The organism is Brevundimonas diminuta 3F5N (assembly GCF_900163625.1).
Taxonomy (GTDB): Bacteria; Pseudomonadota; Alphaproteobacteria; order Caulobacterales; family Caulobacteraceae; genus Brevundimonas; species Brevundimonas diminuta_A.
In genome coordinates, this window is the sequence record NZ_FUIE01000065.1 from 1 (window position 1) to 57671 (window position 57671).

Annotated in this window: 48 protein-coding genes and 4 pseudogenes (1 of these 52 running past the window's edge); 25 read left to right on the forward strand and 27 right to left on the reverse strand. The window is 66.9% G+C overall.

Annotated elements, in window-relative coordinates; genetic code table 11:
• Nucleotides 1-348: 348 nt before the first annotated feature.
• The 3 genes from FM111_RS16400 (at nt 349) to FM111_RS12265 (ending at nt 1635) form a co-directional block, all read left to right on the forward strand.
• Entirely contained in the window at nt 349-552 is a 204-nt protein-coding gene (locus FM111_RS16400; protein ID WP_179205094.1) for a hypothetical protein, read from the forward strand.
• Between the two features lie 172 nt (nt 553-724).
• Entirely contained in the window at nt 725-1123 is a 399-nt protein-coding gene (locus tag FM111_RS12260; RefSeq protein ID WP_087141225.1) for an Hsp20/alpha crystallin family protein, read from the forward strand.
• A gap of 20 nt (nt 1124-1143) precedes the next feature.
• Complete coding sequence (locus FM111_RS12265) at nt 1144-1635, forward strand: Hsp20/alpha crystallin family protein (RefSeq protein ID WP_087141226.1); 492 nt, start codon at nt 1144-1146, stop codon at nt 1633-1635.
• A 69-nt stretch (nt 1636-1704) separates the two neighbouring features.
• Here FM111_RS12265 and FM111_RS16560 read toward each other — a convergent pair.
• From FM111_RS16560 to FM111_RS12300, 8 genes and pseudogenes are all read right to left on the reverse strand, one after another.
• Nucleotides 1705-2112: pseudogene (locus FM111_RS16560) on the reverse strand (DDE-type integrase/transposase/recombinase); the annotation flags it as partial.
• 6 nt (nt 2113-2118) lie between these two features.
• Nucleotides 2119-2469 (reverse strand): annotated as a pseudogene (locus FM111_RS16565) (DUF3768 domain-containing protein); the annotation flags it as partial.
• Nucleotides 2470-2650: 181 nt separating this feature from the next.
• Nucleotides 2651-3693 (reverse strand): annotated as a pseudogene (locus tag FM111_RS12275) (IS3 family transposase); the annotation flags it as partial.
• Between the two features lie 66 nt (nt 3694-3759).
• Nucleotides 3760-4116 (reverse strand): annotated as a pseudogene (locus FM111_RS12280) (IS6 family transposase); the annotation flags it as partial.
• 98 nt (nt 4117-4214) lie between these two features.
• Nucleotides 4215-5366: an L-dopachrome tautomerase-related protein gene (locus tag FM111_RS12285; protein WP_087141227.1), complete on the reverse strand. Its 1152-nt coding sequence runs from the start codon at nt 5364-5366 to the stop codon at nt 4215-4217.
• Complete coding sequence (locus FM111_RS12290) at nt 5363-6469, reverse strand: NADH:flavin oxidoreductase/NADH oxidase (RefSeq protein ID WP_218779214.1); 1107 nt, start codon at nt 6467-6469, stop codon at nt 5363-5365. Before FM111_RS12290 ends, FM111_RS12285 begins: the two co-directional genes overlap by 4 nt.
• Entirely contained in the window at nt 6469-6924 is a 456-nt protein-coding gene (locus FM111_RS12295) for a VOC family protein (protein WP_179205096.1), read from the reverse strand. Before FM111_RS12295 ends, FM111_RS12290 begins: the two co-directional genes overlap by 1 nt.
• A gap of 2 nt (nt 6925-6926) precedes the next feature.
• Nucleotides 6927-7736 (reverse strand): type 1 glutamine amidotransferase domain-containing protein, encoded by an 810-nt coding sequence (locus tag FM111_RS12300; RefSeq protein WP_218779215.1) that lies wholly within the window; start codon nt 7734-7736, stop codon nt 6927-6929.
• 60 nt (nt 7737-7796) lie between these two features.
• Here FM111_RS12300 and FM111_RS12305 point away from each other — a divergent pair, with 60 nt between their 5' ends.
• Nucleotides 7797-8711, forward strand: coding sequence for a LysR family transcriptional regulator (locus tag FM111_RS12305; RefSeq protein ID WP_218779216.1), 915 nt, complete (start codon nt 7797-7799; stop codon nt 8709-8711).
• A gap of 188 nt (nt 8712-8899) precedes the next feature.
• Here the strand turns inward: FM111_RS12305 and FM111_RS12310 are convergent, their stop codons facing one another.
• From FM111_RS12310 to FM111_RS12330, 5 genes are all read right to left on the reverse strand, one after another.
• A complete protein-coding gene (locus FM111_RS12310; RefSeq protein ID WP_087141232.1) occupies nt 8900-9238 on the reverse strand; it encodes a DDE-type integrase/transposase/recombinase in 339 nt (112 codons plus the stop codon).
• A gap of 18 nt (nt 9239-9256) precedes the next feature.
• Nucleotides 9257-9721: a hypothetical protein gene (locus FM111_RS12315; protein WP_087141233.1), complete on the reverse strand. Its 465-nt coding sequence runs from the start codon at nt 9719-9721 to the stop codon at nt 9257-9259.
• Nucleotides 9722-10333: 612 nt separating this feature from the next.
• Nucleotides 10334-11026: an IS6 family transposase gene (locus FM111_RS12320; protein WP_087141234.1), complete on the reverse strand. Its 693-nt coding sequence runs from the start codon at nt 11024-11026 to the stop codon at nt 10334-10336.
• A 133-nt stretch (nt 11027-11159) separates the two neighbouring features.
• On the reverse strand, nt 11160-12410 hold the full coding sequence (locus tag FM111_RS12325) for an NAD(P)/FAD-dependent oxidoreductase (protein WP_087141235.1): 1251 nt from the start codon (nt 12408-12410) through the stop codon (nt 11160-11162).
• Entirely contained in the window at nt 12407-13582 is a 1176-nt protein-coding gene (locus FM111_RS12330; protein WP_087141236.1) for a M24 family metallopeptidase, read from the reverse strand. Before FM111_RS12330 ends, FM111_RS12325 begins: the two co-directional genes overlap by 4 nt.
• A 246-nt stretch (nt 13583-13828) precedes the next feature.
• Between FM111_RS12330 and FM111_RS12335 the strand changes: the two genes are divergently transcribed.
• The 6 genes from FM111_RS12335 (at nt 13829) to ku (ending at nt 21415) form a co-directional block, all read left to right on the forward strand.
• On the forward strand, nt 13829-14149 hold the full coding sequence (locus FM111_RS12335; RefSeq protein WP_087141237.1) for a hypothetical protein: 321 nt from the start codon (nt 13829-13831) through the stop codon (nt 14147-14149).
• Nucleotides 14150-14203: 54 nt separating this feature from the next.
• Entirely contained in the window at nt 14204-15457 is a 1254-nt protein-coding gene (locus tag FM111_RS12340; RefSeq protein ID WP_087141238.1) for a TolC family protein, read from the forward strand.
• Entirely contained in the window at nt 15457-16629 is a 1173-nt protein-coding gene (locus FM111_RS12345) for an efflux RND transporter periplasmic adaptor subunit (RefSeq protein WP_087141239.1), read from the forward strand. Before FM111_RS12340 ends, FM111_RS12345 begins: the two co-directional genes overlap by 1 nt.
• 12 nt (nt 16630-16641) lie before the next feature.
• A complete protein-coding gene (locus FM111_RS12350) occupies nt 16642-19863 on the forward strand; it encodes an efflux RND transporter permease subunit (RefSeq protein ID WP_087141240.1) in 3222 nt (1073 codons plus the stop codon).
• Nucleotides 19860-20477 carry a cation transporter gene (locus tag FM111_RS12355; protein ID WP_087141241.1) on the forward strand — a complete coding sequence of 206 codons (618 nt, stop codon included), beginning with the start codon at nt 19860-19862 and terminating at the stop codon, nt 20475-20477. Before FM111_RS12350 ends, FM111_RS12355 begins: the two co-directional genes overlap by 4 nt.
• Nucleotides 20478-20569: 92 nt before the next feature.
• On the forward strand, nt 20570-21415 hold the full coding sequence (gene ku / locus FM111_RS12360; RefSeq protein ID WP_087141242.1) for a non-homologous end joining protein Ku: 846 nt from the start codon (nt 20570-20572) through the stop codon (nt 21413-21415).
• A 3-nt stretch (nt 21416-21418) separates the two neighbouring features.
• Here the strand turns inward: ku and ligD are convergent, their stop codons facing one another.
• From ligD to FM111_RS12380, 4 genes are all read right to left on the reverse strand, one after another.
• Nucleotides 21419-23950, reverse strand: coding sequence for a DNA ligase D (gene ligD, locus FM111_RS12365; RefSeq protein ID WP_087141243.1), 2532 nt, complete (start codon nt 23948-23950; stop codon nt 21419-21421).
• 50 nt (nt 23951-24000) lie between these two features.
• Nucleotides 24001-25680: an alkaline phosphatase D family protein gene (locus FM111_RS12370; RefSeq protein ID WP_087141244.1), complete on the reverse strand. Its 1680-nt coding sequence runs from the start codon at nt 25678-25680 to the stop codon at nt 24001-24003.
• A gap of 11 nt (nt 25681-25691) precedes the next feature.
• Nucleotides 25692-28250 (reverse strand): TonB-dependent receptor, encoded by a 2559-nt coding sequence (locus FM111_RS12375; protein WP_087141245.1) that lies wholly within the window; start codon nt 28248-28250, stop codon nt 25692-25694.
• A 231-nt stretch (nt 28251-28481) separates the two neighbouring features.
• On the reverse strand, nt 28482-30725 hold the full coding sequence (locus FM111_RS12380) for a TonB-dependent receptor (RefSeq protein ID WP_087141246.1): 2244 nt from the start codon (nt 30723-30725) through the stop codon (nt 28482-28484).
• 198 nt (nt 30726-30923) lie between these two features.
• On the opposite strand from FM111_RS12380, the gene FM111_RS12385 reads away from it, so the two are divergent.
• The 3 genes from FM111_RS12385 (at nt 30924) to FM111_RS12395 (ending at nt 34227) form a co-directional block, all read left to right on the forward strand.
• Entirely contained in the window at nt 30924-32432 is a 1509-nt protein-coding gene (locus FM111_RS12385) for a carboxylesterase/lipase family protein (protein WP_179205098.1), read from the forward strand.
• Nucleotides 32433-32441: 9 nt separating this feature from the next.
• Nucleotides 32442-33152, forward strand: coding sequence for a TetR/AcrR family transcriptional regulator (locus tag FM111_RS12390; RefSeq protein WP_087141248.1), 711 nt, complete (start codon nt 32442-32444; stop codon nt 33150-33152).
• Between the two features lie 157 nt (nt 33153-33309).
• Nucleotides 33310-34227 carry a hypothetical protein gene (locus FM111_RS12395; RefSeq protein ID WP_087141249.1) on the forward strand — a complete coding sequence of 306 codons (918 nt, stop codon included), beginning with the start codon at nt 33310-33312 and terminating at the stop codon, nt 34225-34227.
• 13 nt (nt 34228-34240) lie between these two features.
• On the opposite strand, the gene FM111_RS12400 is transcribed toward FM111_RS12395, so the two are convergent.
• Nucleotides 34241-34768 (reverse strand): TetR/AcrR family transcriptional regulator, encoded by a 528-nt coding sequence (locus FM111_RS12400; RefSeq protein WP_218779221.1) that lies wholly within the window; start codon nt 34766-34768, stop codon nt 34241-34243.
• A gap of 210 nt (nt 34769-34978) precedes the next feature.
• Here FM111_RS12400 and FM111_RS12405 point away from each other — a divergent pair, with 210 nt between their 5' ends.
• The gene (locus FM111_RS12405; RefSeq protein WP_087141251.1) at nt 34979-35695 is read left to right on the forward strand and encodes a lysozyme inhibitor LprI family protein; all 717 of its coding nucleotides are present in this window, start codon (nt 34979-34981) and stop codon (nt 35693-35695) included.
• Nucleotides 35696-35707: 12 nt separating this feature from the next.
• Here the strand turns inward: FM111_RS12405 and FM111_RS12410 are convergent, their stop codons facing one another.
• The 4 genes from FM111_RS12410 to FM111_RS12425 are packed head-to-tail and all read right to left on the reverse strand — an operon-like array spanning nt 35708 to nt 38179.
• Nucleotides 35708-36220 (reverse strand): hypothetical protein, encoded by a 513-nt coding sequence (locus tag FM111_RS12410; RefSeq protein ID WP_143276112.1) that lies wholly within the window; start codon nt 36218-36220, stop codon nt 35708-35710.
• A 38-nt stretch (nt 36221-36258) separates the two neighbouring features.
• On the reverse strand, nt 36259-36831 hold the full coding sequence (locus FM111_RS12415) for a hypothetical protein (RefSeq protein WP_087141253.1): 573 nt from the start codon (nt 36829-36831) through the stop codon (nt 36259-36261).
• A gap of 49 nt (nt 36832-36880) precedes the next feature.
• The gene (locus tag FM111_RS12420; RefSeq protein WP_143276113.1) at nt 36881-37384 is read right to left on the reverse strand and encodes a hypothetical protein; all 504 of its coding nucleotides are present in this window, start codon (nt 37382-37384) and stop codon (nt 36881-36883) included.
• A 48-nt stretch (nt 37385-37432) separates the two neighbouring features.
• Nucleotides 37433-38179, reverse strand: coding sequence for a hypothetical protein (locus FM111_RS12425; RefSeq protein WP_087141255.1), 747 nt, complete (start codon nt 38177-38179; stop codon nt 37433-37435).
• 402 nt (nt 38180-38581) lie between these two features.
• Between FM111_RS12425 and FM111_RS12430 the strand changes: the two genes are divergently transcribed.
• Both FM111_RS12430 and FM111_RS12435 read left to right on the forward strand, forming a co-directional pair.
• Entirely contained in the window at nt 38582-41092 is a 2511-nt protein-coding gene (locus FM111_RS12430; RefSeq protein ID WP_256968254.1) for a TonB-dependent receptor, read from the forward strand.
• 24 nt (nt 41093-41116) lie between these two features.
• A complete protein-coding gene (locus FM111_RS12435) occupies nt 41117-43726 on the forward strand; it encodes a M14 family zinc carboxypeptidase (RefSeq protein WP_087141257.1) in 2610 nt (869 codons plus the stop codon).
• A gap of 121 nt (nt 43727-43847) precedes the next feature.
• On the opposite strand, the gene FM111_RS12440 is transcribed toward FM111_RS12435, so the two are convergent.
• The 4 genes from FM111_RS12440 to FM111_RS12455 form a co-directional block, all read right to left on the reverse strand.
• Nucleotides 43848-44189, reverse strand: coding sequence for a helix-turn-helix domain-containing protein (locus tag FM111_RS12440; protein ID WP_087141258.1), 342 nt, complete (start codon nt 44187-44189; stop codon nt 43848-43850).
• Nucleotides 44190-44265: 76 nt separating this feature from the next.
• Nucleotides 44266-46779 (reverse strand): TonB-dependent receptor domain-containing protein, encoded by a 2514-nt coding sequence (locus tag FM111_RS12445; RefSeq protein ID WP_087141259.1) that lies wholly within the window; start codon nt 46777-46779, stop codon nt 44266-44268.
• A gap of 94 nt (nt 46780-46873) precedes the next feature.
• Entirely contained in the window at nt 46874-47881 is a 1008-nt protein-coding gene (locus tag FM111_RS12450; protein WP_087141260.1) for a FecR family protein, read from the reverse strand.
• Nucleotides 47881-48441 (reverse strand): RNA polymerase sigma factor, encoded by a 561-nt coding sequence (locus FM111_RS12455; protein WP_087141261.1) that lies wholly within the window; start codon nt 48439-48441, stop codon nt 47881-47883. The genes FM111_RS12450 and FM111_RS12455 overlap by 1 nt, the downstream gene beginning before the upstream one ends.
• Nucleotides 48442-48598: 157 nt before the next feature.
• On the opposite strand from FM111_RS12455, the gene FM111_RS12460 reads away from it, so the two are divergent.
• From FM111_RS12460 to FM111_RS12490, 7 genes are all read left to right on the forward strand, one after another.
• A complete protein-coding gene (locus tag FM111_RS12460) occupies nt 48599-49741 on the forward strand; it encodes a metallophosphoesterase (RefSeq protein WP_087141262.1) in 1143 nt (380 codons plus the stop codon).
• Nucleotides 49742-50179: 438 nt separating this feature from the next.
• Nucleotides 50180-50806: a DUF4129 domain-containing protein gene (locus FM111_RS12465; RefSeq protein ID WP_087141263.1), complete on the forward strand. Its 627-nt coding sequence runs from the start codon at nt 50180-50182 to the stop codon at nt 50804-50806.
• Nucleotides 50803-52029, forward strand: a complete 1227-nt coding sequence (locus tag FM111_RS12470) for a DUF4350 domain-containing protein (protein WP_256968256.1) — start codon at nt 50803-50805, stop codon at nt 52027-52029. The genes FM111_RS12465 and FM111_RS12470 overlap by 4 nt, the downstream gene beginning before the upstream one ends.
• Entirely contained in the window at nt 52016-52972 is a 957-nt protein-coding gene (locus tag FM111_RS12475) for an AAA family ATPase (protein ID WP_087141265.1), read from the forward strand. The genes FM111_RS12470 and FM111_RS12475 overlap by 14 nt, the downstream gene beginning before the upstream one ends.
• Entirely contained in the window at nt 52969-54285 is a 1317-nt protein-coding gene (locus FM111_RS12480; RefSeq protein WP_087141266.1) for a DUF58 domain-containing protein, read from the forward strand. Before FM111_RS12475 ends, FM111_RS12480 begins: the two co-directional genes overlap by 4 nt.
• Nucleotides 54282-55286 (forward strand): stage II sporulation protein M, encoded by a 1005-nt coding sequence (locus FM111_RS12485; protein ID WP_256968257.1) that lies wholly within the window; start codon nt 54282-54284, stop codon nt 55284-55286. Before FM111_RS12480 ends, FM111_RS12485 begins: the two co-directional genes overlap by 4 nt.
• Nucleotides 55276-56157, forward strand: a complete 882-nt coding sequence (locus tag FM111_RS12490) for an RDD family protein (RefSeq protein WP_256968258.1) — start codon at nt 55276-55278, stop codon at nt 56155-56157. The genes FM111_RS12485 and FM111_RS12490 overlap by 11 nt, the downstream gene beginning before the upstream one ends.
• Before the next feature lie 13 nt (nt 56158-56170).
• Here FM111_RS12490 and FM111_RS12495 read toward each other — a convergent pair whose 3' ends face one another.
• Nucleotides 56171-57142: a hypothetical protein gene (locus FM111_RS12495; protein ID WP_143276114.1), complete on the reverse strand. Its 972-nt coding sequence runs from the start codon at nt 57140-57142 to the stop codon at nt 56171-56173.
• Nucleotides 57143-57343: 201 nt separating this feature from the next.
• On the opposite strand from FM111_RS12495, the gene FM111_RS16620 reads away from it, so the two are divergent.
• A complete protein-coding gene (locus FM111_RS16620) occupies nt 57344-57565 on the forward strand; it encodes an MGMT family protein (protein ID WP_218779217.1) in 222 nt (73 codons plus the stop codon).
• Between the two features lie 89 nt (nt 57566-57654).
• A protein-coding gene (locus tag FM111_RS12505; RefSeq protein ID WP_087141270.1) for a glutathione S-transferase family protein crosses the window boundary here: on the forward strand, nt 57655-57671 show its 5' end (the start). The gene runs 598 nt beyond the window's last position; 17 of the gene's 615 nt are visible here — the first part of the coding sequence; the start codon lies at nt 57655-57657; its stop codon lies beyond the right edge, outside the window.

Below are 57671 nucleotides of genomic sequence, written 5' to 3' on the forward strand. Positions count from 1 at the left end.
TCCTCAGGAGCCTGAATCAGATCGCACGCCGCAATTCAATGGGTCCTGAGCCTAGCGTGAGTGCTGCGCACGTATGCGTTTGAGAAGTGCGAGAAGAACACGCCTCTCGTCGACTGATAGGTCCGGTAAGATGTCTTCCTTCAACGCCGCTCGTCAGGGGTCGAGTTCTCGCAAGATTTTCTGCGTCTTTCTCGTCGGCACAACGGTCTGCGACCGCCGATCATTCGGTGATGGCGACCGCTCAACCCAGCCCCCGCGCCATGCGGTCCACGAGTTGCCCGGCTGTCGCACTGCCGACTTCCAGCCGCGCCGTGAGGTCGCTGATCACGAGGCCGGGGAATCGTCCACATGGGCGGCTGCCATCCACGACAGTCGCGTCTGACCGGGCTCACGGCTTTCATCGTCGATCCGCTGCTGGATGTGCTGGGCGACCCGATGGATCGTCGTGCCGATCAACGCATCGCCGGATGCAATCATCATTTGACCTCCAAGGTTCTGTTGGTCGTCGCGAAGCTCCATCAGACGCCGCTGGAGATTGAAATGCTAGTATGAATTATGCTTGCGTCGTATCATTGTGGCCGTAGAACTGAAACGGTTTCATTATCGATATCTCTTGCCTTGGCGCTCGATCCGCGAACGGCGTACTGCGGATCGTTATCTTTCGGCCTGAGGAGGAGAAGCCGAAGAGAATTGAGATCAGGGCAGCCTGAGAGGAGCTGGAACGATGAGCACCGATATCACGCCAGCCACCGAAAAGACGACGACCGACGCGCCCGAGACCGCCGGCGGCGGCCGCATCTACCGCCCGCTGACTGATATATGCGAGACCGATCAGGGTGTCTCCATGATGATCGAAATGCCTTGGGTCGCCGCCGGTGCGGTCGAAATCACACTCGAAAACCGCGGGCTGACGATCCGCGGCAAGGTTGAGCCGATGCGGCCAGAAAACCTGGAACTTGCTTATGCCGAATATGGCGAGGGTGATTTCGAGAAAGCCTTCACGCTTTCCGAGGATTTCGACCCCGACAGGATCGAGGCCGAGATGCGCGGGGGCGTCCTCACCCTGACGCTCCCCCGAGCCCCTGAAGCGCAGCCAAAAAGGATCGCCGTCAAGGGCGCCTGAAAACCGAAGGAGACACCATCATGCAGATCAAGGACCTGATCCCCTGGGCGCGCAAGGACGGCGCGCCAGACGCCAAGAGCAGCGAAGACAACCCGATCGCGACGCTCCAGCGCGAAATGAACCATGTGTTCGAGAACTTCTGGAACCGGGTCGGTCAGTTCGAATGGCCCTGGGGCAGCGGCGAAGCCAAATCCGACATGGTTGAGACCGACAAGGCGATCGAAGTGTCGATCGAGCTGCCGGGCATGGAGATGAAGGACATCGAGGTGACGGTCAACGATGACATGTTGACTGTGAAGGGGGAGAAAAAGATCGAGCGCCAGGAGGAGAAAAAGGGGTATTACCTGTCCGAGCGCAGCTACGGCGCGATCTACCGGACAATCCCGCTCCCCCCCGGTGTGGATGGCGAAAAGGCGCAGGCATCCTTCAAAAACGGGGTTCTGACGATCAAGCTGCCGCAAACGCCCGAAGCCCAGGCCAAGGTCAGGAAAATCGCGGTCAAGGAGGCCTGAGCCGGGTGCTGTCAGGTGGGGCTGTCAGATTAACTGAGCGAAGTCGATAGCCCCCTTCCCTGCTCATTTTCAGACAGTAGCTGCCGCCCAAGCGGCATCAGCATCGACGCGAAAGCGACGAAGCGTGGATCTGCTGATCAAATGGCGCTGGATGTTGAAAGTGTTGTAGACCGCCGCGTGGGCTGTGAGAAATCTCTGGGCTGAAGCTTGGGATTTGAACCTCTGCTGCTGGCGCTCTCGTCGTCGGATTTGCAGATGCGAGTTCTCAGCGCGGTTATTATCTCGAAGCCGACCAGGGCGATGAAGATGCCGAAGTTCCAACAGATCGAGCGCCGCACCGTAAGATGCCAATCCATCCGTTGTGATGCTTTCGGGCTCAACCGGTTGATTGCGCAGAAGACGCTTGATTAGCTTCAACGCAGCCTCTGTATCCCGCCGGCGCTGAACGATGACATCCAAAACCTCGCCTTCATCGTCAGCCGGATTGTCACTACCGTAGAAGCAGTCAGAGCCGGAGAAATAGTCGATCTTGAACAGAACATTCAGTTTGCCACCGGCAACAGCGACTGAAACAGAAACGAAGTCATGCTGGCCATAGGGGTCATCGCCTTCAGTGAAGGCGTCGAAGTTCCGAAGTGCTTCCAGAATGGTTGCGCGAGCTACGAAGCTTTGAGCGTTGAAACCGGGGGTGGTGAGGCAAAACCCTTGGAGACGGACGCCATCGTGAACGGTAGAAGCAAGTGCCTTTCGGAAGGCATCGTTCTGAGATGCGATGAGCTGGGCGCGGGTCAGGACTTCAACGGCTGGCGCTGAGATGGTTTGTTGTGCTTGCATCGAGTTTACCTCTTACGCCGGTCGCAGCGACCGACTTCCCGCACGCGGCACAAGAGGCTTCACGACTGTCACCGAGGCCGAAGGCCAAGGGAAACGGCTCAGCCGTTGACTGGCGGGATCTTGTGTCAGTCTGCGAACAAGTCGGAGCCCGATGAAGGCACAAACCTAGCGAACGGGGGCACCCGAGCTTCGAGTGCGGACGCCGTTCGTTGTAATCGCGTCGCCACGCCTCCAGCACCGCGCGGGCGTGCGGCAGGGATCGGAACAGCGTCTCGTTCAGCAGCTCGTCACGCAGGCGCCCGTTGAAGCTTTCGTTGAAGCCGTTCTGCTGGGGCTTGCCCGGCGCGATGTAGTGCCAACCGACGCCAGTGTCGTCGGCCCAGGCCAGGACCGCGTTCGAGGTGTATTCCGTGCCGTTGTCGCTGACGATGGTGTCGGGCCGGCCCCGCTGCCGGATGACGGCGTCCAACTCCCGCGCGACCCGCGCACCCGACAGCGAGGTGTCGGCCACCAGCGCCAGGCATTCGCGGGTGCAGTTATCGATCACCGTCAGGATGCGGAAGCGCCGTCCGTCCGTCATCTGGTCTGCGACGAAGTCCAGCGACCAGCGCTGGTTGGCCGCCAGCGGCACGTCTAGTGGTCGCCGCGTGCCCATTGCTCGCTTCCGACCGCCCCGCCGGCGCACCGTCAGTCGCTCCTCGCGATAGATCCGCTGGACCCGCTTCCTGTTGACCGCATGACCCTCGCGCCGCAGCAGGACGTGCAGGCGGCGATAGCCGAACCGGCGACGCTCCTGAGCCAGGGCCTTCAGCCGGTCGCGCAGGGCGCCGTCGTCCGGGCGCGTCGTCTGGTAGCGCACGCTCGTCCGATCCACGCCCAGCACACGGCACGCCCGCCTTTCGCTCATCTCGTAGGCGGCCTGCAGATGACCAGCCGCCTCGCGGTAGCCGGCGGGCGTCACCACTTTTTTCCCAGCAGGTCCTTCAGCGCCACGTTGTCCAGCATCGCGTCCGCCAGCATCCGCTTGAGCCGAGCATTCTCGTCCTCGAGCGCCTTCAGCCGCCGAGCCTCCGACACGTCGAGCCCGCCGAACTTGGCCTTCCATTTGTAGAAGGTCGCCGAGCTCACCCCGTGGCGTCGGCAAACCTCCGCCGTCGCCACACCGGTCTCCTGCTCCCGCAGGATCCCGATGATCTGCTCTTCCGTGAACCTTGATCGCTTCATTCTGTCCGTCCTTCGTTAGGGCGGACTCTAGCTATTCCTGGAGGAGTTTCAGGGGGTCACGTCAGGTTGATTGCGTAATAGACGTTTGAGCAGCTTCAAAGCCGCCTCGGTGTCCCGTCGGCGCTGGACCATCACATCCAAAACCTCGCCTTCATCATCAACCGCACGCCACAGATACATGCGTCGGCCACCGATCTTGCAAACCATCTCATCCAAATGCCAGCGGCCTGTCGGCGGCACTCTACGCTTCTTCAAACGCCTTGCAATCAATGGCCCAAACTTGATCGTCCAGCACCGGATCGTTTCGTAGCTGACGTCAATTCCACGCTGCGCCATCAGCTCTTCGACATCACGGAAGCTGAGGCTAAAGCGAAAGTACAACCACACGGCATGACGGATCACCTCAGCCGGAAACCGATGACGTTTAAAGGATACCCTTTGTCATGATTGTATTCCTTCAAGTCAGTTGTTGATTTTTCGCCGGATCGCCGCCCCGCGGGAGCCCGCCCGGCCTGATGGGGTCACCGCGAGCGCAACAGGACGGGAGCGGCGCCCACCTTGATGCGGAGCAGCTCGTAGGGCTTGCGGCGCAGGTCTCGGCCGCCGTGGAAGCCGGGCTGGCGGTGGAGCTGGTTGGCGGTGAAGTAGAGATATCCGTCGGTGCCGATCGACAGCGTGTCGGGCCAGCTGATGCGCGGGTTGTTGACCACCGTCGTCCAGCGGCCCTGGTCGAGCACGCGGATTGCGTTGTTCTCGTAATCGCCGGCAAACACGCGGCCCTTGTCGTCTTCGGCTATCCCGTCCGAGGCGCCTTTGCGCCCCAGGCTGCGGACCGCGCGGCCCAGCTCCTCCTCGGACACCGCGGGATCGCGCAACAACGCCGTGGGCACCGCGTGAAGCGTGCGGCCCGACAGCGGACCATAATACAGCAGGCTGCCATCGGCGCTGAGCGCAATCGCGTCGCTCGCGATTGCTACCGGCGTCGCGGGTCCATCGGCGGGACGGTTCATGAGCACCGCGCCGTCGACGACCGGGGTGAAGCCGGGCTCGGGGTTGGTCGTCGCATGGTTCGACAGGCGCCGGATTGCACGCCCGCTGGCGATATCGACGACGATGATGCCGCCGACACCGGCGTTGCTGCTGTCGGTGATGTAGGCGACGCCCTCGGCGCCCTGACGCAGATCGAAGCGCACGTCATTGAGGTAGGTCGGGGGCAGCACCACGCTGGGCGGCAGGACGATCGTCTTCACCACCCGGTCGGTCGCAAGGTCGATTGCCACCAGCTTTGCACCGCCGGCCTGCGGTTGAGAGAATTTGGGCGCCGCCGTGTCGAGCACCCACAGGCGATTGGCGCCGTCTGCCACCACGCTCTGCACCGAGATGAAATGCCCCGCCGGGTCGGCCGGATCGGGCCGGTTGGTCGCGGCGTCGGGATAAGGCACCGCCTTGCCGTCGACCAGCTCGGCAACCGTGAACGGCGCGTTGTCGCCCCATTGCGGGAAGTTGACGAAAATGCGCCCGTTGGGGGCGATGGTCACGCCAGTCGGCATCGCGCCATCGAAGGTCGCGACCTGTTCGATCTGGGGCGCGGATGCACCCTCGCGGGTCATCGCGCAGGCGGCGAGCGAGAGGGCAGCGCCAGCGGCCAGAAGCATTTTGACCGAGGTTTTCATGGTGTCATTTCTTTGAGGATGCGGCCCGCTTCGTGGGGCTCGGACCGGAGGTATTGCGGCGGCGCCTTGACCGATGCGCCGAGCGCGGCGGCGGCGTGCCAAGGCCAGCGCGGATCCCACAGCGCAGCGCGGGCAATGGCTATGGCGTCGGCATGCCCGTCTTCGAGGATGCGCTCTGCCTGGTGTGGATCGGTGATCATTCCGACCGCCACGACAGGCATGGCAACCGCGTCCTTGACCGTCCGCGCCAGCGGCACCTGATAGCCGGGGCCGACAGGGATCTGCTGGCGCGGGTCGAGGCCGCCGCTGGACACGTGGATCGCCGAACAACCGCGCCGCTCCAGTTCCTGCGCAAACCGTGCGGTTTCTTCCGCTGTCCAGCCGCCTTCAACCCAGTCGGCCCCGGAAACGCGGACGGTCACCGGGCGGTCGGCCGGAAACGCTTCGCGCACGGCAGCGAACACTTCGAGCGGGAACCGCATCCGGTTGTCGAGACTGCCGCCGTATTCATCGCCGCGCCGGTTGGAGATCGGCGAAAGAAACTCGTGGAGCAGATAGCCATGCGCGACGTGGATCTGGATGGCTTCGATGCCGAGCCTGCCGGCTCGCCGGGCGGCATCCGCGAACGCCTCCCGGATGCGGGCAAGAGCCGGCTTGTCCAGTTCGACAGGGGGATGGTCGTCCGGAGCGAAGGGAATGGCGCTGGGTGCCACGGTCTGCCAGCCATTCTCCGTATCGCGGGCGATTTGCGTTCCGCCGTGCCACGGCTTGGCGCAGCTCGCCTTGCGGCCGGCATGCGCCAGCTGGATGATCAGCGGCATGTCCGACCACCGGCGCACGCTTTCGAGCACGCTTTGCATCGCCGCTTCAGTACGGTCGTCGTAGAGGCCGACGTCACCGTAGGTGATGCGCCCTTCCGGGCTCACAGCAGTCGCCTCGATCGTTAGCGCGCCGGCGCCCGATAGCGCCAACTGGCCGAGATGCATCTGGTGCCAGTCGGTCATCGCGCCGTCGACTGCCGAATACTGGCACATCGGCGCGATAACGATGCGGTTGGCAAGCCGCAGCCCGCCAACCTCAATCGGTTCGAACAATTTCGCCATCACCATTCGCCCGTGTTGGACATGGAGGCCCAGGGTTCGGCCGGAGCCTTGTGTTCGCCCTTCTGCAGCAGTTCGATCGAGATCCCGTCCGGCGAGCGGATGAACGCCAGGTGTCCGTCGCGCGGGGGGCGATTGATCGTCACACCGCCCGCCTGCAGCCGCGCGCACGTCTCGTAGATGTCGTCGACCCCGTAGGCGAGGTGGCCGAAGTTGCGGCCCCCGGTATAAGTCTCGGCAGCGCTGCCGTCCTCGGACGGCCAGTTGTACGTCAGCTCGACCTCGGCATCGCCCTGCTCGCCGTCGCCGCGAAAATCCTCGTCGGCGGCAAGGTAGATCAGCGTGTAACGTGCGGCCTGGTTCTCCATGCGCCGGGTCTCCTTGAGACCCAGCAACGTGAAGAAACGGATCGCCGCCTCGGGATCGGCGACGCGCAGCATGGTATGGAGATAGCGCATGATCAGGCGACCTTGTCCTTGAGGGCTTCCACCACGAGCTCCGCGGTGCGGGTAGCGCTGGCGGGGTTCTGGCCGGTCACCAGATTGCCGTCGCGCAGGGCGAAGGGGGCAAAATCGGTGCCGCCCTCGTGCTTGCCCCCAAGTTCCTTGAGACGCGTTTCGAGCAGGAACGGCACCGCCTGATCGAGGCCGACCGCGCGTTCCTCGCTGTCGGTGAAGCCCGCGACACGGCGGCCTGCGACGAAGGGCGTGCCATCGGCCTTCGTCGCCGAGACCAGCCCAGCCGGTCCATGGCAGACGGCGGCGACGATCTTGCCTTCGCGATCGAAGCGTTCGACCAGGCGCGCCAACTCTTCGCTACCGGGGTAATCAAACATGGTGCCGTGGCCGCCCGGCAGGAACAGCGCGTCGTAGCCGGCGGGATCGATGCTGGTGAACACCGGCGTACCGGCAACCTCGGCCTTCAGGGCGTCGTCCTTCAGATAGCGCTCGACCGAAGCGTCGTTCTCGCCATCGGCGTTGACGCTGCGCTGGTCGACGGGGATGGCGCCGCCCTTGATCGAGGCCAGCGTCACCTCGGCGCCCGCATCGCGGAACGCGTAGTACGGGGTGGTAAGTTCCTCGAGCCAGACACCCGTCGGTTCGGTGCCGGGAGTCATGCGGTCGGCGGAGGTGGCCACCATGAGAATGCGGGTCATCGTCAATTGTTCTTTTCCATTGGTGTCGGGGACACGAGCAAACGCAACCGGCGCAGCCGCACCCGCCACAAAGACAGCGGTGAGAGCTTTCAGCAGCTGGCGGCGATTTTGCATTCGATCGTTTCTTTCGGCGGCTTAGATACGCAGGGAACGGCATCATGAAATCCAGCGGGAATGGCGGACGGCCATAAATCCGCTTATGGAACCGGAATGTCCCTCCTGCAGTTGCGCACCTTCGTCGAAGTCTACCGCCGTCGTTCACTGAGCGAGGCGGCCCGGGCAATCGGCATCACCCAACCGGCGGCGTCGCAGCACATCGCCTCACTCGAAGCGCAATTGGGCCGTCCCTTGTTTGATCGCCATTCGCGGGGTGTTCGACCAACAGCGATTGCCGACGATCTGGCGGCTTCGATCGGAAGCAGCCTCGACACGGCGGAATCGGCACTGGCCAGCGCGCGGGCCCGATCGTCGCGCATCTCGGGCACGGTCCACATCGCCGCGCCGTCGGACCTGCTGGGCGAAATGATCACGCCCCGGCTGGCTCCGCTGCTGGAGGCAGGGCTGGACCTGCGCCTGCATATCGGCGGGCGCGAGACGCTCTATGCCTTGCTCCTGGAAGACAAGGTGCACCTGGCCGTCACCGCCTCGCAACCCGAAGATTCGCGCCTGGCCTTTCATGCGCTGGTCGAGGAACATCTGCGCGCCGTAGCTTCTCCCGCTGTGGCGAGCCGTATTGCCGAATTGCCGCTGGCCGACGGGCTCGACTGGACGGCTCACCTCGCCTACGATCTCGACCGGCCGCTGCTGCGGACCTGGCTCGAGGCAAACCAGATCAAACTGACGAGCCAGCCCGCCTTGACCGCGCCCGATTTGAGGGTGCTACGGTCGGGATTGTGCGCGGGCATCGGCTGGACGGTGCTGCCCGGCTATCTCACCCGCAGCGAACGCGCTGCCTGCACGCTGATCGAGATACCCGCCCCGGTCACGGTGCCGCGCAACGCTTACTACCTCGTCTGGGCACGCTCATCGCTGCGACACCCGCGCGTGGCCATGGCTCGGGACGCCCTGATTGCTGCACTCCGAATATAATTGTGGCGACGCCTATTGGGCCGTGAGCGCAATGTTTGGTCTGAACCAATTGAGCGCTGGCTGAACGAATGGCGGCTTTCGGGATCGTCGACTACAAGGCCGAACGACCGAATTTACGGCGCAAAGCAGTCATTTCGGTACTGACACGCTAACTGGGCTGAGCCGAAATCAGCCCTCCCTTCCCGATTTCAGGCTGCTTTCGTCGCTACCGCCCAAGCGGTTTCGGCCTGACCTCGCAGTACGCGAAGTCCGGCTCGAGAAATCAGGTGCGCTTGAAGATTGAAGGAGTTGTAGATCGGGCCGTGACTGGAGAGAAATCGTTGGGCTGAACCTTGGGATTTGAACCTCTGCTGCTTTCTTTCTCGTCGGCGAATAATGAGGTGAGAATTCTCGGCGCGATTGTTCTCGCGCATCCCGCCCGGATAATGACGCCCTTGAAGGTGGAGGACTTTCATCGCCGCTCGATAGGATGTCAGTTTATCCGTAACGATCGCTTCCGGGTGAATGCCGGTGTTCCGCACGAGCATCGCGACACGTGCGCCGTACTAGGCCTGATAAAGGAACATACCCGCCGTCCCGTTGGGCGTCGCAACCAGTCGGCCGCCCAGCAGCCGGAAGCCGGAACCACTGAGGTCCGGCGCCCGTACCGGACGACCAATGCGACGGGACACCCACTGATCCAACGCAGCAAGGTCCGACGCCGGAATCTCGATCGGTCGCTCAAGATCCGGGGCATAGACGGCATAACTGGCGGCCGCCTCCTGGGCCAAGGCGTCGATGCCCCGGCCTGGCGGAGAGCTGTTCCGGCCATGCAGGGTCCAGCCCGCCGCTCCGCCCAACGCAAGCAACAGCACCTCAGCCGCGGCTGCGCTTGGCCGTTCTCCTCGCCAAGATCTCCGCCTGACGGCCAGATTGCGGATGTTCAAACGCGCCGGGGCCAGCTCGTCCTCGACCTGCGCCAAGGCGGCGCGCAGGTCGTGGTTCTGCCGGCACCAGACTAAGATCGACAAATTCCTTCGCGAGCTGCTATCGTGGCGCAGTTCATCCTTGTACGTCGCAAGATAGGAGAGCGTAAATCGTGACAAAGAGAATCGTAGCGGCAGCTCTGGCGCTGATCGCCCTCACAACTTCCTATCCAGCTTATTCGCAACACCGAGGCACCTCGGCGCCGACATCGGAGCGCACTCTCAGCATTGCAGAACGCCAGGCTGTATGGTCGCAGAACAGGAGGGAGTATCGGCGCCGTCTACTCCAAGACGGCCAATCCAGTGCAGATCGCTGGCTGGACGAGCAGGCGCGCAGAGCGCGGGGCGAATCCCGGCCTCAAGAAAGGACAAGGTCGCGCGACGGCGCCGAAAACTGCCGAAACGTCCGCTGGGTCAATCGCGCAACACCAGGGTTCGGTGGCGGAGCGATGACGATGAGCCGCGTTCCCATCTGCGTCGATTAGGCTTCTTCGTCTTCCCTGCTGCACTTCGCCATATCCAAAGACAGTCCGCGACAATAGGCGTCTGACCTCAGCCGCCTAAGGCAAAGGCGTCCTGCTTGGTACTGACAAGTTAACTGGGGTGGGTGTTGCAGGTTAACTGAACCAAGCTGAAAGACCCCTACCCTGCGCGCTATCAGACGGTAGCGGCCGTCCATGCGGCATCCGCATCAACGCGAAAGCGACGAAGTGTAGGTCTGCTAATCAAATGGCGCTGGATGTTGAAGGTGTTGTAGATCGCTGCGTGGGTGGTGAGAAATCTCTGGGCTGAGGCTTGGGATTTGAACCGCTGCATCTGCCGTTCTCGTCGACGGATCGGCAGATGAGGGTTCTCGACACGGTTGTTATTTCGCAGTCGGCCGGGTCGGTGAAGATGCCGCAGTTCCAACTGCTCAAGCGCCGCACCGTACGATGCCAGCCCATCCGTTGTGATGGATTCCGGCTCGACAGGTTGGTTGCGTAAAAGACGTTTGATCAGCTTCAAAGCCGCCTCTGTGTCCCGCCGACGCTGGACGATGACGTCTAAAACCTCGCCTTCGTCGTCGACTGCGCGCCACAGATACATGCGTCGGCCGCCGATCTTGCAAACCATCTCATCAAGATGCCAACGGCCTGTCGGGGGCACTCTCCGTTTCTTCAGCCGCCGTGCAATCAGAGGCCCGAACTTGATCGTCCAGAACCGGATCGTTTCGTAGCTGACGTCGATTCCGCGTTGCGCCATCAGTTCCTCGACGTCGCGGAAGCTAAGATTAAAGCGAAAATACAACCACACGGCATGACGGATCACTTCGCCTGGAAAGCGATGTCGCTTAAACGATAGCGGTTTCATAAAACGCCTTCTCCACCAATGGCTTGAAGCCTTCGAAGTGGAGCACCTTTAGCGCTAGACTGACAGCACCGCCATTATTTCCTGACAAGCTGCCCCGCCCTTCAGGGCGCCCAGACCTGATCACGCGCCCTGATCAGCCGAAGCGCTCGATACGCAAGGCCTCCATCCATTGTGGAGACGGCCGCCCGAGGGCGATCTGCTCCATGGTTTCCGCCGTGAAGGCGGCCAGGGTCAGGCCCAGGTGCTGGTGACCGAAGGCGTAATGGATGGCCGGATGCGCCTGAAGTCGTCCGATCGCCGGAAGATAGTCCGCCAGGGTCGGGCGTGGCCCGCACCAGCGGTCCGGCGTGTCGGAGAAGCCGATGCCCAGCGCTTTCAGATGCCCCTCGATCTGACGCCATTTGCGCGGATCCGGCGGCGCCGACGGCCGACCGAACTCGACATGGCTGGACGCGCGCAGCCCCCCGTTGAAGCGCGCCACGGCGAGGGCGCGACCCTCAAACACCGTCAGCGGCAGGGATTCAGGCCAATCATGCTGCGAGGACTGGACCGAATAGCCGCGCTCCCCAATCAGAGGAACGTTCACGCCGAGCGGCGCCAGAAGCGAAGCTGACCACGCGCCCGCAGCGACGACGACCCGCTGGACGTCCATTGACGCGCCGTCTTCCAGAATGATCTCGACGCCGTCGGATACAGGCTTCAGACGACGCACACCGGCCTGAAGGATGCGCCCGCTTTTCTTCAGGACAGCGGTCGACAAGGCGTCGCGCACGCTCTGGGGTTCACTGACCTGCCCCGTGCCGGTGAAGCGGACGCCCCCCGCAGGGCGCGTTTTCAGGACCGCGTCATAGGCGGCCAACTCCCCCGTCTCCATGGGACGGAAGCGGGCGCTTCCCGTGCGAGCCCCCCGCCAGGCCTCAAGCCCCCGTCTCGCCGCCTCGGGCGTGGACCAGACGACAGCATGGCCAGTCGGGCGGATCAGATCATCCGGCGCTTCGGCCAGGGCCGCCAATCGCATCCAGGCGCCCAGCGGATCATCAAGAAGTCGCGCCAGGATTTCTGCGCCATGCGCGGCCGCCGCCGGGCGAGAGGCCGCCAGAAACCGCAGCGCCCATGGCCCCCACAGCGCCGCATCTCGCGCCCGGAAATCCAGCGGACCGCCGAAAGCGAACAGCCGCCCGAACGCGCTTTTCAAGGTCGCGGGCGACGGCATCGGCTCGCACTGTTCGGCGGCGATGTGGCCGATGTTGCCGAAGGAGGCGCCACATCGCGGATCGCCCCGGTCGATCAGCGTCGTCTCAAAGCCCGCCGCCTGAAGCCTGAGAGCCGTCGCCGTTCCGACCAGACCGCCGCCGATCACCGCCCAGCGATGGGGCGTCGTCATGCAGAGACGCTCTCGCCGAAGGGATCGTCCAGGCTGTGCGAAGGCTCGGTGAACCAGACCGGCCCGGCGTCCGTCATGTAGAAGTGGTCTTCCAAGCGGATGCCGAACTGACCGGGAATGACCAGCATCGGCTCGTTCGAGAAGCACATGCCGGGCGCCAGCGGCGTGACGTCGCCGCGCACCAGGTTCGGCGCCTCGTGGATGTCCAGGCCGATGCCGTGGCCCGTGCGGTGCGGCAGGCCCGGCAGTCGGTAGTCGGGGCCGTATCCGAGGCCGGTCAGATAGCCGCGCACGGCGTCATCGACGCTGTGGCACGGCGCCCCGAGTTGCGCTGCGGCGAAGGCGCGGGCCTGCGCCTCCTTCTCGTGCGCCCAGACGCGGCGGAAGTCGTCCGTCGGTTCGCCGAAGACATAGGTGCGGGTGATGTCCGAATGATAGCCGTCGACCAGCGTCCCGGTGTCGATCAGCACCACATCGTCGACCTGAAGGGCGCGGTCGCCCTCGCCGCCGTGAGGCAGGCAGGTGTCGTCGCCGAACGAAACCAGGCAGAACCACGACCCGCCCTCCCCGCCCAGGGCGCGGTGTTCAGCGTCGATGAAGGCCATGACTTCGGAGGTGCGGACCCCGGCTTTCAGCCAGTGGCGGGTGCGGCGCTGGACCTCAAGCGTAATGGCCTTGGCGCGGGTCAGAAGCGCGATCTCGGCGGGCGACTTGAGGCTGCGTTGCGCCAGGATCAGCGATGCGCCGTCTGTGACTCGACCCGCGCCGAGCGCCCGACTGAGGCCCAGCCAGATGAAGGCCGCCGCCTGATCGTCTACCGCCAGGACGCCGCCCTCAGGCAGACGCCCCGCCGCCAGGACGTAAGGGCTCTCTTCCTCCTCCCAGGTCAGGATGTCGCCCGCGACGGCGTTCGGCGACGCCGTCAGCCCCGCCACCTTGTCCATCTCGAACCGAGGGCAGATGTACTCCACGCGCCCATCGGCATGGATCAGAGCCCCGGTCAGACGCTCCGACGGATGCCAGTCCAGCCCTGTATAATAGCGTAGCGAAGCGGTCGGCCCCAGCAGCAGGGCGGCCAGACCTTCGGCCTTCAATCGTTCGGTCAGCGCACGGATACGCGCCCGCCGCTCTTCGGCGTCAATGGGAGCGGCGTCGGGAGGAAGAAACGTCATGCGATCAATGTATACAATATCTGATTTTGACCGTGCTTCTTTCATGGCTTGGGTCGGCAGGCAAGTGTCGGGACGGCTGCGACGCCTTGAGCCTGACGGACCAACAACAACGCAAGCCCGTTCGGACAGTGGGCCGAATGCGTGATGAAATGACGCAAAGTCGCCATTTCCAGTGAACCTTATAACAGATTGCCTTCAACCCGCCCCCCTCCTACCTAAGCCGCCATGCCTCGGTCGATGATGACATTGGCGAACCTGTTTGCGGCCCTGACGCTGGTCATCGCCGCACTCGTGCTTGCGCCTGCGGTCGATGCCGCGACCTGCGCGCCTGACGCCGCCATCGCGCATCAGACTCTGACCACGGAACACGCCCAGGACGGGTCCAAGGACAGTCACGACCGCATGGGCGGCGAGATTCACGGCCATTGCCACCACCCCGGCGAACGCCCGTCCAGCGGCGACTTCAACATCGCCAAGCCCCAGGCCCAGGCCAGCCGTTACATCCTGCGCGACGACAGCACCGTGTCGTTCGCCTCCGACGGACTGAAGCGCCCTCCCAGAAGCTGATCGGAAGCCTGCGCCTTTGCGCGCCCTTCTTCTGATCATCTCTGGAAATCAAACATGTCTCCGACATATCGTCGTCGGCCGCGTCTGGCGGCTGGCTGCGCGCTCGCCGCGGTCGCCGTTTTCGGCGCCGTCCCTGCGTGGGCTGATCCCGCACCCTCCTATGGCGAACTGCTCGCCCAACTGGGTCAGACGCCTTCTGCCGTCGAAGCGGACGCTCTCAGCGACGCCGCCGAGGCGCGCGTGCGTCAGGCGCGCGTTCGGCCCAATCCCAACCTGTCCATCGACCTTGAGAACGTGGTCGGGTCCGGCCCCTATTCCGGCCTCAGCGCGGGCGACCTCAGCCTGGCGTTCAGCCAGGATCTGGAGCTGTGGGGCCGTCGCCCCGCAAGAGTGAACGCCGCCCGCGCCGATGCGGGCGCGGCGGCGTTGCGCCGCGACCTGACCGTGGTCGATACGGCTGGGCGGCTGGCCCTGATCTACGCCGAGGCTGAGGCGGCCCAGCGCCGCACGGCCCTGGCCGAGGAAGCGTTGACCCTGGCCGTGGCCGACGCCCGCGCCGCCTTGGCCCTGGTCGAGGAAGGACGCGAGCCCCTGCTGCGCGGCATTCAGGCCGAGAGCGAGGCCGCCGCCGCCCGTGCGAGCCTCGATGAAGCCAAGGCCGAGCGCGACGCCGCCTTCGCCCGCCTGAGCGCCGTCGCCATGCTGCCGACGCCCGCCACCTCGATCGACGCCGGGCTGCTGGATGCGCCGGCGACGCCATCCGCCCGGTCTGAACGCGACGCGCCGACGGTGCGGGTGGCCGAGGCTGAGGCCACGGCGGCCGAGCGCCGCATCGACGTCGAGCGCATCAACGGCCGCCCTGACGTCACCGCCAGCGTCGGCGTGACTCGCTTCGGCGAAAACGATCAGACGGCCATGACCTTCGGCCTCAGCCTGCCCTTGCCGCTGTTCGACCGGAACCGGGGGAACATCGACGCCGCGCGCGCCGAACACCGGGCCGCCGAGGCGCGCGTGATGCAGGCGCGTCAGGACGCCGGAGCCGACCGGGCCGCCGCCGGAGCGCGCCTGGCGTCCTCAGCGAGCCGCGTGTCGGCGGCAGATGCGGGCGTGACCTCGGCCGAGGAGGCCTATCGCCTGTCGCGCATCGGCGCAGAGGCGGGCCGCATCTCGCAACTGGAGCTGCGCACCGGACGCGCCGCCCTGATCAACGCCCGATCCGCCGCCGTCGACGCCCGCATGGCGCGCGTCCGCGCCGAGATCGATCTGGCGCGCCTGGAAGGCCGCGCCCCCTTTGAAGGAAGCCGCTGATGTCCACCCTGTCATCAAACAAGAAAGTCCTGATCGCAGGCGTCGCCGCTGTCGTCCTGCTGGGCGGCGGCGCGCTGGCTCTGACGCTCACGCGGTCTGATCCGCCCGCGCCTGCCGCCGAGAAAACCGAAGTGAAAGGCGAAGCCGCAGAAGCGCCCGAGGGCGTGGTCGAACTGACCGCCGAGCAACTGCAAGCGGCGGGCATTTCCGTCGTCTCCGTCTCGCGCGGCGGGGGCGGCGAAACGCGCCTGTCCGGCCGGGTCGAGGCCATGGTGGACGCGCGCGCCGCCGTCGGCGCCGTCGTCGGCGGAACGGTCGAGCGGGTGCTGGTCGCGCCGGGCCAGGCGGTCCGCGCAGGCCAGCCTCTGGTCAGCCTGATCAGCGGCGACGGCGCCGCCTTACGCGCCGAGATCGACGCGGCCTCGGCCGCCGCGACCGCCGCGCGTCAGGCGCACCAACGCAACCGCAATCTGGCCGATCAGGGCGTCGTCGCCCGTCAGGAGGTCGAGGCCTCGCAGGCTCAAGCCGCCAGCGCCGAGGCCATGGCTCGCGCCGCGCGGGCGAGAGCGACGGCGGCGGGCTCGCCCAATGCGTCCGGTCGGATGAGCGTGGTCAGCCCCATCTCCGGCGTTGTCACCAATGTTCAGGTCGGTCCCGGCGGCTTCGTCGCCCAGGGCGGCGTCGTGGCCGAAGTGACCAATCCGGCGCGGGTCGAGCTGGTCTTCAACGCCCCGCCGCAACTGGCCGCCCAGGTGCGCCTCGGCTCGCACATGCGCGTCACGGGCCCGCAGGGCGAGTTCAACGCTCTGGTCACCGGCGTCGCCGCCGACGCCGGATTGCAGGACAGCGGCGCGACCGTGATCCGCGCCCGGCCCGAAGGCGGCCGCCTGCCGCCCGCCGGATCGCCCGTCACCGGCGCTGTGGTCACGGAAGGTCAATCCGGCGGCGCCCTGACCGTGCCGTCCGAGGCGGTGCAGACGGTCGACGGCGCCACGGTGGTCTTCGTCCAGACCGGCGAAGGCTTCCGCGCCCAACCCGTGCTGGCCGGTCGTCAGGCTGGAGGCGCCACCGAGATCCTGCGCGGCCTGACCGGGACCGAAAAAGTCGCCTCGGCCAACGCCTTCCTGCTCAAGGCCGAACTGGCCAAGGGCGAAGCCGAGCACGGCCACTAAGGGAGGGCGATCATGTTCAAAATCATCATTGAGGCGTCCGTCCGCTTCCGCTGGTTCATCGTCCTGGCCACGACGCTGGTCGCGGCGTGGGGGCTGTTCCAGCTGACCAAACTGCCGATCGACGCCGTGCCGGACATCACCAACCGCCAGGTGCAGATCAACACCGTGGCCCCGGCCCTGGCCCCCGAACAGATGGAGCGTCAGGTCACCTACCCGCTGGAAACAGCGATGGCGGGCATTCCGGGGATACAGAGCACCCGCTCCCTGACCCGCAACGGCTTCAGTCAGGTGACCGTCATCTTCACCGACGCCACCGACATCTACTTCGCCCGCCAGCAGGTGGCCGAGCGGATGGGACAGGCGCGAGACAAGCTGCCCGAGGGCGTCGAACCGGCGCTTTCGCCCATCACCACAGGCCTGGGCGAAGTCCTGATGTGGACGGTCGACCTGAAGCCTTTCGACGCCAAGACGGCGCGGGCGGGGCGCCCCGGCTGGCAACCCGACGGCGCCTATCTGACACCCGAGGGCGAGCGGCTGGACACGCCGCAGGCGCGGGCCACCTATCTGCGCACCGTGCAGGACTGGATCATCGCGCCCCGGATGCGGACCGCGCCCGGTCTGGCGGGCGTCGACGTCAACGGCGGCTATGTGAAGGAATACGCCGTCCGCCCCGATCCGGCGCGACTGGCCGGCTATGGCCTCAGCCTGAACGACCTGATCCAGGCGTTGGACCGGGCCAATACGCAAGCGGGCGCGGGCTATATCCAGCGCGCGGGCGAGGCCCTGACCGTGCGTACCGACGCCCTGGCCCAGACGGTTGAGGATCTGGCCCAGGCGCCCGTGGCCAACCGCAACGGTCTGGTGGTCCGGGTCGCCGATGTGGCGACTGTCGAGATCGGCCAGGCGCCACGTCTGGGCGGGGCCAGCCGCGACGGCCATGAGGCGGTCATCGGCACCGCCCTGATGCTGGCGGGCGAGAACAGCCGCACCGTGGCCCAGGCCTCCGCCGAACGGCTGGAGCAGATCAGCGCCAGCCTGCCGCCCGACATCGTGGCCGAGCCGGTGCTGAACCGCAGCGCCCTGGTCAACTCCACCATCAAGACGGTGGCCAAAAATCTGACCGAGGGGGCCCTGCTGGTCATCGTCGTGCTGTTCCTGTTGCTGGGGAACATCCGCGCGGCGACGATCACGGCCCTGATGATCCCGATCAGCTTCCTGTTCGCGGTCATCGGCATGAACCGCTTCGGCATCAGCGGAAACCTGATGAGCCTGGGCGCGCTGGACTTCGGCCTGCTGGTCGACGGCGCCGTGGTGGTGGTCGAGAACACCCTGCTGCGGCTGGGCCAGAAGCGCGCCGATCTGGGCCGCGCCCTGACCCGCAACGAACGCCTTGGCGTCGCCGCCAGCGCCGCGCGCCAGATGGTCAAGCCCGCCGCCTTCGGCCAGCTAATCATCCTGCTGGTCTTCACCCCCCTGCTGATGCTGGAGGGGGTCGAGGGCAAGACCTTCATCCCCATGGGCGCCACGGTCATGCTGGCCCTGGTCGGCGCCTTCATCTTCTCCTTCACCTTCGTCCCGGCGATGACCGCCCTGCTGGTCAAGGAGCCCAAGACCGTCCACGTCGATGAGAACGGCGAGGCGGAAGAGCATGAGACCTTCCTGCTGCGCCACGCGCGTCGCTGGATCGAACCGGCCATCCGCGCCGCCGTCTCGCATCCGAAGACGGTGCTGGCCTCGGCCTTCGGCGCCCTGCTGGTCGGCGCTCTGGCCTTCACCCTGCTGGGACGCGAGTTCATTCCGACGCTGGACGAAGGCGACATCGCCATGCAGGCGCTGCGCGTGCCCTCGGCCTCGCTGGAGCAGTCCCTAGTCATGCAGATGGCGCTGGAGCGGGCCATCAAGGCCCAGCCCGAGGTGAAGACCGTCTTCTCGCGCACCGGCACGGCTGAGGCGGCGGTGGACCCCATGCCGCCGAACATCTCCGACGCCGTCATCGTGCTGAAGAAACGCAAGGAATGGCCCGATCCGCGCCTGCCGAAGGAAGAGCTGATCGCCCGTATCGAAAAGGCCGCCTCGACCCAACTGGGCAACGCCTTCGAGTTCAGCCAGCCGATCGAGCTGCGCTTCAACGAGCTGATCTCGGGGGTCCGAACCGATCTGGCGGTCATGGTCTATGGCGACGACTTCGCCCAGCTTCAGAAGACGGCGGATCAGGTCGCCAACGCCCTGCGCGACACGTCCGGCTCGGCCGACGTGCGGGTGGAGCAGGCATCCGGCCTGCCGACCCTGACGGTCAGCGTAGACCGCTTCGCCGCCGCCAACTACGGCCTGTCGGCGGCGGACGTGTCCGAAGCCGTCTCGGCTGCCATCGGCGGCGCCGAGGCGGGTCAGATCTTCGAGGGCGACCGCCGCTTCGACGTGGTGGTCCGCCTGTCGGACGCCGAACGGAACGACCCCGCCGCCCTGAACGCCCTGCCCGTCACCACCGCCAGCGGCGTGACCATCCCCCTGTCCTCGGTCGCCCGCATTCAGGTGAAGGAGGGCCAAAACCAGATCAGCCGCAACGACGGCAGCCGCCGCATGGTGGTTCAGGCCAATGTGCGCGGCCGCGATCTGGGCGGCTTCGTCGCCGACGCCCAGAAACAGGTCGATCAGCAGGTCAGCCTGCCCGCAGGCTATTCGCTGAAATGGGGCGGCCAGTTCGAGAACCTGAAGCGGGCCGAGCAGCGGCTGGGTCTGGTCATCCCCGTGGTCTTCGTCCTGATCGGCATCCTGCTGTTCATGGCGTTGGGCTCGTTCGCGGAGGCTGGGCTGGTGTTCGCCTGCGTTCCTCTGGCGCTGGTCGGCGGTGCGCTGTCGCTGTTGCTGAGGGGAATGCCCTTCTCGGTATCCGCAGCGGTCGGCTTCATCGCCGTGTCCGGGGTCGCGACCCTGAACGGTCTGGTGCTGATGCAGGCCATCCGCGAGCGGCTTCAGGCGGGTCAGGCCCCGCGAGACGCCGCCCTGTTCGGCGCCTTCAGCCGTCTGCGCGCGGTGCTGACCACCGCCCTGGTGGCCATCGTCGGCTTCATCCCCATGGCCATCGCCACCGGGGCGGGCGCCGAGGTGCAGAAGCCGTTGGCGACCGTGGTCATCGGCGGCCTTCTGACCGCCACCGCCCTGACGCTGCTCGTCCTGCCGACGTTCGCAGCCAAGGCCGTCAAACACCGCAAGGCGGAAGGCGTAGAGGAATGAGCGGATCTCATCATGGAGAGGGACTTCAGCGCCGCACCCTGCTGATCGTTCTGGTGCTGAACGCCCTGCTGTTCGTGGTGCTCGGACTCGGCGGCCTGTTCGCCGAGTCCAGCGCCCTGCTGGCGAACGCCGCCGACAACGGCTCGGACGCGATCGTCTATCTGATCAGCTTCCTGGCGGTCGGACGGGCGATGGCGTGGAAACGCGGAGCCGCCCGGCTGTCGGGGATCATGCTGCTGATCTTCGCCGCCGGGGTGCTGATCGACGTCGGGCGGCGCTGGATCGTCGGGACCGAGCCGGTCGGCTGGACCATGATGGGCCTGGCCGTCATGGCGGCGGTGGTGAACCTGATCTGCCTGATGCTGATCCGACGTCAGGGGACGGACGACGTCAACATGCGCGCGGCCGAAACCTTCAGCTTCAATGACTTCGCCTCGAACGGCGGCATCCTGATCGCCGGGGGTCTGGTCATGGCGCTGAACCAGGCCTGGCCAGACCTGGTGGTCGGGCTGATCGTGGCGGCCATCGCGGTGAAGGGCGGCGTCGACATCCTCAAGGACGCCCGCGAGAGCCAGCCCGCTTCGCAAGAGACCGAGGCGGATGTCGAAGCCTGAACCGTCGCGGGCAAGCCGGAGAGACCCTGTGCTTGCCCGCGACAGCGAACATATGTCCTCGCCGGGCATTTAGCCTGTCGAGGAGAACCGACATGGCCGCTCGCCCGACATGGCAAGGACACCTGAAGCTGTCACTGGTCACCTGCCCGGTCGCGCTCTACACCGCGACGACCAGCGCCGCCGACGTGCGCTTCCATTTGATCAATCCCGACACCCACAACCGCATCCGCATGGTGCCGACCGATCCCGACGCCGGCCCGGTGGAGCGTAGTCACCTGGTGCGCGGCTATGAGGTGTCCAAGGACGAATACGCCCTGTTCGACGACGCCGATTTCGACCAGGTGCGACTGGACAGCACCAAGACCATCGCCATCGACAAGTTCGTGGACGAGTCCGACATCGACCGCCTGTATTGGGACGATCCCTTCTTCGTCGTTCCCGAAAAGGGTGCGGGCGTCGAGGCCTTCGTCGTGATCCGCGACGCCATGCAGAAACAGGGCAAGGTGGCGTTGGGCCAGCTTGTCCTGCGCGGCAAGGAACGCCAGCTGGCGCTGGAGGTGCGCGGCAAGGGTCTGCTGGCCTACACCCTGCGCGCCCATGACGAGGTGCGCGACGCCGACGACTATTTCGACGACATTCCGAAGGTGAAGGCCGACGCCGACATGGTCGAGATCGCCGCCCGCATCATCGCCCAGAAGGAGGCTGACTTCGATCCCACCGCCTTCAAGGACCGCTACGACGACGCCCTGCGCGAGATGATCAAGGCCAAGACCAAGGGCGGCAAGGGCCTGGTCGACGTGGCCGAGCCGGACGACACCAATGTCATCGACCTGATGGCGGCGCTGAAGAACAGTCTGAAGGGTTCGGCGGGCGGGGCCCGCAAGCCGGCGGCCAAGAAATCAGCGTCGAAACCAGCGCAGCGCAAGAAGACCGCCTGAGCGTCAGTCCACGCCCATCTTGCGCAAAGCCGGCCTAAGACCGACGGCGGCGGCGCGGAAATCGGCCCAGGGATCGGGCAGCTCAAGCAGTTCGGGCCAGACCCAAAGATTGTAGTCGGCGGGCCTCAACCCCGGCTTCACCTGCTCCCAAGACAGGGGAAAGGCGATCCCCGCCCCCGGCCGCGCGCGCGGCGACCAGGGCGCCACGGCGGTCGCCATCCGGCCGTTGCGCAGATAGTCGATGAAGATCTTTCCGCCCCGCGCCTTCTTGGCCAGGGTTGTGGTGAAACGGTCCGGCGCCTCGGCCCTGATCGCCTCGGACACGGCCTTGGCGAAAGCCTTGTTCTGCTCCCAGGTCACACGAGAACGGCCGTCGGCGCGGATCGGCACGACCACATGAAGGCCCTTGCCGCCCGTCGTCTTGACGAAGGGGTTGAGGCCCACCCCTTCGAGTTTCGCCTTCACCACGCCGGATGCGGCGATCACATCGTCGAAGTCCAACCCCTCGTCGGGATCGAGGTCGAAGGTGATCTGCTCAGGCGTTTCGGGATCGCCCGGCTTGCAGCCCCAGGGGTGCAGCTCCAGCCCCGCCGACTGAGCGACTGCGGCCAGGCCGCCCACATCGACTACGGCGACATAAGGGGTCCGCGCCTTGACGTCGATCAGCTTCAGCCGAGGGTTCGCCCCGGTCATGGCGTGACGCTGGAAGAAGGTCTCGCCTTCGATGCCGTCCGGGGCGCGGATGATGGAAGTGGGCCGGTCGGCCACATGGGGCAGAAGGCGCTCGGCCGCCGCCTCATAGTAGCGCGCCAGGTCGGCCTTGGTGATGGGCGGTCGGCCTCCGCTCGCCGGCCACAGCACCTTGTCAGGACTGGAGATGACGACGCCCGCCACCGTGACCTTGCCGCCTTTTTGCGATGTCGGCGGCGGCGCGGGCGGTTGAGGCGCGGCCGTGACCTCCTCGGCGCTCTTGTCGTCGCGCAATCCCTTGAAGGCCGCCTGTCTCAGCGATCCCGCCTCGGTGTAGCCGCCATGCTCGATCTCCGCGACCAGCGCCGGCTTCACCCAGTGAATGTCCTTGCCGCCCTTGGGCGCGTCGGCGCCGACAAAGGGGCTCCTGTCCGTCGCCTCAGCCTTCAGTGCGGGGATCAGCATCCGCGTCGCCGTCTCGCCGAACCCCGTCCCGACCCGCCCCAGGTATTTCAGCCCGCCCTTCCCTCTCACCCCGACCAGCAACGACCGGAACCGACTGCCGCCCTCCGACGACCAGCCGCCGATGACCGCTTCATCGCGCCCTCGGCACTTGGACTTGACCCAGGCCGAGGAGCGCCCGGCGTGATAGGGCGCGTCCAGCTTCTTGGAGATCACGCCCTCGAGATGCATTCGACAGGCGCTTTCCAGCACGGCCTGTCCCGTCGAGGCGAAGTGTTCGACATAGCGGAGACGACCGACACCCTTGGCGCCGATCCGGTCGATATAGGCCTGCAATCGCGCCTTGCGATGCGACAGCGGCAGCTTGCGCAGATCCTCGTGGCCTTCGAACAGCAGGTCGAAGGCGAAATAGACCAACCGCCCTGTGTCGCCTTCGGATATCGCCGCCTGCAGGGCGCTGAAATCGGGCATGTGGTCGTCGTCCAGCGCGCACAGTTCGCCGTCGATCACCGCATCGGGCCAACCGGCCGCATCCGCCGCCAGTTCGGAAAACCGGTCGTTCCAGTCCAGCCCCTTGCGAGTCCGCAGCACCGCCTGGCCGCCGCCCACGCTGATCTGCAGCCGGTACCCGTCGAACTTGATCTCATGCGCCCAACCGGCGACCGAGGGCGGATGATCGACCGCCTTGCAGAGTTGGATCGGCACGAAGGCGTGCGGCCGTTTCGTCCTTGAAGCCGCTCTGGACGCCACAGGTTTGGGCGGCGCCTTTCGCGCAGTCGGCTTGGAGGACGTCCATTGCGCGTCCTCCTCGGCGATCTGGGCCAGCGAACGGCCGGTCGTCACCGAGGCGTCGATCTCGGCCAGGGCGTCGCCTTCACCGGCGACGGCGTATTCGTCCTTCTCCTTCAGCAGCAGCCAGTTGTTGCGTTTGGACGGCTTGCCCCGGTCGCTTTTCAGCCGGATCAGCGCCCATTTGCCCTTCAGCCGCTCGCCGTGAAGGCTCATCTTGATCTGGCCGCGCGCCCAGGCGGCCTCCAGGTCCGGCTCCTGCGGCTCCCAGGTTCCGGCGTCCCACAGCTGCACAGTGCCCGCGCCGTAATTGCCCGCCGGGATCGTCCCTTCGAAGTCGCCATAGTCGAGCGGATGGTCTTCGACCTCGACCGCCAGGCGCTTGATCGAAGGGTCGCGCGACGGCGCCTTGGTCACGGCCCAGGACTTCAGCACCCCGTCCGCCTCGATGCGGAAGTCGTAATGCAGTCGGGTCGCCGCATGGCGCTGGATCACGAAGCGCCGCGCACCGTCTCCGGCCCGCTTGGCGCCCTTGGGTTCCGGCGTTTGCTCGAAACGCCGCTTGGCCTGATAGGTCTTCAGCTCGCCGCGCATGGGCGATTAATCCGCCCATGAGGAAACCGTTGCGCTGAGATCGGCCGCGATCAGACCCCCGTGATCGCCCCATCCGCGCGGCGGACGCCGACGCGCTTCAGCGCAGTGACCTCGAACGGCTTGGCGAAGATGGTCGAGACCTGCATCAGCGCCGCCTCTGCCCGGTCCTCGCTCAGGGTCAGCAGGATGAAGCCCTTGGCCGACTGGTCGCAGAAGCGCACCTCGTCATTGGCCTGCATCAGCGCCGCGCCCAAGGGGAAGCCGCCGATGGCGTCGCCGATCGAGGGGCTAGAGACCGCGCTGGTCCCGAACTCGACCGCCCGGCGCGCGCCGCTGGCGTCCTTCAGCTCATTGACCCAGAAGGCGTGGCTGTCGCCGGCCAGGACGATGGGCTGCACCCCTGCCTCGGCGAAGGCGGCGTAGAGGCGCTCGCGTCCGGCCGGATAGCCGTCCCAGGCGTCGAGGTTGAACGGCAGGCCCATCTTGAACAGGAACAGGGCCTGTTCGAACTGGTCACGATAGGCCTCGGGGATCTGGGCCATCAGACCCTGGACCTGGGCCTCGGTCAGGGTGCGCGACACGTCGGGTCCGGCGACGCGCGCCATAACGACCTGATTGCCCAGCACCTGCCACGGACAGCCCTTGGCCTTGGAGGCGGCCAGTTCGCGCTTCAGCCAGTCGCGCTGCTGCGGCCCCATCAGATCGCGGGCGGGGTCGTTCAGCAAGGCGCGGAAGGCGTCCAGGTCCAGCACCGGCTCGCCGTCCGGGCCGCCCTTGGCGCTCAGATCCCTGTCATAGGCCAGCGGTTCGGTGCGGCCGGTCAGGCGGGTCTCGACCATCATCAGGCTGGCCAGATCGCCGAAGTGGAAGCTGCGGTGGATCGCCTCCTTCAGCGCGCCGGGCGCAGCCTCGCGGATCGGCATCCATTCGTAATAGGCCTTCAGCGCCGCCGCCTTGCGCTGGGCGAAGTCGCCCTCCGTCTCGGGCTGGTGGTTCTCGGCGCCGTGCAGCCAGGCGTCGTTGGCCGTCTCGTGGTCGTCCCAGACGCAGATGAAGGGCGCGCGGGCGTGGGCGGCCTGAAGATCTGCGTCGCGCTTGTACTGGGCGTGGCGCAACCGATAGTCGGCCAGGGAGACGATCTCGTGCGCCGGCTCGGGAACGCGGCCCAGCGTCGGCCCCGTCGCCATGCCGTAAGCGTCGGAATCCGCCCCGTATTCATAGATGTAGTCGCCCAGATGGACCACGGCGTCCAGGGTCGGCAGGGCGGCGATCGCCTCATAGGCGTTGAACAGGCCGCCGGGGTGCAACTGGCACGACACCACCGCCAGATTGACGGGCGCCACGCCGTCGGCCGCCAGGGTGCGCGTGCGGCCCACAGGCGAGCGCGCCTCGCCCACGGCGAAGTCGTAGCGATAGTCGCGGCCGGGGCGCAGGCCCGCCGCGTCGACCTTGACCGTATAGTCGCGCTCAGGCCCCGTCTCGAACCGGCCCGAGGCGACGACGCGGCCGCCTTCCCCATCCAGCACGCGCCAGACGACCGAGAGCGGCCCGGCCTGGCCGTCCGCCGGAGTGACGCGCGTCCACAGGATCACCCGATCGGTCGCCGGATCGCCCGAGGCCACCCCGTGGGCGAAGACGACGGCGACGCCTTCGCCCGACGGCGCCGTGGCGCAGCCCGCCGCCGCGCCCGCGCCGAACAGACCCAGAAGGCCGCGACGGTTCATGCTCATCTTCGCGGCCCTCAGTAGCGCAGGGTGAAGGCGACGCCGTAGCTGGCGCCTCGTCCGGCGATGAAGGTCGGCAGGCCCAGTGCATCGCCGGTGTTGCCCGCGTCCTTGATGTATTCCTCGTCCAGGATGTTGTCGCCGAAGGCCTCAACGCCCCAGTTGCCCGACGTCGGAGCGTAACGCACCCGCAGGTTCAGCAGCCCGTAGCCGTCCTGATATTCGTCCTGCACGGTGTCAGCGACGAAGTTGCCGGTCTGCAGTTCCGGCCGGTCGTTGTCGTCGTCGAAGAAGACCTTGGACTGCCAAGTGTAGGTCGGCTGGATCTCGAACGTCCCGCTCTCGACCGGCAGGCGCCAGGTCGCGCCGATCGAGGCCATGTGGTCGGGCGACAGGCGGAAGCGGTTGCCGTCGCGCGCGCCCCCGTCGAAGCGCGAGTGGTTGTAGCCGTAGGTGCCGAACAGATCGAAGGTCGGCGTCGCAGCGAAGGCGACCTGGCCCTCGAAGCCATAGGCGTTGGCCTTGCCCGCATTGACGGTGACGAAGCGGGTGCCGTCCTGCTCGGTCGTCTGGAAGTTGTCGTAGGCGTAGTGGAACACCGCCCCGTCCAGCCGCAGACGGCGATCCATCAGCGCCGTCTTGTAGCCGACCTCGAAGCTGTCGACGGTTTCGGCGGGGATGACTTCAAAAGTCGGGGCGCCCAGCGGCACGGACGGGCCGCGCACCTCCAGCACCTCCGGGCGACGGCCGCGCGCATAGTTGGCGTAGAGGCTGGCGTCGCCTGACAGGGCGTAGCGCGCCGTCAGACGCCAGGTGAAGCCATCGTCCTCGTGATCTGCCTGGATCAGGTCGCCGTTGCCAGCAGTCGGCTGAGCAGTCAGGGCGAACAGCGGCAGCCCCGAAGCTGCGGGCAGATTGGCCGCGCCCGGCGTCGCCAGCCCCGTCAGGATGGCCGTGATCTGCTGTTGCAACCGCTGGGCGCCGGCCAGGTCGCCGGCCTGGGCCAGGCGTTGCGCCTGAGCGCCGAGGGTCTGCACCGCCACCAGGCCGCCGGCGATGGAGCGGCCGTTCAGCACCGCCGCTGAATAACCCGTCGTCTTGTCGTCGCGCGTCCAGCGCACGCCGCCCGAGAACTCCAGCCGGTCAGTCGCCTTGAAGGTCAGGTCGCCGAACAGGTCATAGGAGGTCAGATCGGCCCGGTTCGTCGCCGTCTCGATGTGAGCGGACTTCAGATTGCCGACGATGCCGGGGATCAGCGGATGCGCCGCGGCGGGCAGCATGGACTGAAGAATGCCGCCCATCAGCAACGGCGTCGGCGCGGCGTAGATCATCTTCAGACGCTGGTCGCCCAGCGGCGTCGCCAGTTGCAACAGGGCCAGACGCTCGTCGAACTGGGTCGGCATCCGCTGGAAGCCTTCCTCATTGAAATAGCCCGCACCGACGAAGCCCGAGAAACGGCCGCCGTTATCGAAGTTCAGACGGAACTCCTGGCTCCACTGCTCGCCATAGGCGTGCTCCACCGCCGTCAGCAGCGGCAGCGACGTGCCGTCCGGATCGAACACCTCGGTCGAGTCGAACTGGCGATAGGCCGTGGTCGAGTTCAGCGTCAGGGACGGCGACAGGTCCCACTTCACCAGGCCCGTCACGCCCCAGACCTCGCGATCCAGGCCCAGACTGACGCCGCCGTCGAAATCGGCGCCGGGCGTTAGGGCCGCGCCGTCCCACGGCGCACGCCCGCCAAGGGAGGCGCCCGTTTTCGGGTCGAAGGGATCATAGGCGATCGACTTGAACGAAGTCCCGCTGGCCGAGTCCGTCTGATAGTTGGCGATCAGATCGGCGCGCAGATTGTCGGTCGGCGCCCAGGCGCCCGACAGGCGCAACGCCTTGGTCTCGATCGAATTATAGTCCTCGCCGCCCAGCAGGTTCTCGACCGTGCCGCCGCGCGTCTTCATCCGCGCCGCCAGGCGCAGGGCGCCGGTCTCGCCTACGGGCGCATTCACGAAACCCTCGACCGCGCGATAGTCCAGATCGCCCGCCTCGATGCGAGCGCCGGCGTCGAACTGGCCCGGACGGGCGCGGTTCTGCACCAGATTGACCGCGCCGATCAGGGCGCCGCGGCCATAAAGGGTCGATTGCGGTCCCTTGGCCACCTCGACCCGTTCCATGTCGAACAGCTCGACATAGGAGCCGCGCGACTTGGAGATCGACACCCCGTCCTGGAACACCGACACCCGCGGCTCGGCGGTGGCGGCGCCCGAGTCCGAGGTGATGCCGCGCATCACGAAGCCCGGATTGTTCGGCGACTGGTTCTGCACCAGGAAGCCCGGCACGAAGGCCGACAGCTGATCGAACTCCTGCACGCCCAGGTTTTCCAGGAAATCGCCGCTGTACGCCGTCAGGGCGAAAGGCACCTCGATCGGGTCCTGAGCGCGCAGTTGGGCCGTCACCACGATGTCGTCCACGGCGGTCGTCGTCTCGCTCGACGAAACGCTTTGGGCATGGGCGGCGCCGGCCGCCATCAGGCCCGCGACGGCGGCGCCCGCCAGGAATCCACGCTTAAGGCTGATCGGCTTCATGGTCTTACCCCCTGAGAAAGCAGGGCAGACCTAAAGACGCTGAATGTCGCAGGCGCGACGCCGCCGTCACGGCCCGATGAAGCTGCGACGGCGGTTAGGCGAATTTTCTTCGCCCCACGGCGCATCTCTCGAACCCACGCCGGACGCGCAATCCATCGAGCGACGCTCAGGTTGGATGTCAAAAAGCCCCCGCAGTGCGAACTGCGAGGGCTTTCAATTGGTCGATCGCTTTTAGAACCGAGCGGTCACGCTCAGCGTCACCGTACGCGGCGCGCCGTAGAAGGCCACCACGGAGTCGCCAGTGATGGCGCCGGGGAAGTTGTAGCCGCCCGCGCGGTAACGCTCATCGCCCAGGTTCCGGCCCGCCAGGCTGACGCGATAGCGCGTATCCGGCGAGGTCCACATCAAGGTGGCGTCATACAGCCAGTAAGCCCCCTGATCGAGCAGCGGGATCGGCGTCTCGAACATCTGCGTCGCGCCGCGATAGGAGGCGATCGGCGTCAACATCAGCGACCCCTTGTCGCCCAGATCGAGGCTGTAGGGCAGCGCCAGGCTGGCGGTCCAATCCGGCGTGTTCTGGAAATGGCGCTGATCGGCCATGTTCTCACGCTTGCCGGTCAGCGGGTTCAAGGTGACGAACTCGTTGAACTTGGCGTCCAGATAACCCAGCGTCAGACGCGGGATGAAGCTGTCGGTGATCCGCGCGCTGGCCTCCAGCTCCCAGCCCCAGATCTCGCTCGATCCGGCGTTGTCGACATAGCTGACGACCGAGGTGGGCGGGATGTAGAACTGCGAGGTGATCTGCTGGTCGGTATACTCCGACTTGAACAGGGCCGTGGCGAAGTTGACGCGGCGGTCCAGCAGCGAGCCCTTCAGTCCGATCTCATAGGTGTCGACCAGTTCCGGCTGATAGCCGTTGATGGTTTCAGGATACAGCTTGGCGTCGCCGCGCATATCGAAACCGCCCGACTTGAAGCCCCGGCCGTAAGAGGCATAGGCCGTCAGCTCCGGCGTGAATTTGTAGCTGGCGCTGACCCGCGGCGTGAACTCCGAATAGGTGTCGGAGTTGCTGTAATTGGTCGCCGGGCCGCCGATGGCGACAGCGTTCAAGTTATGGAAATAGGGGCTGCGGACGCCGCTATAAAGCTGGCGCAGCTGAGTGACGCTCTTCTTATCCTGCGTCCAGCGGCCGCCCACCGACAGCGACAGCTGATCGGTCACATCATAGTTGAAGTCCGCGAAGACAGCAAAGCTCTGGGTATCGACCTTGCCGCCGGTGTAGGTCGTCACCGGGAAGGGAACGAAAACGCCGGGCGCGACTTCCAGCACGTTCTTTCCGACAACCGTGTCGAACGCGCCCTTGGCCATCGCATCCATATAGAAGACGCCCGCGACGCCCTGCCAACGCGAGCCCTGGAACAGAACCTGAAGCTCCTGCGTGAACTGGCTGTCGGCGTAGTAGCCGGGAATATCCAGATACGCTTCGGGCAGGCCGTCGAAGTCGATGCCGTCGCCCTTGGTGTCGCCATCCCGGAAGGCCGTGATCGACTTCAGCGTCACGGCTTCGTTGACGTTCCACTCGCCGGTCAGCGACAGGCCGCGCGTGCGCACATAGCCGTCGTCGCCGATGCCCGCCCGCGTGTCATAGGCCTTGTCCGTCGTCGGCGCGAGTAGACGGTGAGCGTGACGGGCGTTGGATTCGTCCACGGTGATGTCGCCCGCCAGGCGGAAGAACAGATCGTCACGCGGCGTCCACTCAATGCTCAGACGCCCCGCCGTGACGTCCTTATTGTAGTGTTCCGCCCCGGTGTTCAGGTTCGTGCCGTAGCCGTCGCGGGTGTAGCGCGCGATCGCGCCACCGATCCGCAGGGTCTCGGTCAGCGGCGCCGAACCCGAGGCGATCAGGTCGACCTGATTATAGCTGCCGTAGGCGCCCTTCAGCGTCAGCTCCGGGTCAGGCCCCAGGCGCTTGGTGACGTATTTGATCGCCCCGCCGATGGTGTTGCGGCCGTAAAGCGTGCCCTGCGGCCCGCGCAGGACTTCCAGCCGTTCGATATCGAAGATGTCCAGCACCGCGCCCTGCGGACGGGCCACATAGACGTCATCGACATAGAGGCCGACGCCCGGCTCGAAGCCCCACAGAGGATCCTGCTGGCCGACGCCGCGAATGAAGGTGGTCAGGGTCGAGTTGGTGCCGCGCGCCACCTGAACCGTCGCGTTCGGCGTCTGCTGCTGCAAGGTGGTGATGTCGGCTGCGCCGGTCTGTTCCAGGCGCTCGCTGGTGACGGCGGTGACGGCGACCGGCACGTCCTTCAGGCTTTCCTCGCGACGGCGCGCCGTGACGACGATGTCGTCCACGTTCGAAGCCTGCTCAGTCTCCGTCGCCTGCTGGGCCAGGGTCGGCGCCGCGCACAGCGAGGCGGTGATGAAGGCGCTGGTCATCAGCGCCAGACGCAACTGTCCTGTCGATCGCATTCTCGTTTCCTCTCCACGCGCGGTCGTTTGCTCGCCGCTGATCTGTGTTGGAGCGACGGTGATCCGCGAACGGCCCCGCTGTCAACATCATTCATTCCCGCATGAATGATGTTTCACGAAGCGGCTCGACAGCCGGACGCGCATTCTTCATTCTCAAATGAACGAGTGCGGCGAAGATCGCGCCTGAAGGGACGAAACATGGATCAGCTCCATCAAGGCGCGACGCATCCCGTCACGCACACGCCGTCGGGCGCCCTGCGCGGCCGCCGCGAAGGTTCGGCGAACGTCTTTCGCGGCGTGCCCTACGCCGCCGCGCCGATCGGCGAGCTGCGCTGGCGCGCGCCGCGCCCCTTCCCGACCTGGGAGGGCGTGCGCGAAGCCGCCGCCTTCGGGCCTTCCGCGCCCCAGGCGGGTCCGGCGGACGTGGCCGACATCGTCTCCATCGGCGGCGCGCCCGAGCCGACCAGCGAGGACTCCCTGACGCTGAACCTCTGGGCGCCGGCCGAAACGACAGCCCCGGCGCCGGTCATGGTCTGGCTGCACGGCGGATCGAACCGGATGGGCGCGGGCTCCCTGCCCTTCTATGACGGCGCCGCCTTCGCCCGCGACGGCGTGATGCTGGTCAGCGTCAACTATCGCCTGGGCCAGCTCGGCTTCTTCGCCCACCCCGCCCTGACGGCCGAGACGCCCGCCGACGAGCCGCTGGGCAACCAGGCCTTGCTGGATCAGATCGCGGCCCTGGAATGGGTGCGCGATCACGCCGCCAGCTTCGGCGGCGATCCGGCCAACGTCACCCTGTTCGGAGAATCCGCCGGGGGCCTCGACATTCTGGCGCTGATGACAGCGAAGCGGGCGCGCGGCCTGTTCCACAAGGCCGTCGTCCAGTCCGGCGGCGGCTGGTTGCCCGCCACGCCGCTGAAGACCGCATATGAGCGCAGCGCCGCAACAGCGGCCGCTCTCGGTCTGAACGCCCCAGACGCCGCCGCGCTGCGCGCCGTCGCACCCGAGCGGCTGACCGCCGTCGAAGGCGCCTTCGGCCCGGTCATCGACGACCGCCTGCTGGACCGCGACCCGATCAGCGCCTTCGCGCGCGGCGACTTCGCCGATGTGCCGCTGATGATCGGGGTCAACAGCGGCGAAGATTCCCTGCTCAACTACGGCGGCGGGCTGGAACGCTTCGGCAAGCTGATCAAGCCGAACGCGGCTCTAGCCCGCCTCTATCCGCAGGCGAGCGGCGACGAGGAGCAGTTGATCCGCCACGGCTTCCGCGACTTCGCCTTCGCCGCCCCCGCGCGCTGGGTCGCGTCGCGCCCACATCGATCGAAGACATGGCTATACGCTTTTGATTACGTAGAAGAAGCTCGGCGCGACACCATGCCCCGCGCCGCCCACGCCGCCGAGATCTTTCATGTCTTCGAGACGCTGGACCACCGCCCCGACGGCGCTCCGCCCGCGACCGATGCCGACCGCGCCGTCAGCGCCGCCATGCACGCCCGCTGGATCGCATTCGCCAAGACAGGCGCGCCCGGCGCCGGCTGGCCCGCCTACACGCCTGCGGACGACGCCTGGATGGTGTTCAACGCGACACCCGGCGGCGAGGTGAAGCGCGGCTGGTGGAAGGCGGCGCTGGACCACCACGGACGCAAGGGCAAGCTGCTGATCCTGTTGATGCGGCTGCGGGATCGCTTGCGGCGGGCGTTCGGGTAAGCTGTCTGCATGACGACGACTGAGTCCAAGCCGCGCGCCAAGGCCTCCACGAAACCCAAGGCGCCGCCAAAGCCCAAGGCCCAGCGCCGCGAGGAAACGACCACCCGCATCCTGGACGTGGCCGAAGCCCTGTTCGCGCGCGACGGCCTGCACGGCGTCACCCTGAAGGCGGTGGCCAAGGAGGCGGGCGTCGATACGGCCCTGCTGCACTATTATTTCGACGACAAGAACCGGCTGTTCTCGACTGTCTTCGGCCGCCGCGCCGAGGTGGTGAACCAGCTACGCCTGGACAGCCTGGACCGCTATGAAGCAGAGCACGGCGACGCCATGACCGTCAGCGGCGCCATCGACGCCTTCCTGCGCCCGCTGTTCGTCCTGTTCGAAACCGGAGACCGCGCCTGGCTGAATTACGCGGCCCTGGTCGCCCAGGTGAACAACACCCCGGCCTGGGGCGGCGACACCATGCACCAGCATTTCGATCCGGTGATCGATCGCTTCATCGGCCTGCTGAAGCGGATCGCGCCCGACACGCCCGAGCGACAGATCTACTGGTTCTACCACCTGCTGTCGGGATCGCTGACCCTGTCCCTGGCTCAGACAGGGCGCATCGACGTTCTGTCCGGCGGCCTGTGCAAGTCATCGGAAATGAGCGCCATATGCGACGCCATGGAGGTCATCTTCACCGGCGGCTTCGAAGCCATGAGCCGACTGCCGAAATAGGCCTGTTTTCGCGACTACGGCTGTCTTGAGACTCAGCGCCCACCCCATGGCCGCCCCCATGGCGGCGTGAGGGCGACGATACGCCCGCGCGTAACCATCAGACGCGCGGCATTCAGCCGAATCCCCCGCCACGCCTTGCGTCCGGTGAACCGATTTCATGCAGCCTATCACGCTCGACCGTCGATCCGCCGCCCAGTCCTATGCGGCGGCCTTCGCCTTCATCGTCGCCTTGACGGCTGTCGCCCAGCTCCTGAACGATCGGGAGATCATCCTGCCGGAAATCGCGGCCATGGCGGTCGCCCTATGGGCCTGGCGCGACCAGGCCTGGATGCGGCGACCGGAAGCGATCTTCCTGTGGCCTTCGCTGACGGCGCTGGGCGGTTTCGCCATCAACCTGCTGGCCATTCCCTTCACCGCCAAGCTGGCGATCCTGCTGGTCGGGATGCTGGGGCTGTTCCTGATCTTCCGCTACAGCCTGCCGCCCGCGCTGGCGACCGGCTTCCTGCCCATCGTCACCAACGCCGTCGAACTGTCATTCCTGATCTCCATCAGCGTCACGACCCTGGTGCTGATGCTCGGCGTGATGATGTTCCGCATGCGGGCCCCGGCCGAGCACAGCGCGCCGCTGAACCGCTCGGCCATGACCGCCTATCTGTTGATCAGCGGCGCCGGGATCGTTCTGGCGGCGGTCGCGGGTTATCCGCAGCTGGGCCTCATCCCGCCCGTGACCGTCGTGGTCTATGAGACCCTGCACATGAAGATGTATTCCGCCCGCATGGCGCTGAAGCAGACGGTCGTACTGACTCTATCGGCTGTGATCGGAGCGGCCCTGTTCCAGACCCTGTATTCCTGGCCGCTGATCGCAGCCTTGGACATGGCCGCGATCTTCCTGCTGCTGCGCCTATTCAAGATGCCAATGCCGGCGGCCTACGCCTTCCCGCTGCTGCCCTTCGTCTTCCCGCCCGAAGTCGCGCCGCTGCTGCCTGCCGCCGCGCTTGCGGCCTGCGTCGTCTCCTTCAGCCTGACGCTCGCCTATCATCACGCGCGACAACGCCTGGCCGCCAGGTCAGCCTGAAGTCGTCGGTCGCCTAGGCCGCTCCGGCCTGAGACAGGCTCTCGCGGACACGTTCCAGCGCCAGTTCGACGGGTTCTTCGATACTCATCAGGGCGAAGCTGCCGTTCAGGTCGAATACGCAGTGGCCGTGGACCACGGCGATCAGCGAACGCGCCAGACGCGGCGCGCCGGCCTGCGCCTTCGCCGGCAAGACAGCCGTCACCTCGTTCACGATGATCTGAGTCAGGTCGCCGCGCCGCTGGTTCTGCTCGTCGGTCAGGGCCACATCCGGCGGCAGGTGATGCTCATAGATGGCCCTCCAGCTATGGGAATTGGCGCGAGCGAAGCCGAAATAGGCCTCGACCAGACATCGAATGCGGTCCGGGCCGCTACCTTCCAGCGCCTGCCGCACCTCTTCCGCCCAGAGCTGGAAGGTGCGCGTGTTGATGGCGATCAGAAGCTGATCCAGCGTACCGAACACATTGTAGAGGGTGCCGATCGAATAGCCGACGCGCTTGGCCACCTCGCGCGCAGAGAAGCGCGCAAAGCCTACCTCGGCCATATGCTTGTGGCCCTCGACCACAAAAAGCCGCTCAAGCTCCTGCCGCGTATGATCCGATCGCCTGCCCATTAACCCTGCATAGCAGAAGCTATGCGGGGAGCGGTAAGAAACGTCTGTTTTCGTTTTTTATTGATCGATGCTCATTTAAAGATATGAATTGCGCTCGACAGGGTGCTTTCCACCCCTCCCGCATCCGCCTTGAGGCTTCCCATGACCGCGCTTCGCTTCCCGTCATCCGCTTCAACCGCCGCCCTGCTTCTCGGCGCCGCCCTGGCGACCTCAATCGCTGCGCCTGCGGCCGCTGAAAGCGCAGACTGTCGCCGCGCCTCCGGTCCGGTCGAGACCGCCATCTGCTCGACCCCGGCCCTGACCGCATTGGATGCGAAGATCGCTGAACACTATGGAACGGCGATCAGGGGTTATGACGCCGCAAGCGCCGAAGCGCTTCGTCGCGACCAGCGCGCCTTTCTCGCAATCCGCGACGCGACCGGCGCGCGGCTGACGGGCGCCGATCTGGTCGAAGAACTGACCGATCAAATGACGCGACGTGAAGCGTTTCTGACCGATCTAGGCAACGACCCGCTGGTCAGCGTGGTTGGGCGCTGGCGCAATCTCAACGGCGAGATCGTCGTCAACCAATGGGCGACCGGCGTCCTGACGTTCACGGCCACGGCCGCCGACCCGCGCGGCGATAGCTGGTCCTGCGAGGCGGACGGCAGCGGCGACTGGATCGAAGAGGACGAAGCGCGCTTTGACGACATCAGCGGCGCCGCCGCCTGGTCGCTGAACATGAAGGCCCAGGGCGCGACGCTCGTCGTCAAGGAGACGATCGAGAACGGCGCCGACGCCGTCCCCTATTGCGGTTCGGGCGGCACGCTCTCGGGAACTTACTTCCAGGCGGTGCGCCTGCCGGACCCGTCGCGCTGATCCGCACGGCCTCTAGGGGATGGTTCTGGGGCTGGCGAGAACGCCTGGACTGATGAACTGTCGGCGCCCGGTCCAGGTCAGCAACTTGACCAGAGTTCCGCCCGGCTTGGCGAAGTCTTCGCATTCGCCGGGACGAGGAGGCTCAGGCGCGGCGGCGGCCAGCGCGCCCTGCCGCAACCCTTCGTAGTAGAGGGCGAAATCCGCCTGCTGCGCTTCGGAGAGCACGGACTGGCCGAACGTCATCTCTTCGCGGGCGTTGTCGATGATCAGGCGACTGTCGTCCTCCGACAGGCGCTCGCACAGCAGCCCGATCATGACCAATCGCTCGATACGGACGGCCAGGCTCGCCTGAGCCTTGACCAGGTCGTACTGGAGCGTCGCGTACTCGGGGCTGGCCGCCATCCATTCCTTCAGGGCGGCCCTGGCGGCCTCTTCATCGACCCCGGCGGGTTGAGCCGCAGCGACGCCGGCCGCACTCATGACCAGCGTCGCAACCAACCCGCTCGCGAAACGACGAAACGCCATCAGATGCCCCTTGCAATACATACGCGCCTTCCCCGGCCTCAGCCTGGAATGGGGCCGATCGGCCAGTTGCTCAGCGTCTCCATATCGCCTTCCTCAGAGGGACAGGGCGTATAGAGGGTGAAGGCCACATCGCCCTCGAAATACCAGTCGGCGCCCTTCTCATAGCCGACGATGCCGGTGGAGTAGCAGACCGCCGCCTTGCTGCCGTCCGGGATCATCAGAATGGCCCAGTTGGTCGAGCCCGCGCCTGCTGGATCATAGCCGTGAAGCAACAGCCGCCCGCGCGTCTCCGTCACTACGCCGACGACGTTGCCGTCGAAGACGATGGATTTCTGGATGTCCCGATCCACGCCCGACGCGACGATGGCCGCGCGCACGTCCGGGTGCTGGAAGAAGGTGACGCCCTGAACCGGCTCGGTCGGATGCTTGCCGACATAGGCCGACAGCGGCGGGGCCTCGCCGTTCCGGTCAGGCGCAGCGACCGGCGCGGCGGACGACGCCGAGACATTGGCTTCAGCCGGGGCCGGCGCGGCGGCCGCCCTCTCTTCGGCCTGCGAACAGGCGGCCAGGGTCGCCGCCAGGGCGAGCGCGAGCGGGGTTCTCAGGGTCATGCAAACTTCCTTCGACGCTTAAGCGACAGATCCTCCCCCAAGGGCAGGATTATTGATCCACGGCGCGCATCTCGATCGTCAGCGGCTCTTCGGCGGTTCCACGCCCGAAGAGGCTGGCGGTGACCGTCTGCCCTTGCGACGCCGCAAACGGCGCGCTCTTCATCGAACGACTGCCGTCAAGTTCATCGTCGAACACGGTGAAGCGCGTGCACGTCGCCTGGCCCAAGCGATCGGCGAACGCCTGATCGATCTCGCCGCGCCAGCCCGGCAGGCTCGTCGGCGTGGACAGCTCGATCGTCTTGCCGACGATCCGACCATCGCGCCGCCAGCTGTAGCTCACCCCATCCGACGCCACGGCCGTGCAGCCCGTCCGACCGCAATGCAGCGTGCCCACGGGCGCTTCTTCGCGAAGCTGACGCTGTTGCATCTGCGACAGCGTCTGGCCGATGGACAGATCGCCCTTGTCCAGCGACGTACAGACGGCGCTTTGAGCGAGGGCGCTCGTCGCCGCCAGGGAAGCAGCCGCAGTCAGGCTCATCATGAAAATACGCACGTAGACCTCCTTGGTCTCTGGCGCCGCCGCGGCGACGTCGATGTCGTCTCAGCAGGCGGGAACACGGCTCTGACCGTCCAGTCGAAACTGGCCGTCGGCGCCGCGCGTGTAGGTCTCTTTAAAGCTGTCCGATCCGGTATACGACACCGTGAAGCTGCGGCCCTGATCGGCGGCCGTGATCACCCCGTCGACGCCCGCCTCGCCGTCATCGGCGCTGGCGTCCGAGAAATAGGTCTGGATACGCGCGATCTGCACAGGCCCTGCCGGAGTCAACTCCGTCAGCACGGCATAGCCGCACGCACGCCCCTGCCACACGCCGCCGGCTTCGGTGTAGAGGACCGGGCCGGCCGCGATCGCCTTCGTCCAGCCCCAACGCAGGGCCGGGTTGCCGACCACGCCCGCCGCGCCGACATCCAGCCACTCGCCCTGAAGCGTATAGGGGTAGCGCGGCGCACCGGCGTCATGGTCGAGATAATGGACCGCATTCATGCCGCTGCACGCCTGCCCCGTGCACTCGTTCGCCCCCGTGCTCACCAGGGCGACGCGCGTGTCGGACAGCGGGATGAAGGCCAGCGGCACGAAGCTGTAGGTGTCTTCGCCGATTTCTCGCACGGCCTCATTCCGTTGAGCGTCCGGGAAGGCGACGCCAAAGGCGGCCGGCGTCCCCGTCAGGACATTGTCACGGTCCACATCCTGAATTTCGATCAGCGACTGAGCCGACGCCGGCAGCGCCGCGACCATGGCTGAGGCGAACGCGGCGAGAGACACGGCGGCGATGGTCTTTGAGGATGGCATACGAGACTCGTTTCTCGACAGAAGACAGGGATCGGTTACCGCCGCAACTCATGGCGCACAGACAATTAAACACTGTTCATAATCGATGGCAACCCGGCTTTTTCGTCATTCGATCAGGATTTTCACACCCGCATCAAAGGTCTGTCCGCCAGGCGGACCTCGACCACGAAAACTCGCCATACAGTTAGAAATTCTACATTAAAAACACGCCGCTCACGTGCCTTATTGCGCGCCCAATTATGACTTTTATTGCGGTGCAGCATTCCCATGATCAGGCCATCCCTGACCGTTCTCGCCTTTTTCTCCGCCGCTGGGGTTTGCAACGCCGCATACGGGGAAACCTCTGAGAATCTAACAGATCAAACGGCGACGGCGTCGCCCTACTCTGTCTCGGATGTCGTGGTGACCGGCTCCAACATCCGGCGCGCCAACACCGAAGGTTTCAACCCGGTTCAGGTGATCGGCCGCGAAGAACTGGAAAGCTCAGGCAAGTCGACGACGGCGGACCTGCTGCGCTCGATCTCGGCCAACACCGGCAACGGCTCAAACGAGACGCAGAACAGCGGCTGGTCGTCGGGCGCGGCGGGCATCGGCCTGCGCGGCCTGTCGCAGAAGAACACCCTAGTGCTGTTGAACGGACGTCGTGTGGCCAACTACGGCTTCCCCGGCGGCGGCCTGTCGGACACCTTCGTCAATCTGAACGCACTGCCGATGGTGGCGACCCAGCGGCTGGAGGTGCTGAAGGATGGCGCCTCGGCTGTCTACGGCTCGGACGCGGTGGCGGGCGTGACCAACATCATCACCCGCCAGAACTTCCAGGGGCTGGAGTTCGGGGCCAGCTACGGCGTCGCCGATCAGGGCGGGCTGGAGACCTCGACCGCCAAACTGGTCGCCGGTCATGGCGACCTGGAGACGGACGGCTACAACATCCTGCTGTCGTTGGAAGCCTATACCCGCAACCGGCTGGATCAGGATCAGCGCGACCTGACCAAGTCGGGCATCTACACCGACCTGCCCGGCGGCCGCTGGAACGGCTGGTCGGCCAAGGGCGCGCGCTTCCTGGTCGATGGCAGGTCCGTGCCCTTCCTCGACGCCCAGGGCCAGTGCCCCGAAGGCATGGTGCTGACCGCCAGCGCCCCGATCGACGGCCTGGCCGGCGACACCTGCGCCATCAACCTGGCGCCGCACACGACGCTGATCCCCTCGACCGACCGCTATCAGGCCTATCTGTTCGGGACCAAGCGCCTGACGCCGCAGATCGAGGCCTTTGGCGAGGTGCTCTATTCCTATGTCGAGGGGGCGTCCCTGTTTGGCTCCAGCCCCTTTTTCACGCTGGAGGGCGGACGGTTCGCGCTGAACGCCCAGACCGGGCTAGCCGAGCCGGTGTCGAACCTGCTGCCCGCCAATAATCCCTACAACCCCTACGGCGTCGCCACGCCGATCGAATACACCTTCTTCGATCTGGGCCGGACGCTGAAGACCAATGAGTCCAAGTCCTATCGCGCCCTGGCCGGGGTGCGCGGCCGTCATGACCGCTTCGACTGGGAGGCCGCGGTCTTCGCCTCGGGCAGTGACGAGCGCGAGACCGTTTCGGGCGGCTTCGCCCATCGCTGGAACCTGGCCGACGCCCTGGCGAACGGCACGCTTAACCTGCACGAGCCGGGAGCCACGCCGCAGGCCGTGCTGGACGGCATCCGCCTGTCGACCCTGCGTCCGGCCGAGTCGCGCCTCTACGGCGCCGACTTCAAGATCTCGGGCGAGCTGTTCAATCTGCCCGCCGGCCAGATCGGCTATGCCGCCGGGGTCGAGTTCCGCCACGAAAGCCTGGTCTCCAGCAATCCGTGGCAGATCGACGCCGGGCTGCAGATCCGCCCCGCCATCGCCGCGGTGGACGGCAAGCGCGACGTCTGGGCCGCCTATGCCGAGTTCAACATCCCCGTCCTGAGCAATCTGGACATCCAGGTCGCCGCTCGAGCGGACGAATACAGCGACTTCGGCAGCGCCTTCTCGCCCAAGGCGGGCGTGCGATGGAAGCCGCTGGACTGGCTGGCGCTGCGGGCCTCGGCCTCGCGCGGGTTCCGGGCGCCGTCGCTGTCGGAGAACTCGGCCTCGACCATGATCTCCTATGGCTCGGTCATCGATCCCTATGATCCCGACCTGCCCAACTCGCGCCAGAGCCCGACCTTCTTCACCGTCGGCAACACCAATCTGGAGCCTGAAAAGACCCGCTCCTACAATCTAGGCGTCGTCTTCACCCCGACGCGCGACACGGCGCTGAGCATCGACTGGTATCAGATCAAGCTCGACAACCTGATCGGCACCGGAAACACCACCGCCATCATCCAGCAGAACGATCCCGCCGACGTCATCCGCGACGAACGCGGCAAGCTGCAGGCCGTCTACAACCGCTATCGCAACCTGTCGGCGCTGGAGACCTCGGGCATCGACGTGGACTTCAGCCAGCGCTGGCGCACCGAGAACTGGGGGACCTTCACCGCCTCCAGCGCCTATACGCATCTGCTGGAGTACAAGCGGCCGAACGCGGCGGGCGGGCCGCTGCTGGACTACGCCGGGTCGAACCGGGGCGCGACCCTGCCGGCGCACAAGGCGACGACGCGCGCGGCCTGGAACCGCGACGTCTTCGACGCCAACCTGACCTGGTATTACACCTCGGGCTATGATCAGGTGCCGGTTGTCGGGGGACAATCGCGCGTGGACGCCTATCACCAATTCGATCTGTATGCGGCGTGGTCCGGGCTGGAGCGCGTGACGGTCTACGCCAAGATCGAGAACCTGCTGGACGAAGCGCCGCCGCACGACGCCTCCTTCCCCGGCGTGCGCGCCCCCTATGACTTCGGCCAGTACGATCTGCGCGGGCGCTACTTCCGCGTCGGCTTTGACGTCCGCTTCTGACCCCTTGCATCGAGACCTGATATCATGAGCGTTCGACACGCCCGTTCATCCCTTCGGCGCATCCTGACCGGCGGCGCGGCGGCGGCGATCCTGCTGGGCGCCGTCGCCCTGACGGCGCCCGCCCCCGCCCTGGCCCAGAGCGGCTATTTCTTCCCGCAGGCGGCGGCGGGGGATTTCGACCCCGCCATTCCGACGCCGGAAGCCTTCCTCGGCTATCCGATCGGAACCCACTACACGCGCCACGACCGCATCGTGGACTATCTGCGCGAGCTGGCCCGGCTGTCGGACCGGGTGACGGTCGAGGAGATCGGCCGCAGCTATGAACAGCGGCCCCTGCTGTCCGTGGTCATCACATCTGGCGCCAATCAGGGCCGGATCGACCAGATCCAGCGCGCCCATATCGCGGCGGGCGATCCCGGCGGTCCCGCCGCCACGGCCGGCGCCCCGGTCGTCGTCGGCCTGTTCTACAGCGTCCACGGCAATGAGACCTCCAGCGGCGAGGCGGCCCTGCTGACCGCCTACTACCTCGCCGCCGGGCGCGCGCCCGAAGTGCTGGACTGGCTGGACAAGGCCGTGGTCGTCATCGACCCGGCCCAGAACCCCGACGGTCGCGACCGCGCCGCCAACTGGCACAACGCCTGGAAGAACCAGCCCGCCGTCGCCGATCCGCAGGACAAGGAACACGTCGAGGCCTGGCCCGCCGGGCGCACCAACCACTATTTCACCGACCTGAACCGCGACTGGCTGGCGGTGACGCAACGGGAGACCCGCGCCAAGCTGGAAGCCTTCCACCGCTGGCGGCCCAACATCCAGATCGACTTCCACGAGATGGGCGCGGGCAGCACCTATTATTTCGAGCCCTCGCCCGCCAGCATGGAAAGCCCGCTGCTGCCGCGCGCCAGCTACGAATGGAATGTGACGCTGGCCCGCTATCACGCGCAGGCGCTGGATAGCCTCGGCTCGCTCTATTACACGCGCGAGGTCTTCGACAACTTCTCGCCGGTCTACGGCTCGACCTATCCCGACTTCCACGGCGGGGTCGGGGTGACGGTCGAACAGGCCAGTTCGCGCGGCCTGGTGCAGGACACGGCCAACGGCCCGCTGACCTTCCCCTTCACCATCCGCAACCAGACCAACGTCGGCCTGGCCACCATACGCGGCGCGGTGGCCGAGCGCGCCGGGCTGCAGGCCTTCCAGCGCGACTTCTTCCGCTCGGCCGTCGAACAGGGACGGCGCCATTCCAGTCAGGCCTTCGTCTTCGGCGACGCGGCCGATCCAGGTCTGACGCGCCAGACGCTGGACCTGCTGTTGGCCCACCGCATTCAGGTCCATCCGCTGACCGAGCGGGTGACGCAGAACGGCCGCGCCTATGAGCCGGGCAGCGCCTATGTCGTCCCCTCGGCCCAGCCGCAATTCCGGCTGGTGCACTCCATCTTCGACCGGACGCCGCCGACAAAGGGCAGCGTCTACGGCAGCACCTCCTATTCGGTCGCCCTGGCCTATGGGCTGAAGAGCGACGGCCTGCGCCGCGTCCCCGCCCACGGGTCCGCCGTGACCGAAGCGCCCGTCGCAACCGGCGGCGTCAGCGGGCCGCAGGACGCCTACGCCTATGTCGTCGACTGGCGCGACCTGAACGCCCCGCGCGTTCTGGCGGCCCTGCTGCGCCAGGACGTGCGCGTCCGCGCCGCGTTCGAGCCGCTGACCGCGCGAACGACGGCCGGCGACAGCGCCTTCGGGCGCGGCTCTCTGGTCATCGCCACGGCGGGCCAGCCGCTGGACGCCGCCGCCCTGCGCGCCGCCGTCGACAGGGCCGCGCGCGAGGCGGGCGTGGTCGCCCACGCCGTCTCGACCGGCCAAAGCGTCGCGGGCGTCGATCTTGGTAGCGACAATGTGAAGGTCGTGCGCGCCCCGCGCATCGCTCTGGTCATGGGCGAGGGCGTCAACGCCACCGAAATCGGCGCGACCTGGTTCGCCCTCAGCGAACGGCTGAACTATCCGGCGACCCGGCTGGACCCGTCGCAACTGGGCCGCGTGCCGCTGGGCGATTATGACAGCATCGTCCTGTCCGGCGGCCGCTACGACAACCTGAGCCAGCCGACGGTCGATGCGCTGAAGACCTGGGTGCGCGCGGGCGGCTCCCTGGTGGTGTTCGGCGGCGCCGCACGCTGGGCCGCCGCCAACGGCCTGGCCCCGCAGACCGCCTCTGAAGAGGAGAAGAAGGCCGAGGTCGAGCGCCGAGACTACGCCGATCGCAGCACGATCCAGGGCGAACAACGCACGGCGGGCAACGCCCTGTCGGCCGACGCCGACATCAGCCACCCCTTGGCTTTCGGCTTGTCGCGCCGCGACCTGTTCGTGAACAAGGAGACGGACGTGGTTCTGGCCCCCGTGGCCGATCCCTTCGCCAACGTCGTGCGGATCGAGAACAACCCGCAGGTCAACGGCTACCTGCCCGAAGCGCTACGCGCCAAGGCGGCGGGCTCGGTCTGGGCCCAGGTGAACCCGGTCGGCGCGGGCAATGTCGTCCTGTTCGCCGACGACCCCGCCCACCGCAAATACTGGTTGGGGACCGAGCGCCTGCTGATCAACGCCCTGTTCCTGTCCAACCACCTGGGTGGTTCCGGGCGTCGCTAGACGGAGCGCTCCGCCTGCTCTGAGGCGCCGAAACTCGACTACGGCGGCGGTTTCGCTCCGCACCGCCGTGGCCGTGGACGGGCCAAGCTGAGGCCGATGCCCGAGCCATTCGGCTTGGTCGTCACGAAAGGGGGCGGAAGGTACGTTCAGTGTCCGCAGAGGACACCCTGGGGCCGCCATCGGCGACCTCATCGCTCCGGATCGACGCCTCCAACCGGCTCGGCGACGTCACCGTCAACCGTCGAACCTCCCGGCCGAGATGCGACTGATCGGAAAAGCCGGCGTCGATCGCGACCGCAACCAGGTCCGTCGCCCCCTGCCCCTGCGCCAGGCCATAGGCGACCGCCGCCTCCACGCGCGTATTAGAGCGCAGATCGCGGCGGCTCTGGCCGGTCCAGCCCCTTGATGCGGCGCTGAACCTGACGCGCCCCTCCGCCTCCGGACCGGCGCAACGGCGGCTCAAAGGATACCGCCTGTTCAAGCAGGCGGTGCGACTGCGCCGTCGTCCGGAAACCGGCGACGGCGCAGCCACGGCGTCATCAGAACCTGTAGCGTAGCCCCACGCCATAGGTCGCCGGAGCCCCGACCAGACGCGAGGCGCCGTTCAGCTCCGGGAAGTACACCTCGTCAGTGATGTTGCGGCCATAGGCGTAGACCGCCCAGTCCGCCGCCGTCTGCAGCTCCACACGGGCGTTCAACAGGGTATAGGCGTCCGCCGTATTGCCCGGCGCCGCGTTCAGACGGTTGCTCTCCTCGCCGTGGTGCGAGACCGACACGCGGCTATCCACGCGCCAGCCGTTGTCCAGCACCAGACCGTGGTTCAGAGAAACCGTCGCCGTCACGTCCGGCGCGCCCGGCAGGGGGTCGCCGACGGTCGACAGCACCTCGGCCACGCGCGCCGAGCTGAACGAGATGATCTCCGTGTCCAGGAAGGCGGCGGCGACGTCTAGATCCAGACTCTGGTTCGCGCTTTCGAACAGCACGGCGTTGAGCGCGAACTCGACGCCCTTGCTCTCGGCCTCGCCGACGTTGGCGCGGCCGTTGGTGTCGTTGGCCAATCGGGTCGTCGCCTGCAACTCCTTGAACGAATAGGAGAAGACATCCACCGACAGGCGAAGACGGTTCGTCGTCCAGCGTAGCCCGGCCTCATAGGCGGTGACGGTCTCGGAATCGAACGGCAGGGTCTCGGCCTGGGTGAAGATGGAGGTGCCGTCGAATCCGCCGCCACGATAGCCGGTCCCTGCCGAGACGAAAACGTTCAGGTTCGGCGTGAAGGCGTACTTGGCCGTGATCCGACCCGAGACGTTGTCGTCCTCGAAGGCGCGGTCCCAGATGAAGGGGTTGGTCGTCGCGAAGGTGGTGGTGAAGGTCGAGATGCCCCACGGGTCCAGGTCGTCGTTGCGCCCGCTGAAAGTCGCCTCGTCGCGAGTGTAACGCAGGCCGCCCGACAGGGTCAGCTTGTCGGTCAGATCATAGTCGACCTGGCCGAAGACGGCGAAACTGTTGCGCGTCTGGCTGTGCAGATTGTCGTACTGGGTCCGGGCCGTATAGCTGGTCCAGTGGGTGTCGAAGTCGATGTCGTCCGAGACGTAGAAGGCGCCTACGATCCAGTCCAGACGACCGCCCGTGTCATCGCTCAGGCGCATTTCCAGCGAGGTCTGGCTCAGCGTCTCATCCGCATCGAAGCGCGAGGCCGGATAGGGCGAGCCGTCGCCGTTGCCCTGCACCGAGCGGGTCGTGCCTTGGACATTGCCGATCACCGCCAGGTTCAGGTTGTCGCCCAGGCGATGCTGCAACGCCGCCGACACGCCATAGATGTCGATGCTGTGGGTCGGATACTCCGACGAATAGAACTCGTACGGGTCGTCGTTCTCGCCCGCGTTGGCGATGTTGCTGTCAAGCGCCGCCGAGATGCGGTCGTACTGGCGCGTGTCGCCCCGGTCGCGGCTGCCGAACAGCTTCACCGTCAGATTGGTCTCCGGCGTGAAGTCGAAAGCGACGGTAGCGCGGCCGGCGAACAGATCCTTGTCTCCGAAACCTTCACGGCGGCCCGGATCGACGATGGGCGGAACCTGGGTCTGGGTCACGCCGGTGATGACCGGCTGGAAGCCGGCCAGGTCGCCTGCGCCCGCCCCGGTCATGAAGCCGCCGCCCTGCTCGGCCAGCACGGCCAGGCGCACGCCGACCTTGTCGCTCAGGGGGCCGCCGACGGCCGCCTCCATCGCCAGATAGTCATGGCTGCCGAACTCGAGGCGGCCCGAACCTTCGACCGTCTCGCCCGGTCCCTTGGTGATGGCGTTGATGACGCCGGCCGTGGTGTTGCGGCCGTACAGGGTGCCCTGCGGCCCCTTCAGAATCTCGACCCGGTCCAGGTCGAACAGAGGCATGCCCAGATAGGCGTTCGAGGTCTGATAGACGCCGTCGACGTGCAGGGCGACCGAGGGGTTGCCGTTGGGCTTGTAATCGTCGGCCCCGCCGATGCCCCGGATGCTGATCATGCCGTAGTTGGCGCCGCCGAAGGCGTAGTTCACCGACACGCCCGGAACCTCGTCCACCAGGTCGGTCACGCTGTCGATGCCGCGACGAAGGGCGTCTTCGCCGTTCAGCATGGTGACGGCCAGCGGCACGTCCTGGATACGTTGGGCGCGCTTCTGGGCCGTGACGATCACGTCCTCGATCGCGGTGACGCCCTCGGATCCGAGATCGGCATGGGCGACCGCAACAGAAAAGGTGCGCGCGCCGACCGGCGTCACGGTCAGGCCCGTGCCCTCCACCATACGACGCAGCGCCTCGGCGGGCGCCAGGACGCCGACCACGCGGTTGGCGCGACGACCGCGCACGGCCTCCGGCGCGAACAGCACCTGCACGTCGGCGGTGCGCGCCAACGTCGTCAACGCCTCTTCCATCGACTGGCTCTCGATGGCGAAGGAGACGGCTGCGCCGCCGCTCGGCGACTGGGCCAGAGCCGGCGTCGCCGCCGCGACCGCAGCGACGGCCGAACAGGCCAGCAGCATGCGCTTGAAGGCGCCGGCGCGCGGCTTGGAAATGAACATGATAGCCCCTGAGATCTGGTCAGCCGCTCGTCGGCGGCTCCCCCTCAGAAACGGAGGCCTCTCCACAGACCCCCACCCCGTCGTGGAAATTTCATCAAAGCGCAGCCGTTCCGTCAGACGCTTTTTCGGGAGATCCGATGCGCCAGTCCCCGTCCGGCGTGCGCCGCACCGACAGGCCGAACCCGCGCGCCAGGGCCAGGGCGAACTCCTGCCCGCCGTCATAGCGGAAGGAGCCTGAGATACGGATTTCCCCCGCCGCTGCATCCGTCAACGTCAGCCGCTCCGCCGAATAGCGGTTGAAGCGTTCGACCACCTCGCGAAGCGGACGGTCCCGTACGACCAGGCGCCCCATCCGCCAGGCCGTTTCGGCCTCGACATCAGCCGGCGCGGCGCGCAATTCGTCGCCGCGCGCCAGCCCGCCCTGCCCGGCCGTCAACATCAGGGCTGCGCCCACACCGCCTCTTTCCGCCACCCGCAGCCGCCCCTGCTCGACCACCGCCTCCGGCCGTCGATCCGCATGGGTCGCCTGGAAACGTCCCTGTTCGGTCGCCATCAACCGATCGCCGACGCGCAGGACGAAGGGCGCGGCGTCGGGCTGAATGTGGAAATAGGCCTGTCCCGCTTCCAGCACCGCCGCGCGACGTTCGGCGCCGTAGTCCAGGCGCAACCGGGACGACGGCGCCAACGTCACCTCCGACCCGTCCGGCAGAGACGCGGTCAGCCGCTGCCCCGCCTCGGTCACGATCAGCGCCCGCGCCGGTGACGACGCCGTCATCACCCACAACCCGCCGCATGACGCAGCAATGGCCCCGCCGGTCAGACCCAACAGGGCGCGACGCCGCGTCGTCCCCCGGTCAGCACGCCCCAGGGCGGCGGCGCGCAGGGCCAGCACCTCGGGCTGTCCCGCCTCAAGCTCCAGCATCCGCCACGCCTGCTGGCACGCGCGATAGTCGTGGATATGGCCGGGATCTTCGTCCAGCCAATGCCGGAAGGCGATCTCGTCCTGAGGGCTGGGCGCATCGCCGCCGTTCATGCGCGCGAACCAGAAGGCGGCCGGATCGGCCGTTTCCGCGTCGTCGGGTCGGAGATGAATCGGCGACATCAGCGATCCCCCTCGACCAGGTCCACCCTGAGCGCCGACATCGCCCGCACCATGTGCTTCTCGACCGCACTGACCGAAATGCCCAGGCGACGGGCGATCTGCGGATAGGTCAGGTTCTCGAACCGGCGCAGGATCACCACCGCCCGCGCCCGCGGCGGCAGGGCGTCCAGCGCCGCCAGCATCCGTTTCAAACGCTGCCTCCCCGCAATGATCTGTTCGGCGTCGGGCGCGTCATATTCGGCCAGCGCGTCATTGATCTCGACGTGCAGGCCCTGCCCCCGCGCCTGCTCATAACGCCCCCGATCCCGCGCGATGTTGGCCGCCGCCTCGAAGACATAGCCGTCGACGTTCTGCAGACTCATCAGATCCGCGCGGCGCATCAGGCGCAGAAACAGATCCTGAACCATCTCCTCCGCATCCGCCGGCGACGTCGACCGCCGCAGGAAGAAGCGCGTCAGCGGCGCCCGCAGTCGCCGTGTCAGCGCCGCGAATCCCTCGTCGCACGTCAGGGCGGACGTCGCATCGTCCCCGTCGAAAGGCTGGCTTGGCTGTTGGTTCACGCCGCGCCCAATGGCGCCGCAGCGTCACCGCCTCATGTCGGTCGCACGACATTTCCGTATCAGCGCGCGTCCGACGCGCTCAGCGACGTCGCCGCAGCCAAAGCGTCACACAGCGTCGCTAAGGGCGGCTGCATCACTGCTTCGGGATGCTCCACCTATGACGACGTTCAAACACCTGGGCGCAGCGGTCGCCTTCAGCGCGGCGCTGCTGGGCGCGGCGGTTCCGGCCTGGGCCGAGGTCTTCACCATCGCCGTCGTCTCGGACACCCAGAACTACGCCGACGTCACCCTGCCCCAACCGCGCGGCGCCGCCACCTTCGACCAGCAGATGCGCCATCTGGTCGAGACACGCCAGGACAAGAACCTAGCCTTCGTCACCTTCGTCGGCGACATCGTCCAGCACGGCGACGGCCAGTTCCGACGCGCCATCCCCGACGCCGAGGGCGAATACCAGGTCTTCGACACGCGCGAGGAATGGGACATCGCCAACCGCGCCGTCTCGATCTTGACTGACAGCGGCCTGCCGTTCGGCATGGTTCCCGGCAACCACGACTACGACAACTATTCATGGCGAGGCTACGACGGCGTCTCCGAACCGCTGGCGGGCGGCCGCGCCTGGAACTTCTACTTCGGCCCGCAGTCGCGCCATTTCATGGGCAAAGCCTGGTACGGCGGCGCCTCGACGAACGGCTTGAACAGCTTCCAGACCTTCACCGCCGGCGGCCTGTCCTTCCTGCACCTGTCGCTGGAGATGCAGCCGCCGCAGACCGCGCTCGACTGGGCCCAGGGCGTGATCGACGCCCATCCCGACACGCCCGTCATCGTCACCACCCATGAATGGCTGAAGCCTGACGTTCAGGAGCGATCCAACGGCTACGACAGCTATTTCGCGGGCGCCGACAACCTGCCGCCCGATCAGGTCTGGGATCGTTTCATTCGCAAGAACGCGATGATCTTCATGGTCCTGAGCGGGCACAACTACACCCGCCCGGTCGAAGGGGTGTCCAACGGCGAGAACCTGCGAATCGACCGCAACGAGGCGGGCCATCCCGTCTATCAGCTGATCCAGGACTATCAGGGCAACACGGTCGGACCGGACGGCCAGGCCGGATCAGCCAACGGCGGCGCAGGCTGGCTGCGTTTCATGGCCTTCGACACCGAGACCCGCACCATCCGCTTCCATACCTATTCGACGCTTCTGGACCGTTACGCGGGCCGCGACGGCGAGGCGACCTTCGGCGTCGCGCCCGAGCGTTCAGAGTTTGAACTGCCTTTCCCGCCCCAACTTCGGCCCATGTGACCCATCAGGTTCATAGGCGCCGAAGTCAGCTTCCGGCCTAGCCATAAAAGACCAACTGGACCTTCAGAACCATCCGGTTGGTCGTCACGCTCAACATCTGTTCAGTGACGGATGATGGAGCGGGCAATGACGTCTCGAGAGCATGAACGCGTCCCTCACCAGCCGAAAAAGAGACCCCGGCTGTTCGAGGGCGATGATGTGGCCGAAGGCGGAGTTTCTCGCTCGACAGCGCTGACCCAGGTGTGGGTGCTGCCCGTCTGCGTCCTCGTTGCGGCGGCCGTCATCGGCGTCGTCGCCGTTTCAAACAGCTGAGGTCGCCGTCTCCTTCGCGATGGAGCGCATGGGCAGGCCCGAACATCCCCCTAGCCGTGCGACCTGTCGGTTGACTTGACCGTCTCCGGCTCTATGGCTTGAAGCATGGGGTCGAGGAACGTTGGAATGCAGGGAGAGGCCTCGGCTTCCAACGAAACGATCCCGCAGGCGCACGCCGCCCTGCTGAACGATCCGTCGTTTCAGTTCGACCGCGCCAATTTCGACCCGCCGCAGACTCCCGGCTGGCTGCGCTGGATCGGCGAGACGCTGCAGTTCCTGGCGCCGATGCTGAAATGGGTGTTCTGGATCGGGCTGGCCCTGCTGGCGGGGCTGATCCTCTACGCCATCGTGCGCGAGATCCTGCGGCTGCGGAAACCCGCCGCCAAGCCCGACAAGCCTGCGACGCCGGTCGATGCCGACTGGCGGCCGGACGTTCAGACGGCCCGCGATCTGCTGGCCGAGGCCGATGCGCTGGCCGCACGCGGACAATACGCCGACGCCGCCCACCTGTTGTTGCTGCGCAGCGTGCAGGACATCGAAAAACGCCAGCCGCGCGCGCTGCGGGTGTCGTTGACCGCGCGCGAAATCGCCCGCCTGAAAGCCTTGCCCGAGGCGGCGCGACCCGCCTTTGAACGGATCGGCCGGGTGGTCGAACGCAGCCTGTTCGGCGGCGCCGCCGTGGACGCCCAGGATTTCGCCGACTGTCGCCAGGCCTATGAGGCCTTCGCCCTGCCCGAGGGCTGGCGCGCATGAGCCGTTCCGCCAAGGCGGCCGGGAACGCCTTTTCACCCGTCGTCCTCATCAGCTTGCTGCTGGTCAGCGTCGTAGCCCTGGCCGGGCTGGGCGTGCTGTCGGCCTATGCGCCCGAACTGAAGTCCGGCGACGACGGCGGCGGCCACGCCCTGTCGCGCAGCTCGACCGGATTCGGCGCGGCGCCGGTGCTGCTGCGAAACCTCGGCGTGCCGGTGACGATGAGCCGAGGCCCCCTGACGCCCTCTTCGGACGAAAGCCTGCTGGTGCTGACGCCGACGCCCGACGCCAAGCCCGAACAGATCGACGACATCAACCATGCCGGCGCGACCCTGATCGTCCTGCCCAAATGGAGCGCGGCGCCCGACCCCGAACACCCTGGCTGGGTTCGCACAATGGGCCTGCTGCCCGCCCAGGCCTCGCTCGCGCCGCTGAGCGAACACCTGCGTCAGGGCGCCCGCCTGCAATCGCGCGACGGCCGCGCGGCCGTCGCCTTGAAACGCCCCGACGGCACGCCCTTCGGCGCGCCGGTGGATGTCGATGCGCTGAAGACCCTGTCAGGCCCCGACTGGGTCCCTGTCGTGACGGACGATCAGGGTCGCCCGGTTCTGGCCATGCACGCGACCACGCGAGTCTATGTGCTGGCCGACGCCGACCTGCTCAGCACCCACGGGCTGAAGACGCTGAATGGGGCGCGCACGGCCGTCGCCCTGCTGGACGTCGTGCGAGCGGAAGACGCGCCGGTCATCTTCGACCTGACGCTGCACGGGATGCAGCGCACGCGCAGCCTATTACGGCTGATGCTGGAGCCGCCGCTGCTGGGCATGACGCTGGTGCTGGCGGCGCTGGCGGTCTTCGCCGGCTATCAGGCCGTCGTGCGTTTCGGCCCCGCGCGCGAGAGCGGCCGCGTCATCGCCCTGGGCAAGCGCGGGCTGGCCGACAATACGGCGGGGCTGGTGCGGCTGGCTCGGCGCGAACATCACATGGCTGCGCCCTACGCCCTGCTGACCCGCGCCGCCGTGGCCCGCGCCATCGGCGCCCCGCGCCGCCTGAGCGAGGACGAACTCGACGCCTTCCTCGACCGCGTCAGCCGGACCACCGGCGCGCACGCGACCTATTCCGCCTTGGCTGATCAGGCCAGGGCGGCCAAAACCCCCGGCGACCTGATGCGGGTCGCCGCCGCCCTCTATCGCTGGAACCAGGAGCTGACCCGTGCACGTCAATGAGGTGAAGACGATCGCCGAGCGCATCCGCGCCGAGATCGCCAAGGCCGTGGTGGGCCAGGACGGCGCAGTCGACCTGTTGCTGACCGCCCTGTTCGCGGGCGGCCACGTCCTGCTGGAAGGCCCGCCCGGCACGGCCAAGACCCTGTTGGCCCACAGCTTCGCCCGCTCGGTCGGGCTGGACTACGGCCGCATCCAGTTCACGCCGGACCTGATGCCGGGCGACATCCTGGGGTCGAACCTGTTCAACTTCCAGACGTCCAGCTTCACCCTGACGCGCGGGCCGATCTTCTGCGAGCTGCTGCTGGCCGATGAGATCAACCGCACCCCGCCCAAGACCCAGGCCGCCCTGCTGGAAGCCATGCAGGAGCGCAACATCACCATCGACGGCCAGGCCCATGCGCTGAGCCCGCGCTTCACCGTCGTCGCCACCCAGAACCCGATCGAGCAGCAGGGCACCTATCCCCTGCCCGAGGCGCAATTGGACCGCTTCCTGTTCAAGCACGTCCTCGACTATCCCGACCTGGAGCAGGAGCGCGCCATCATCGCCGCCCACGGGTCGCGCACCGGCCAGATGGACCCGATCGCCCTGGGCGTCGAGACCGTGGCCGAGGCCCCCGCCATCGCCGCCGCCGTGGACGCTGTGGCCCAGGTGCGGCTGACGGACGAGGTCGTCGGCTACATCGCGGCCCTGGTGCGGGCCACGCGCGATTCCGCCGATGTGGAGACGGGCGCCTCGCCGCGCGCGGGGGCCATGCTGGCTGTCGCCGCCCGCGCCCGCGCCGCCTTGGACGGTCGCGACTACGTCATTCCTGACGACGTGAAGGCGTTAGCGATCCCGGCCCTGCGCCACCGCCTGGTGCTGTCGCCCGCGGCCGAGATCGAGGGCCGCCGCGTCGAGCAGGTGCTGGCCGGCCTGGTGGATCAGGTGGCGGCGCCCCGGTGATCTATCCCAGCCGACGTGCGGTGACGGTGCTGGCGGCGGGAGCGCCCGTCGCCCTGCTGGCCGGCGTGCTGACGCCCGTCGGCTGGCTGGCCGGTCCGGTCTGGATCGCGGGCGTGACGGCGCTGTTCGCGCTGGACGCCCTGCTGACCGGTTCCCGCTCCGGCCTGACGCTGGACGCGCCCGAGCCGGTGCGCGCCGCCGTCGGGCGACCGGGCCTGGTCGGGCTGACGGCGCGCTTCGCGCCGCAAGGCCGCGCACCGCATCAGGTCGAAGCCGCCCTGTCGGGCGAGGCCAAGCTGGGCGTGGACGACACCCCGCGCCAGGCCGGGGTCCGCGACCATATCGCCGTCCTCGCCTTCCCCTTCACGCCCGAGCGACGCGGCGACGCGGCCCTGCATGAGCTTTGGGTGCGCTGGCGCGGACCGATGGGTCTGACCTGGAAGCAGAAGACGTTCCGCCTGGATCTGTCGGCGCCGGTGCTGACCGATCTGCAGTGGGTGCGCGATCAGGCGGTGCGCCTGTTCGCTCGCGACGCCCTGTTCGGATCCAAGGCCCAGTTGGACATCGGCGAAGGCGCCGAGTTCCAGGCCCTGCGCGACTATCAGCCCGGCATGGACCGGCGCGCCATCGACTGGAAGCAGTCAGCCCGCCACGCCGCCCTGCTGGCCAAGGAATTCCGCACCGAGCGCAACCATAACGTCATCATGGCCCTGGACTGCGGACGCGCCGCCTGCGAGCCGGTCGGCGGAATGCCGCGGGTGGACCGCTTCATCCATGCGGCCCTGCTGCTGTCCTACGCCTGCCTGCGCTCGGGCGACCGGGCGGGCCTGTTCGCCTTCGATTCCCGGCCGCGCCTGTCGACCGGCGCCGTCGGCGGCATGAACGCCTTCCGCACCCTGCAGACCGTCGTCGGCCGGGTCGACTATTCGACGCACGAGACCAACTACACCCTGGCCCTGGCCACCCTGTCGGGACAGCTTCAGCGCCGATCTCTGATCGTGGTCTTCACCGACTTCACCGACTCCACCGCCGCCGAGCTGATGATCGAGTCTCTGGGCCGGTTGCTGAAACGCCACCTGGTGCTGTTCGTCGTTCTGCGCGACGAAGAGTTGGAGGGTCTTGCCGCCGCCGCGCCAGAAACGGCCGAGGACGTGTCGCGCGCCGTCGTGGCCGCCAGCCTGCTGCGCGAACGTGAAACGGTCATCAGCCGTCTGCGCCGCATGGGCGCCCACATCGTCGACGCCCCCGCCGATCAGGTCGGGCCCGAGGCGGTCAACGCCTATCTGGACCTGAAGCGGAGGGATCTGCTGTGACCGACGCCCCCCTGCTGAAAAGCCAACGCTTCCGCCAGGCGCGCGAAGACGACTGGCGCCGCCTGGAACGGTTGATGGACAAGGCCGAAAAGGGCTCGGCGTCCAAACTGACTGACGAAGAGATTCTGGCCGTGCCGGTGCTGTACCGCTCGACCCTGTCGGCCCTGTCGGTGGCGCGCGAGACGTCGTTGGACCAGGGGCTAATCGACTATCTGGAGACGCTGTCGGCGCGAGCCTACTTCTTCGTCTACGGCTCGCGGGCGACGCTGCGCGACCGGCTGACCGCCTTCTTCCGCCATGACTGGCCCGCCTCGGTCAAAGGCCTGTGGCGCGAGACCCTGGTGTCCGCCGCCCTGATGCTGCTGGGCGCCGTGGTCGGCGGCTGGCTGGTGATGCACGATCCCGAGTGGTTCTACGCCTTTGTGCCGGGCGACCTGTCCGGAGGCCGCGATCCGGGCGCCTCGACCGCGACCTTGCGCGCCACGCTGGACGGGACCGAGAACGCCGACGGCCTGTCGGTGTTCGCGGCCTTCCTGTTCACCCACAACGCCAAGGTCGCCCTGTTCGCCTTTGCGCTGGGCTTCGCCCTGTGTCTGCCGACCGGACTGCTGATCCTCTACAACGGCGCGACGCTGGGCGCCTTCTTCGCCCTGTTCGCCAGCCGCGGCCTGGGGGTCGAGCTGGGCGGCTGGCTGCTGATCCACGGCGTGACCGAGCTGTTCGCCGTCATCCTGGCCGGCGCCGCGGGTCTGAAGATCGGCTGGGCCGTCGCCTTCCCCGGCCGGGCGCACCGACTGGACGCCGCCGTTCAAGCCGGACGAACCGCAGGCGTGGTCATGGGCGGGGTCATCGTCATGCTGCTGCTCGCCGGTTTGCTGGAGGGCTTCGGGCGGCAACTGATCGCCGACACCGGCCTGCGCTACGCCGTGGCGGGCGTGACGGCCCTGATCTGGGGGCTCTACTTCTATGGTCCGAGACGGGAGGCGTCTCGTGTCCGCTGACGCCGCGAAGATCGACAAGACCGAGCGCCCCTTCATCACGCCCGAGGGCGTCGACCTGCGGCTGAACATCGGCGACGCGGGGCAAAGGGCGGCGGCCTTCCTGCTGGACGCCGGAATCATCATCGGCGTGCTGATCGCCTTCACCCTGGCCCTGATCTTCACCGGCGTCGGCGCCATAGGCGCAGCCGGGCAGGCGGGCGCGGAACTGGTCGCGGTGCTGTGGCTGGTGGTCTTCTTCCTGCTGAGGAACTTCTACTTCACCGCTTTCGAGCTGTCGGCCGCCGCCGCCACGCCCGGCAAACGGGCGATGGGCCTGCGCGTCGCCTCACGCGACGGCGGGCGGCTGCGGGCGGAATCGGTGTTCGCACGCAACGCCATGCGCGAGCTGGAGGTCTTCCTGCCGCTGTCGCTTCTGGTGACGCAGGCGGGTCAGGGCGGGGTCGACAGCTGGATGTATCTGCTGGCCTTCGTCTGGGCGGCGATCTTCGTCTTCTTCCCCCTGTTCAATCGGGACCGGTTGCGCCTGGGCGACCTGGTCGGCGGCACCTGGGTGGTGCGCACCCCACGCCGCAAGCTGACCCGCGACATGGCCGACGACGGGTCGGAACAACTGGCGAGGTATGACTTCACCCTGGCGCAGTTGGACGCCTATGGGGCCAAGGAGCTGCACGTTCTGGAATCCGTCCTGCGCACCGGCGAGCGCAAGACCATGCGCGCCGTCGCCGACCGCATCATGGTGAAAATCGGATGGTCGCGCGATCCACACCAGACCGACCGCGACTTCCTCAGCGCCTATTACGCCGCCGTGCGTGGGCGGCTGGAGCAGAAGCTGCTGATGGGCGTGCGGCGTCGCGACAAGCACGACGTCTGACGCCGCGGCCCCATCAGTCGAAGACGGCGGCCAGGGCCTCAGGCCCCGCACCTTCCTTGACGGTCCGCAGTTCGTAATAGAGCGCCGCCACCCCGGCCGAAGCGACCACCGCCGACAGGATGTTGACCACCACGCCGGACGCCGCATTGACCCACAGATTCGGACTGCCGTCGAAGAAGCCGCCGCCGGTCGCCAGACCGAGCGCGCCGACCGCCGCCCCGATGATCCACGACAGGATCACATAGATGACCATCAGGCCGAACACGTTCCAGCGATAGCCGCGCGTCAGATCGCGACTGCGTTGCAGGCTCTCTAACACGCCCCTCTTCTCGACCACCACGGCGGGCGAGGCGACCGACCACATCACCGAAAGGATCACGCCGGGCACGATCAGGGCCAGATAGCCCAGTCCCGCGCCCAGGGCGGCGATGATGGCCAGCCCCAGCAGCGGCAGAAACATCTTCACGCCGACATCGAACGCCTGGCCAAAGGAGGTCGTCTTGCCGTTGAAGCCGTTGACCGCAGCCTTCATGACCATGCCCTGAAGCATGTAAAGGCCCACCAGATAGAACACCCAGCCCGCCGCCATCGTCAGGAATCCGACGGCGGCGCCGCCGGTGACGGCCGTGCTCTGGCCCAGGCCCATGACGGCGCTGGGCGCCCCGACCATGACCGTCGCCGCGCCGAAAAAGATCGCTGCGTTTTCGCGAATGGTCGTGAAGGTGCGCTGGATCACCCGACCGAGGTCGAACTGGCCGCCCCGGCTGGCGGCCTGCCCCGTCCAGGTCGGCGGGGCGACCGCCTGAAGCACGAAGATCTCGGTCGCCTGCAGATCCGCGCCGGGGACGAAATCGACCTTCTGCCCGCGCGTTAGCGGCAAGGATGTCCGCACCTGCGTGACATTGAACAGATAGCGCGCCGTATCATCGCCCAGGATCGCGCCCATCCCGGTCGCCTGATCGAATGTAAGAATCTCGCCACGCATGATCGTCCCCCAGTGCTCCCATGTAGGGCTACTGGGACTGCGCCGGATTGACCAGAGCGACGACCGATGAATTTCAGAACGCTCGGCTTCCCAGGCCCCCATCAACCGGGGTCGCCCTCATCTTCAGCCCATGAAGCCGGCGCCTCCTGCGTCTGACGTCATGCCCTCCTAGCTTCGGCCCATCAGGGGATCGGACACGCCGTGCCTGCCCGTCTCGATGCGTCCGGCCAGGCGACGCTCAAAGCCGCGCTCAGCGGTGAAGGTCAGCCCCGCTGCCCTGCAGCCGCCACGTCTGGGTGCGCTGCGCCCCTAGACGCCATCGGTCGCGCCAACGCCCTCACCCCAATCTCCATCATCCTGCCCTGCCACCACGTCATTGCGGCCGATGGAAGCATGACGGGCTACAGCGCCGGACTCTGCTGACGCTGGACGCCGCCGCAGCTCTGGCGCCGGTTCCACCTCCCGGCCTTCGGCGCTAGTGTCGCAGCCGAACCGCAACTGGATCCGCTTTCATGACCACCCTTTACTT

What these genes read in the sequence shown, in the direction of transcription:
- FM111_RS16400 (WP_179205094.1), top strand. Translation starts at nt 349, where the DNA reads ATGGGCGGCTGCCATCCACGACAGTCGCGTCTGACCGGGCTCACGGCT.
- FM111_RS12260 (WP_087141225.1), top strand. Translation starts at nt 725, where the DNA reads ATGAGCACCGATATCACGCCAGCCACCGAAAAGACGACGACCGACGCG.
- FM111_RS12265 (WP_087141226.1), top strand. Translation starts at nt 1,144, where the DNA reads ATGCAGATCAAGGACCTGATCCCCTGGGCGCGCAAGGACGGCGCGCCA.
- FM111_RS12285 (WP_087141227.1), bottom strand. Translation starts at nt 5,366, where the DNA reads ATGAAAACCTCGGTCAAAATGCTTCTGGCCGCTGGCGCTGCCCTCTCG.
- FM111_RS12290 (WP_218779214.1), bottom strand. Translation starts at nt 6,469, where the DNA reads ATGGCGAAATTGTTCGAACCGATTGAGGTTGGCGGGCTGCGGCTTGCC.
- FM111_RS12295 (WP_179205096.1), bottom strand. Translation starts at nt 6,924, where the DNA reads ATGCGCTATCTCCATACCATGCTGCGCGTCGCCGATCCCGAGGCGGCG.
- FM111_RS12300 (WP_218779215.1), bottom strand. Translation starts at nt 7,736, where the DNA reads ATGCAAAATCGCCGCCAGCTGCTGAAAGCTCTCACCGCTGTCTTTGTG.
- FM111_RS12305 (WP_218779216.1), top strand. Translation starts at nt 7,797, where the DNA reads ATGGCGGACGGCCATAAATCCGCTTATGGAACCGGAATGTCCCTCCTG.
- FM111_RS12310 (WP_087141232.1), bottom strand. Translation starts at nt 9,238, where the DNA reads ATGCTCGTGCGGAACACCGGCATTCACCCGGAAGCGATCGTTACGGAT.
- FM111_RS12320 (WP_087141234.1), bottom strand. Translation starts at nt 11,026, where the DNA reads ATGAAACCGCTATCGTTTAAGCGACATCGCTTTCCAGGCGAAGTGATC.
- FM111_RS12325 (WP_087141235.1), bottom strand. Translation starts at nt 12,410, where the DNA reads ATGACGACGCCCCATCGCTGGGCGGTGATCGGCGGCGGTCTGGTCGGA.
- FM111_RS12330 (WP_087141236.1), bottom strand. Translation starts at nt 13,582, where the DNA reads ATGACGTTTCTTCCTCCCGACGCCGCTCCCATTGACGCCGAAGAGCGG.
- FM111_RS12340 (WP_087141238.1), top strand. Translation starts at nt 14,204, where the DNA reads ATGTCTCCGACATATCGTCGTCGGCCGCGTCTGGCGGCTGGCTGCGCG.
- FM111_RS12345 (WP_087141239.1), top strand. Translation starts at nt 15,457, where the DNA reads ATGTCCACCCTGTCATCAAACAAGAAAGTCCTGATCGCAGGCGTCGCC.
- FM111_RS12350 (WP_087141240.1), top strand. Translation starts at nt 16,642, where the DNA reads ATGTTCAAAATCATCATTGAGGCGTCCGTCCGCTTCCGCTGGTTCATC.
- FM111_RS12355 (WP_087141241.1), top strand. Translation starts at nt 19,860, where the DNA reads ATGAGCGGATCTCATCATGGAGAGGGACTTCAGCGCCGCACCCTGCTG.
- ku (WP_087141242.1), top strand. Translation starts at nt 20,570, where the DNA reads ATGGCCGCTCGCCCGACATGGCAAGGACACCTGAAGCTGTCACTGGTC.
- ligD (WP_087141243.1), bottom strand. Translation starts at nt 23,950, where the DNA reads ATGCGCGGCGAGCTGAAGACCTATCAGGCCAAGCGGCGTTTCGAGCAA.
- FM111_RS12370 (WP_087141244.1), bottom strand. Translation starts at nt 25,680, where the DNA reads ATGAGCATGAACCGTCGCGGCCTTCTGGGTCTGTTCGGCGCGGGCGCG.
- FM111_RS12375 (WP_087141245.1), bottom strand. Translation starts at nt 28,250, where the DNA reads ATGAAGCCGATCAGCCTTAAGCGTGGATTCCTGGCGGGCGCCGCCGTC.
- FM111_RS12380 (WP_087141246.1), bottom strand. Translation starts at nt 30,725, where the DNA reads ATGCGATCGACAGGACAGTTGCGTCTGGCGCTGATGACCAGCGCCTTC.
- FM111_RS12385 (WP_179205098.1), top strand. Translation starts at nt 30,924, where the DNA reads ATGGATCAGCTCCATCAAGGCGCGACGCATCCCGTCACGCACACGCCG.
- FM111_RS12390 (WP_087141248.1), top strand. Translation starts at nt 32,442, where the DNA reads ATGACGACGACTGAGTCCAAGCCGCGCGCCAAGGCCTCCACGAAACCC.
- FM111_RS12395 (WP_087141249.1), top strand. Translation starts at nt 33,310, where the DNA reads ATGCAGCCTATCACGCTCGACCGTCGATCCGCCGCCCAGTCCTATGCG.
- FM111_RS12400 (WP_218779221.1), bottom strand. Translation starts at nt 34,768, where the DNA reads ATGGCCGAGGTAGGCTTTGCGCGCTTCTCTGCGCGCGAGGTGGCCAAG.
- FM111_RS12405 (WP_087141251.1), top strand. Translation starts at nt 34,979, where the DNA reads ATGACCGCGCTTCGCTTCCCGTCATCCGCTTCAACCGCCGCCCTGCTT.
- FM111_RS12410 (WP_143276112.1), bottom strand. Translation starts at nt 36,220, where the DNA reads ATGGCGTTTCGTCGTTTCGCGAGCGGGTTGGTTGCGACGCTGGTCATG.
- FM111_RS12415 (WP_087141253.1), bottom strand. Translation starts at nt 36,831, where the DNA reads ATGACCCTGAGAACCCCGCTCGCGCTCGCCCTGGCGGCGACCCTGGCC.
- FM111_RS12425 (WP_087141255.1), bottom strand. Translation starts at nt 38,179, where the DNA reads ATGCCATCCTCAAAGACCATCGCCGCCGTGTCTCTCGCCGCGTTCGCC.
- FM111_RS12435 (WP_087141257.1), top strand. Translation starts at nt 41,117, where the DNA reads ATGAGCGTTCGACACGCCCGTTCATCCCTTCGGCGCATCCTGACCGGC.
- FM111_RS12445 (WP_087141259.1), bottom strand. Translation starts at nt 46,779, where the DNA reads ATGTTCATTTCCAAGCCGCGCGCCGGCGCCTTCAAGCGCATGCTGCTG.
- FM111_RS12450 (WP_087141260.1), bottom strand. Translation starts at nt 47,881, where the DNA reads ATGTCGCCGATTCATCTCCGACCCGACGACGCGGAAACGGCCGATCCG.
- FM111_RS12460 (WP_087141262.1), top strand. Translation starts at nt 48,599, where the DNA reads ATGACGACGTTCAAACACCTGGGCGCAGCGGTCGCCTTCAGCGCGGCG.
- FM111_RS12465 (WP_087141263.1), top strand. Translation starts at nt 50,180, where the DNA reads ATGCAGGGAGAGGCCTCGGCTTCCAACGAAACGATCCCGCAGGCGCAC.
- FM111_RS12470 (WP_256968256.1), top strand. Translation starts at nt 50,803, where the DNA reads ATGAGCCGTTCCGCCAAGGCGGCCGGGAACGCCTTTTCACCCGTCGTC.
- FM111_RS12495 (WP_143276114.1), bottom strand. Translation starts at nt 57,142, where the DNA reads ATGCGTGGCGAGATTCTTACATTCGATCAGGCGACCGGGATGGGCGCG.